This window comes from Bacillus sp. Marseille-Q3570 (assembly GCF_946151055.1).
Classification (GTDB): Bacteria; Bacillota; Bacilli; order Bacillales; family Fictibacillaceae; genus Pseudalkalibacillus.
The window spans coordinates 230,121-287,791 of sequence record NZ_CAMGYZ010000001.1 but is presented as its reverse complement, the minus strand read 5'-3'; the positions used below and the strand labels follow the sequence as shown (position 1 = coordinate 287,791).

61 protein-coding genes and 2 riboswitches (2 of these 63 cut by a window edge) are annotated in these 57,671 nt (G+C 42.0%); of the genes, 55 read left to right on the top strand and 6 right to left on the bottom strand.

The window, feature by feature from the left end; translation table 11 throughout:
* The 7 genes from N8M93_RS01490 to N8M93_RS01460 form a co-directional block, all read left to right on the top strand.
* A protein-coding gene (locus tag N8M93_RS01490) for an ABC transporter ATP-binding protein (protein ID WP_261129271.1) crosses the window boundary here: on the top strand, positions 1-857 show its 3' portion. It extends 43 nt beyond the left edge of the window; 857 of the gene's 900 nt are visible here — the last part of the coding sequence; the start codon falls outside the window, past its left edge; its stop codon occupies positions 855-857.
* The gene (locus N8M93_RS01485; protein ID WP_261129270.1) at positions 832-2,823 is read left to right on the top strand and encodes an ABC transporter permease; all 1,992 of its coding nucleotides are present in this window, start codon (positions 832-834) and stop codon (positions 2,821-2,823) included. The genes N8M93_RS01490 and N8M93_RS01485 overlap by 26 nt, the downstream gene beginning before the upstream one ends.
* Before the next feature lie 17 nt (positions 2,824-2,840).
* On the top strand, positions 2,841-3,386 hold the full coding sequence (locus tag N8M93_RS01480) for an RNA polymerase sigma factor (protein WP_261129269.1): 546 nt from the start codon (positions 2,841-2,843) through the stop codon (positions 3,384-3,386).
* 377 nt (positions 3,387-3,763) lie between these two features.
* Positions 3,764-3,958: a putative holin-like toxin gene (locus N8M93_RS22835; protein WP_396125341.1), complete on the top strand. Its 195-nt coding sequence runs from the start codon at positions 3,764-3,766 to the stop codon at positions 3,956-3,958.
* An 809-nt stretch (positions 3,959-4,767) separates the two neighbouring features.
* Positions 4,768-5,430 carry a TVP38/TMEM64 family protein gene (locus N8M93_RS01470; RefSeq protein ID WP_261129267.1) on the top strand — a complete coding sequence of 221 codons (663 nt, stop codon included), beginning with the start codon at positions 4,768-4,770 and terminating at the stop codon, positions 5,428-5,430.
* A gap of 22 nt (positions 5,431-5,452) precedes the next feature.
* Complete coding sequence (locus N8M93_RS01465; protein WP_261129266.1) at positions 5,453-6,112, top strand: haloacid dehalogenase type II; 660 nt, start codon at positions 5,453-5,455, stop codon at positions 6,110-6,112.
* Positions 6,113-6,121: 9 nt separating this feature from the next.
* Positions 6,122-7,207: an NAD(P)/FAD-dependent oxidoreductase gene (locus tag N8M93_RS01460; protein WP_261129265.1), complete on the top strand. Its 1,086-nt coding sequence runs from the start codon at positions 6,122-6,124 to the stop codon at positions 7,205-7,207.
* A gap of 387 nt (positions 7,208-7,594) precedes the next feature.
* On the opposite strand, the gene N8M93_RS01455 is transcribed toward N8M93_RS01460, so the two are convergent.
* The gene (locus N8M93_RS01455) at positions 7,595-10,732 is read right to left on the bottom strand and encodes an efflux RND transporter permease subunit (RefSeq protein WP_261129264.1); all 3,138 of its coding nucleotides are present in this window, start codon (positions 10,730-10,732) and stop codon (positions 7,595-7,597) included.
* 149 nt (positions 10,733-10,881) lie between these two features.
* Here N8M93_RS01455 and N8M93_RS01450 point away from each other — a divergent pair, with 149 nt between their 5' ends.
* Entirely contained in the window at positions 10,882-11,424 is a 543-nt protein-coding gene (locus N8M93_RS01450; RefSeq protein ID WP_261129262.1) for a PadR family transcriptional regulator, read from the top strand.
* A 130-nt stretch (positions 11,425-11,554) separates the two neighbouring features.
* Here the strand turns inward: N8M93_RS01450 and N8M93_RS01445 are convergent, their stop codons facing one another.
* Positions 11,555-12,463 (bottom strand): hydroxymethylglutaryl-CoA lyase, encoded by a 909-nt coding sequence (locus tag N8M93_RS01445; protein WP_261129260.1) that lies wholly within the window; start codon positions 12,461-12,463, stop codon positions 11,555-11,557.
* A 210-nt stretch (positions 12,464-12,673) separates the two neighbouring features.
* On the opposite strand from N8M93_RS01445, the gene N8M93_RS01440 reads away from it, so the two are divergent.
* From N8M93_RS01440 to N8M93_RS01420, 5 genes are all read left to right on the top strand, one after another.
* The gene (locus tag N8M93_RS01440) at positions 12,674-13,852 is read left to right on the top strand and encodes an acetyl-CoA C-acetyltransferase (RefSeq protein ID WP_261129258.1); all 1,179 of its coding nucleotides are present in this window, start codon (positions 12,674-12,676) and stop codon (positions 13,850-13,852) included.
* Positions 13,853-13,870: 18 nt separating this feature from the next.
* A complete protein-coding gene (locus N8M93_RS01435) occupies positions 13,871-14,560 on the top strand; it encodes a CoA transferase subunit A (protein ID WP_261129257.1) in 690 nt (229 codons plus the stop codon).
* A 20-nt stretch (positions 14,561-14,580) separates the two neighbouring features.
* Positions 14,581-15,252: a 3-oxoacid CoA-transferase subunit B gene (locus N8M93_RS01430; protein WP_261129256.1), complete on the top strand. Its 672-nt coding sequence runs from the start codon at positions 14,581-14,583 to the stop codon at positions 15,250-15,252.
* A 355-nt stretch (positions 15,253-15,607) separates the two neighbouring features.
* Positions 15,608-16,924, top strand: coding sequence for a short-chain fatty acid transporter (locus N8M93_RS01425; RefSeq protein ID WP_261129255.1), 1,317 nt, complete (start codon positions 15,608-15,610; stop codon positions 16,922-16,924).
* A gap of 339 nt (positions 16,925-17,263) precedes the next feature.
* Complete coding sequence (locus N8M93_RS01420) at positions 17,264-18,451, top strand: thiolase family protein (protein ID WP_261129254.1); 1,188 nt, start codon at positions 17,264-17,266, stop codon at positions 18,449-18,451.
* 267 nt (positions 18,452-18,718) lie between these two features.
* Here N8M93_RS01420 and N8M93_RS01415 read toward each other — a convergent pair whose 3' ends face one another.
* Positions 18,719-19,627: an aldo/keto reductase gene (locus tag N8M93_RS01415; protein WP_261129253.1), complete on the bottom strand. Its 909-nt coding sequence runs from the start codon at positions 19,625-19,627 to the stop codon at positions 18,719-18,721.
* Positions 19,628-19,881: 254 nt separating this feature from the next.
* Entirely contained in the window at positions 19,882-20,046 is a 165-nt protein-coding gene (gene mciZ / locus N8M93_RS01410) for a Z-ring formation inhibitor MciZ (RefSeq protein WP_261129252.1), read from the bottom strand.
* 99 nt (positions 20,047-20,145) lie between these two features.
* Here mciZ and N8M93_RS01405 point away from each other — a divergent pair, with 99 nt between their 5' ends.
* The 28 genes from N8M93_RS01405 (at position 20,146) to N8M93_RS01270 (ending at position 45,014) form a co-directional block, all read left to right on the top strand.
* Complete coding sequence (locus tag N8M93_RS01405) at positions 20,146-20,688, top strand: NUDIX domain-containing protein (protein WP_261129251.1); 543 nt, start codon at positions 20,146-20,148, stop codon at positions 20,686-20,688.
* Position 20,689: 1 nt separating this feature from the next.
* The gene (locus tag N8M93_RS01400) at positions 20,690-21,859 is read left to right on the top strand and encodes an endonuclease Q family protein (protein WP_261129250.1); all 1,170 of its coding nucleotides are present in this window, start codon (positions 20,690-20,692) and stop codon (positions 21,857-21,859) included.
* 87 nt (positions 21,860-21,946) lie between these two features.
* On the top strand, positions 21,947-22,597 hold the full coding sequence (gene spoIIM, locus N8M93_RS01395; RefSeq protein ID WP_261129249.1) for a stage II sporulation protein M: 651 nt from the start codon (positions 21,947-21,949) through the stop codon (positions 22,595-22,597).
* A gap of 113 nt (positions 22,598-22,710) precedes the next feature.
* Positions 22,711-23,187 (top strand): Fur family transcriptional regulator, encoded by a 477-nt coding sequence (locus tag N8M93_RS01390; protein WP_261129248.1) that lies wholly within the window; start codon positions 22,711-22,713, stop codon positions 23,185-23,187.
* A gap of 350 nt (positions 23,188-23,537) precedes the next feature.
* Entirely contained in the window at positions 23,538-23,771 is a 234-nt protein-coding gene (locus N8M93_RS01385) for a YqzK family protein (protein WP_261129247.1), read from the top strand.
* 13 nt (positions 23,772-23,784) lie between these two features.
* Positions 23,785-24,675: a site-specific tyrosine recombinase XerD gene (xerD, locus tag N8M93_RS01380; RefSeq protein ID WP_261129246.1), complete on the top strand. Its 891-nt coding sequence runs from the start codon at positions 23,785-23,787 to the stop codon at positions 24,673-24,675.
* Positions 24,676-24,848: 173 nt separating this feature from the next.
* Positions 24,849-26,030 (top strand): phosphopentomutase, encoded by a 1,182-nt coding sequence (gene deoB, locus N8M93_RS01375; protein ID WP_261129245.1) that lies wholly within the window; start codon positions 24,849-24,851, stop codon positions 26,028-26,030.
* Positions 26,031-26,042: 12 nt separating this feature from the next.
* Positions 26,043-26,861, top strand: a complete 819-nt coding sequence (locus tag N8M93_RS01370; RefSeq protein WP_261129244.1) for a purine-nucleoside phosphorylase — start codon at positions 26,043-26,045, stop codon at positions 26,859-26,861.
* Between the two features lie 13 nt (positions 26,862-26,874).
* Entirely contained in the window at positions 26,875-27,696 is an 822-nt protein-coding gene (locus tag N8M93_RS01365) for a purine-nucleoside phosphorylase (protein WP_261129243.1), read from the top strand.
* Between the two features lie 20 nt (positions 27,697-27,716).
* Positions 27,717-29,018, top strand: a complete 1,302-nt coding sequence (locus N8M93_RS01360; protein ID WP_261129241.1) for a pyrimidine-nucleoside phosphorylase — start codon at positions 27,717-27,719, stop codon at positions 29,016-29,018.
* 406 nt (positions 29,019-29,424) lie between these two features.
* Entirely contained in the window at positions 29,425-30,597 is a 1,173-nt protein-coding gene (locus N8M93_RS01355) for a D-alanyl-D-alanine carboxypeptidase family protein (RefSeq protein ID WP_261129240.1), read from the top strand.
* Between the two features lie 114 nt (positions 30,598-30,711).
* The gene (gene spoIIAA / locus N8M93_RS01350) at positions 30,712-31,062 is read left to right on the top strand and encodes an anti-sigma F factor antagonist (protein WP_261129238.1); all 351 of its coding nucleotides are present in this window, start codon (positions 30,712-30,714) and stop codon (positions 31,060-31,062) included.
* Entirely contained in the window at positions 31,062-31,502 is a 441-nt protein-coding gene (spoIIAB, locus tag N8M93_RS01345; RefSeq protein WP_261129236.1) for an anti-sigma F factor, read from the top strand. The genes spoIIAA and spoIIAB overlap by 1 nt, the downstream gene beginning before the upstream one ends.
* 12 nt (positions 31,503-31,514) lie before the next feature.
* Entirely contained in the window at positions 31,515-32,273 is a 759-nt protein-coding gene (gene sigF / locus N8M93_RS01340) for an RNA polymerase sporulation sigma factor SigF (RefSeq protein WP_261129233.1), read from the top strand.
* A 663-nt stretch (positions 32,274-32,936) separates the two neighbouring features.
* On the top strand, positions 32,937-33,560 hold the full coding sequence (locus N8M93_RS01335) for a stage V sporulation protein AA (protein ID WP_314728244.1): 624 nt from the start codon (positions 32,937-32,939) through the stop codon (positions 33,558-33,560).
* On the top strand, positions 33,550-33,972 hold the full coding sequence (locus N8M93_RS01330; protein WP_261129231.1) for a stage V sporulation protein AB: 423 nt from the start codon (positions 33,550-33,552) through the stop codon (positions 33,970-33,972). Before N8M93_RS01335 ends, N8M93_RS01330 begins: the two co-directional genes overlap by 11 nt.
* A gap of 32 nt (positions 33,973-34,004) precedes the next feature.
* Positions 34,005-34,469 (top strand): stage V sporulation protein AC, encoded by a 465-nt coding sequence (gene spoVAC / locus N8M93_RS01325; protein WP_261129230.1) that lies wholly within the window; start codon positions 34,005-34,007, stop codon positions 34,467-34,469.
* A 22-nt stretch (positions 34,470-34,491) separates the two neighbouring features.
* Positions 34,492-35,517, top strand: a complete 1,026-nt coding sequence (gene spoVAD, locus N8M93_RS01320) for a stage V sporulation protein AD (protein ID WP_261129228.1) — start codon at positions 34,492-34,494, stop codon at positions 35,515-35,517.
* Positions 35,510-35,863 (top strand): stage V sporulation protein AE, encoded by a 354-nt coding sequence (spoVAE, locus tag N8M93_RS01315; RefSeq protein ID WP_261129226.1) that lies wholly within the window; start codon positions 35,510-35,512, stop codon positions 35,861-35,863. Before spoVAD ends, spoVAE begins: the two co-directional genes overlap by 8 nt.
* Before the next feature lie 6 nt (positions 35,864-35,869).
* Positions 35,870-36,460, top strand: a complete 591-nt coding sequence (locus tag N8M93_RS01310) for a stage V sporulation protein AE (protein ID WP_314728243.1) — start codon at positions 35,870-35,872, stop codon at positions 36,458-36,460.
* A complete protein-coding gene (locus N8M93_RS01305) occupies positions 36,426-37,901 on the top strand; it encodes a spore germination protein (protein WP_261129218.1) in 1,476 nt (491 codons plus the stop codon). Before N8M93_RS01310 ends, N8M93_RS01305 begins: the two co-directional genes overlap by 35 nt.
* Before the next feature lie 70 nt (positions 37,902-37,971).
* Positions 37,972-38,143: riboswitch (Lysine riboswitch) on the top strand.
* A gap of 111 nt (positions 38,144-38,254) precedes the next feature.
* Complete coding sequence (gene lysA, locus N8M93_RS01300) at positions 38,255-39,580, top strand: diaminopimelate decarboxylase (protein ID WP_261129217.1); 1,326 nt, start codon at positions 38,255-38,257, stop codon at positions 39,578-39,580.
* Positions 39,581-39,664: 84 nt separating this feature from the next.
* Complete coding sequence (locus N8M93_RS01295; protein WP_261129216.1) at positions 39,665-40,099, top strand: peptidylprolyl isomerase; 435 nt, start codon at positions 39,665-39,667, stop codon at positions 40,097-40,099.
* A gap of 222 nt (positions 40,100-40,321) precedes the next feature.
* A riboswitch (FMN riboswitch) is annotated at positions 40,322-40,465 on the top strand.
* A gap of 315 nt (positions 40,466-40,780) precedes the next feature.
* Entirely contained in the window at positions 40,781-41,872 is a 1,092-nt protein-coding gene (gene ribD, locus N8M93_RS01290) for a bifunctional diaminohydroxyphosphoribosylaminopyrimidine deaminase/5-amino-6-(5-phosphoribosylamino)uracil reductase RibD (RefSeq protein ID WP_261129215.1), read from the top strand.
* A complete protein-coding gene (gene ribE, locus N8M93_RS01285; protein ID WP_261129214.1) occupies positions 41,872-42,519 on the top strand; it encodes a riboflavin synthase in 648 nt (215 codons plus the stop codon). Before ribD ends, ribE (N8M93_RS01285) begins: the two co-directional genes overlap by 1 nt.
* Positions 42,520-42,542: 23 nt before the next feature.
* Entirely contained in the window at positions 42,543-43,736 is a 1,194-nt protein-coding gene (locus N8M93_RS01280; RefSeq protein WP_261129212.1) for a bifunctional 3,4-dihydroxy-2-butanone-4-phosphate synthase/GTP cyclohydrolase II, read from the top strand.
* Positions 43,737-43,816: 80 nt separating this feature from the next.
* The gene (gene ribE / locus N8M93_RS01275; RefSeq protein WP_261129210.1) at positions 43,817-44,287 is read left to right on the top strand and encodes a 6,7-dimethyl-8-ribityllumazine synthase; all 471 of its coding nucleotides are present in this window, start codon (positions 43,817-43,819) and stop codon (positions 44,285-44,287) included.
* Positions 44,288-44,645: 358 nt separating this feature from the next.
* A complete protein-coding gene (locus N8M93_RS01270; RefSeq protein WP_261129208.1) occupies positions 44,646-45,014 on the top strand; it encodes a GNAT family N-acetyltransferase in 369 nt (122 codons plus the stop codon).
* Between the two features lie 16 nt (positions 45,015-45,030).
* On the opposite strand, the gene N8M93_RS01265 is transcribed toward N8M93_RS01270, so the two are convergent.
* Positions 45,031-45,558, bottom strand: a complete 528-nt coding sequence (locus tag N8M93_RS01265) for a DUF309 domain-containing protein (protein WP_261129206.1) — start codon at positions 45,556-45,558, stop codon at positions 45,031-45,033.
* Positions 45,559-45,803: 245 nt separating this feature from the next.
* Here N8M93_RS01265 and N8M93_RS01260 point away from each other — a divergent pair, with 245 nt between their 5' ends.
* Genes N8M93_RS01260 through N8M93_RS01250 form a run of 3 tightly spaced genes read left to right on the top strand, consistent with a single transcriptional unit; the run spans position 45,804 to position 47,562 of the window.
* Positions 45,804-46,562, top strand: coding sequence for a segregation/condensation protein A (locus tag N8M93_RS01260; protein ID WP_261129205.1), 759 nt, complete (start codon positions 45,804-45,806; stop codon positions 46,560-46,562).
* A complete protein-coding gene (gene scpB, locus N8M93_RS01255) occupies positions 46,559-47,158 on the top strand; it encodes an SMC-Scp complex subunit ScpB (RefSeq protein WP_261129203.1) in 600 nt (199 codons plus the stop codon). The genes N8M93_RS01260 and scpB overlap by 4 nt, the downstream gene beginning before the upstream one ends.
* A 2-nt stretch (positions 47,159-47,160) precedes the next feature.
* Positions 47,161-47,562, top strand: coding sequence for a hypothetical protein (locus N8M93_RS01250; RefSeq protein WP_261129201.1), 402 nt, complete (start codon positions 47,161-47,163; stop codon positions 47,560-47,562).
* Between the two features lie 193 nt (positions 47,563-47,755).
* On the opposite strand, the gene N8M93_RS01245 is transcribed toward N8M93_RS01250, so the two are convergent.
* A complete protein-coding gene (locus N8M93_RS01245) occupies positions 47,756-47,854 on the bottom strand; it encodes a YjcZ family sporulation protein (protein ID WP_221565275.1) in 99 nt (32 codons plus the stop codon).
* Positions 47,855-48,002: 148 nt separating this feature from the next.
* Here N8M93_RS01245 and N8M93_RS01240 point away from each other — a divergent pair, with 148 nt between their 5' ends.
* The 11 genes from N8M93_RS01240 to N8M93_RS01190 form a co-directional block, all read left to right on the top strand.
* Complete coding sequence (locus tag N8M93_RS01240; RefSeq protein WP_261129198.1) at positions 48,003-49,094, top strand: type III polyketide synthase; 1,092 nt, start codon at positions 48,003-48,005, stop codon at positions 49,092-49,094.
* A gap of 21 nt (positions 49,095-49,115) precedes the next feature.
* Positions 49,116-49,700 (top strand): isoprenylcysteine carboxyl methyltransferase family protein, encoded by a 585-nt coding sequence (locus tag N8M93_RS01235; protein WP_261129197.1) that lies wholly within the window; start codon positions 49,116-49,118, stop codon positions 49,698-49,700.
* Positions 49,701-49,839: 139 nt separating this feature from the next.
* Complete coding sequence (locus N8M93_RS01230; RefSeq protein WP_261129666.1) at positions 49,840-50,961, top strand: D-alanyl-D-alanine carboxypeptidase family protein; 1,122 nt, start codon at positions 49,840-49,842, stop codon at positions 50,959-50,961.
* Positions 50,954-51,547 (top strand): nucleoside recognition domain-containing protein, encoded by a 594-nt coding sequence (locus N8M93_RS01225; RefSeq protein ID WP_261129196.1) that lies wholly within the window; start codon positions 50,954-50,956, stop codon positions 51,545-51,547. The genes N8M93_RS01230 and N8M93_RS01225 overlap by 8 nt, the downstream gene beginning before the upstream one ends.
* A 1-nt stretch (position 51,548) precedes the next feature.
* The gene (locus N8M93_RS01220) at positions 51,549-52,082 is read left to right on the top strand and encodes a spore maturation protein (RefSeq protein ID WP_261129195.1); all 534 of its coding nucleotides are present in this window, start codon (positions 51,549-51,551) and stop codon (positions 52,080-52,082) included.
* Positions 52,083-52,411: 329 nt separating this feature from the next.
* Complete coding sequence (locus N8M93_RS01215; RefSeq protein WP_261129191.1) at positions 52,412-53,131, top strand: pseudouridine synthase; 720 nt, start codon at positions 52,412-52,414, stop codon at positions 53,129-53,131.
* Between the two features lie 82 nt (positions 53,132-53,213).
* Positions 53,214-53,741, top strand: a complete 528-nt coding sequence (gene resA / locus N8M93_RS01210; RefSeq protein ID WP_261129189.1) for a thiol-disulfide oxidoreductase ResA — start codon at positions 53,214-53,216, stop codon at positions 53,739-53,741.
* Positions 53,742-53,753: 12 nt separating this feature from the next.
* Positions 53,754-55,379: a cytochrome c biogenesis protein ResB gene (locus N8M93_RS01205; RefSeq protein WP_261129188.1), complete on the top strand. Its 1,626-nt coding sequence runs from the start codon at positions 53,754-53,756 to the stop codon at positions 55,377-55,379.
* A 15-nt stretch (positions 55,380-55,394) separates the two neighbouring features.
* Complete coding sequence (gene ccsB / locus N8M93_RS01200; RefSeq protein ID WP_261129186.1) at positions 55,395-56,582, top strand: c-type cytochrome biogenesis protein CcsB; 1,188 nt, start codon at positions 55,395-55,397, stop codon at positions 56,580-56,582.
* Positions 56,583-56,665: 83 nt separating this feature from the next.
* On the top strand, positions 56,666-57,385 hold the full coding sequence (locus N8M93_RS01195) for a response regulator transcription factor (protein WP_261129185.1): 720 nt from the start codon (positions 56,666-56,668) through the stop codon (positions 57,383-57,385).
* Positions 57,382-57,671, top strand: the start of a protein-coding gene (locus N8M93_RS01190) for a cell wall metabolism sensor histidine kinase WalK (protein WP_261129184.1). 1,510 nt of this gene lie beyond the right edge of the window; 290 of the gene's 1,800 nt are visible here — the first part of the coding sequence; it begins with the start codon at positions 57,382-57,384; its stop codon lies off the right edge, out of view. The genes N8M93_RS01195 and N8M93_RS01190 overlap by 4 nt, the downstream gene beginning before the upstream one ends.

Genomic DNA, 57,671 nt, shown 5'->3' with positions numbered 1-57,671 from the left:
AGGCATTATCTAACGTTTCCTTTACAGTCAAGAAAGGATCCATTTACGGGTTGTTAGGTTCAAATGGAGCAGGAAAGACGACGCTGCTAAGGATCCTAGCCGGGGTATTAAGAGAGAGTTCTGGAAGCGTCACAATCAATAATGAACCTGTTTTCGAGAATACGAAAATGAAAGACCGGATGATTTTTATTCCTGATACGCTGTATTTCTTTTCGCAATACACAATCCAGCAAATGGCGAATTTTTACAAGAGCATGTATTCGAATTGGAATGAAGAACGGTATCAGCAAATGAAAGAAGTCTTTAAGATCGATGTAAATAAAAAGATCCACAAGTTTTCAAAAGGGATGCAGCGTCAGGTGGCTTTTTGGATATCACTCTCTACAATGCCTGATGTGTTGATTTTGGATGAACCGATTGATGGACTTGATCCAGTCATGAGGAAAAAGGTGAAGAACCTGATTTTACAAGATGTAGCGGAACGTGAAATGACCGTTCTCATCTCTTCTCATAATTTGAGGGAAATTGAAGACATTTGCGATCATATCGGGATATTACATAAGGGAAAGCTTTTACTGGAAAAGGAACTGGATGTATTAAAGTCGGACATCCATAAAATCCAGATTGCCTTTAAGAGGGAAGTTCCAGATGAGCTTTTCTCAGATGTGGACTTGTTGTACAAAGAAAAACGCGGAAGTGTCATGCTCTGTATCGTCAGAGGGCAAGCAGATGAAGTTTCGGAAAACTTTGAACGATTCAACCCGGTTGTTTATGACCTATTACCGCTCACACTCGAAGAAATCTTCATATATGAGATGGGGGATGTTGGCTATGCAATCACAAACGTCCTGGATTAATAAAGAGATGTGGATCCAAAGCTTCCGTAGTGTGGGATGGATAGCACTCATTTATCTGTTTGGTTTATTCCTTGCACTTCCCATGCAGATATTGATGATTTGGAGCAGTGAAGACTCTTCAAGTCAATTCAACTATTATGATGGTTTGTTTTCCTTTAACGGTGAGATCCAACTCTTATTAGTGTTTTCAGTACCTATCCTATTTGCGATTTTCTTATTCAGATATTTACATGTAAAAAATGCGTCAGATTTCATGCATAGTTTGCCTATAAAAAGATCAACCCTTTATAACAATTATGCTTTGCTGGGTGTCATCTATTTATTGCTTCCTGTACTCATTACAGGGATCGTTCTGATGATAATGAATGGCACGATGAATCTGGAAAACTTCTATACAATGAGAGACGTTTGGGTATGGATGTGCCTGCTTTTCGTGATCACGGTATTGCTGTTCATCGCGGGAATATTCATTGGATCGATGACCGGATTATCCGCGGTGCAAGGAGTACTTACCTATATCCTATTGCTGTTACCAGTCGGGATCACCATTTTGATTGTCATGAACATGACCTATTTCTTATATGGGTTTTCAGCAAATTATTATATGAGCAGTCAATTGAACAAATATTCACCCATTACAGCATTAGCGACCTATATGATTGATCAAGAGAAAGAAATTTTCACATGGGCAGAAGTTGTCCTCTATCTGGCAATGACTCTTGTACTGTATATAGGAGGCATGAAACTTTATGAAAGAAGAAATCTGGAAGGCGTATCCCAGGCGTTTGTATTTCAGCCATTGAAACCATTTTTCAAATATAGTGTAACGCTTTGTGTAATGTTGTTGGGTGGTATGTACTTCAGCGAAACGCAGCATTCATTCACCTGGTTGCTCGTTGGTTATATCCTGGGTAGTATTTTCGGATATTTAATAGCAGAAATGCTTTTACAAAAAACGTGGCGGGTTTTCGCTAATTTAAAGGGCTATATTATCTTTGCCGTAATCGTAGCCGTGGCAATTATTGCATTCCGTTTTGATTTGACAGGTTACGAAAATAGAGTGCCGGAATTGAATGAAGTCGATCAAGTCTTCATAGGGAACGGGGCATGGAACTTTGAACACAAGGATGAACTCGATTCATTGGATGGACCGGAATATTATAATCCAACCTTGGACAGCAAAGAAAATATCCAATCCGTAATAAGCTTGCATGAGTACCTTATCGACAATAAAAAGTCATATTTACCTTCATATCATAATACACAAACATTCTTCATTGCTTATGAAATGAAGAATGGAGGAGAGATGATCAGGGAATACCGTGTACCGGTCACGGAAGATCTAATGACATATTTGAAGCCGGTCTATGAAGCCAATGAATATAAAGAAAAGACGAATCGGATATTCCATATTTCCAGTGAAGAAGTGACGAGAATTACGGTGGAATCCAAAAAAGGGGAAGCAATTGTACATGAACCTGAAAAAATCGAAGCTGCAATAGAAGCATTGAAGCTGGATGTAAAAGAGGCTCCTTATGATGGAGGAAGAGACCAAAACGCATTTGAACCTTCTATCAGGATCCACCTTTCAAGTGGTGAGCATAATGAAGTTTATCTGGAATTTGAATCATCGTTCGAGAGGTTCGAAGAGTGGATGAAAGCAGAAAGTCTCTCGAATAGGGTTTTAACAACAATAGAAGATATCGAATATGCAGTCATCGCGCCATCTGTGAACATTGAATTCAATGGACAAGAAATGGGAGTAGCCGAACAGCTTACACAATTATCAGAGGCCTGGAAGATTACGAAGAAGAGTGAAATTCAAGATAGTATCAAGGCTTCCACATGGGGAAATCCAGATAATAAATATTTCATCGTGTTCAAGTACAAAGATACTGATCAAATGGAACTGTTAAGTTTTCCTGATCATAATATCCCTGATTTTGTAAAAGAACATTTTGAATAAAGGTGAGGTGATAATAGATGCAATCAACACATCTTCAAGAACATAAACAAGAAATCGATTTAAATCTTATATATGAAACATTCTGGCATAAAGTATTCAAGGTTGCAGTGATGATCACCCATGATAGATATCTTGCAGAAGATATCGTTCAAGAAACCTTCATCAAGGCATTCAAGAAAATCGACTCCATATTGGATATCGATAAAATCGGTTCGTGGCTTTCGACCATTGCCTCACGAACTGCGATTGACCTCATCCGTAAAGAAAAGAAATCCGGCGCAATCCTGGTGGAGGATGTCATCTATACAGCAAACGAATACAACCAGGAAAAGAATGATGTTGAACAAATCGTCGAGGCTTTATGGATGGAAAAAGAAATTGAACACGAAGTAAGTGGACTAAAACCGGTTTTGCGTGAAGTCTTTCTACTTAAATATGATGATGGATTGAAAGAAGAAGAAATTGCTGATCGATTACAGCTCCCATTAGGAACTGTGAAATCACGCCTCTACCGGGCTAGGCAGCAAATCAAATGTGGATTAAATAAGCAAATTAGTGCCTAATAAAGAGAACGCTCCTTTTTCAGGGGGCGTTTTTCGCTTGATAAAGATGGTATCTCTGTAGGGCGACGTCATGTGATACGATAGGGAAAAACCGAGTGCTTTGTGACATCATTAATCGTGCGATAGTGCCAAAAAGATGCCAGGATACGTTTTTGCAAAACGCAAAACGAGGCAGGTATCAAAAGAATTTGACCCGTGAGTTTTTTATCTTCGGAAACAAAAAGGACACTTTAGAATGCAGGGGATGCTACATTCTAAGTGTCCTTCCATGATAACTTTTAAGGGGGTTGTGCTAATAGGTTTCGGGTTTTCGGATTTACCTGTGGGGGTCTTCTAAAAAACATTATTGATTAGAATATAATTAGCTCAAATTGACGATGAGGAAAATGATGGAATCGTGGTATAATAATAAGAGTGCAATAGAGGATACTCGAGGGTGGAAGGCTGATCCCCGTCTCAAGCAGTCAAGGAAGGGGGTGCAGCCATTGACAGCGTTCGAAGCGATCAGTCTGATGATCACATTTGGATTGTTAATCGTGACGTTGTTGTCTTTTCCTGATAAAAGGAAATAACCACCCTTGAGCTTGGCGGCATTAGGGTGGTCATCCATCGGAATAGCCTTCCCCCTTTGAGGGAAATCTATTGTGCTATCTCTCCGCAGGTGTTGCAGCACCTGCGGTTTTTATTAGTATATGTTGTCCTACCATTAGAATACCACAGTTTTACATAATCGTAACCTAATATACGCTTCTTTCAGAGTATATGGTCACTCACCAGGAATGTGTACGACTTTTTTCTGTTTTTTTACATTTAAAGAGGCTGGGACAAAACGATAACTGCCAACAGAAAAGACGATCAATAAAATAGATTAGAGAAAATGAAAGACGAAAAGCGTAGACAACATCCGTAGACTCCTGCGGGAACAGCACGAGTCGAAGACCCCGCAAGAAAGCGATTTGTGCTTTCTGAGGAGGCTGAGGCCGTGCCCGCGGAAAGCGAAGGATGTTGACGAAGCGGAACCTTCATTTATTACCACTGAAGAAAACCCGGACAATTTGTCCGGGTTTTCTATTGAACAAAGTTCATTTGTCCCAGCCTCTTCAATATAAGAGCACTAGCTGGTGGCTTACGGAAGCAATACACCGCACGAAGGAGTGCAATTGCTTTTTTCGAGGAACTAAGGCTCAGCCTACGTTAAGGCTTGACCTCGCCAAGTTTTCTTTATAATCCGTCTTACTCATGTTCGAAAAAGGTAAAGGCGTTTTTGTGCTTGAAAGGGATGAAAATATATACGTTTCGTTGGACATAATTTAAGGGAAACGTTTTTATTAAGACGAAGTGGATCTGTTAAGGTAAGATCCTTATAAAAAGAGGGCGGGACATGGACAAACAGAAATGGATACGTAAGATTGTGATCATCGTTATCATAGTAGGGTTATTTATCTGGTTGAATCAGGCATTCTTAGAAATTCCCCCAAGGAAAATTCGGGATTGGGTGATGGCGTTTGGCTGGATCGCACCGGGGATATATTTGATCATGTTCACGATACGTCCCCTCGTTTTGTTCCCGGCTTCTTTATTAGCGATTGTAGGAGGTCTTGCATTCGGGTTCTGGTTTGGAGTTCTTCTAACCATCATCGGAGCGTGTGTTGGAGCGATCCTATCGTTCCTGGCGATACGGAAGCTAGGGATTACATTCGGGGGGATACCGGATTCTGCAAAATACGAAACCTTGCGACAACAAATAGACAAGAAAGGTTTCATCATCTTATTGATTCTGCGTCTGTTACCATTTTTACATTTCGAACTGGTTACATATCTCAGTGCAGTATCGACTATTCGTTTTTCACATTATTTTTTTGCGACATTATTGGGACTAGTCCCCGGAGCCCTGATTTATTGCGGCATCGGAAGCAGTACTTATTCTGGGGGGAACGAATTGATCATCATGTCGATTGCTTCCCTGGTGATCCTTACTGCATTACCAATCCTGTTCAGGAAAAAGCTTTCGCGAATGTTAGCTGTCCGGCTTGATCAGGAATAAAAATGAACACGAGGTGAGTTTGGTGTACAGTAATACAAAAGCGATCGTGTTTGATGTATATGGAACATTGTTTGATGTACATTCAGTGATAGAAGAGTGCGAAATCCACTTTCCACAAAAAGGAGAAGAAATCAGCAAGGTGTGGAGGCAAAAACAGCTTGAATATTCTTTCCTTCGAGGATTGATGGGAAATTATCGCCCCTTTTGGTCAATAACAAAAGATGCGTTAAAATATGCCTGTAAGAGTGAAGGTGTGGAACTGAGTGATTCAATTGAAAAGGCATTATTATCAGCCTATCTACAGTTGAAACCGTATCCGGAAGTGGAAGAAGTACTTGAAAGGTTGAGCGGATTTCAATTAGCTGTTTTTTCGAATGGTTCAGAGGATATGCTTCATCCTTTGATTGAACACAATCGTCTGCAGTCCCATTTTTCCAATTTGATTTCAGTGAATGGCATCAAGCGGTTCAAACCACATCCAGATTCTTATCTATACGCATTGGAACAACTTGGTGTGGAGCGGCACGAAGTCTTGTTTTTATCGTCGAACACATGGGACATTGCGGGTGCAAAGACATTCGGCTTTCAAGTAGCCTGGGTCAATCGCACTGGTGGTGTTATGGATGAACTTGGTGTTGTACCGCATCATGTCTTACAGGACCTTACTGAATTGATAGATTAAGGAGCAATTATGTCTAAAAAACTGTTGTTAATCGGAGGTGGCCGTGCCCACCTTTCTTTGTTGAAAAAATTGAAAAATGAAACTTCAATGGATTGTGAAATCACGTTACTCAGCCCTTCTTCAATAACCTTTCATGCGGATATGCTTCCTGGGTTTGTTGAGGAAATCTATCGGCTGGAAGATCTTGAAATCAATTTAGCTGATTTGACTGAAAAAGCCGGAATTCGGTTTGTTCAAGGAACGGCGTTGTCTATTGATGTGAAGCAGAGAATGGTGCTCACGGAAAATGGGGATATCTTATCTTTCGATGTTTTATCTTTAGACACGGATAGGAGACGTAAGGGGGCAGAAATCCTGCCAGGTCGAGAAAATATTTTTGACCTTACTGAAAGAGACCATATTGAACGTCTCAAGGAGTATGATCATAAAAAAGGGCCACTCGTCATCGTTGGAGACGGAGCAGAAGCCATTGAAATGAGTTTTTCAATGAAAGCTTTGAAACAGACATATCATGATCATGCAAAAGTAATTTTGATGCAGCCACCGGCGATGTATAGAGAGCCTCGAGATTTCACTTTAAAGAGCTTGGAAGATGAACTCGGGAATCAGGGAATAGAAGTGTATAGGATTGAAAACATGGTCGAGATTCACGATAACTTGATCAAGACTGGAAATGAGTCGGTTCCATTTGATACTTTACTCTGGATGACGGTGTTTAAGCCACCTGGAGTATATAAGAGTTCAGAGCTGCCAACCGATGAAGTAGGACGTTTGTTGGTGGAAGATACAATGCAAGTCAAAAAATATCCCTTCATCTTTGGAGCTGGAAATGGAGTGACGATCCGAAACCATCCGGATCTTCCTGTTAATGGGTCCATAGTAGACAAGCAAGGAGAGGTGCTGTTTGAAAACCTCAAAGGGTATCTTGAAACGGGAGAGGGGTACCATTTCCATCCACCTAAACGATGGTTATCGGTCATTTCGGTCGGCCATAAACAGGCTTATCTAAAATATGCGGCCTTTTCTACAAAAGGAAAACTTGCATGGAAATTAAAAGATAAATTAGATCGTGGTTACGTCTCTTCATTCCGATAGCAAAGGCTCTTATATTTAAGAATGTTGCGTTTGAGTCATTTTTTAAAAACACCTTGTGCAAGTTGATTGGAGGGTAAGGTGTGAGATTCCTAGAAAATGAAAATCGCATTTTCTTCGTGCGATGTAACACTGCTGAAGCTTTCCTTGTCCTGCGGGCTCACCGCACACGCCCCGCGGAAAGCGAGCACCCTGGAGCGGAAATCAACGCCTTTTAAAGAAAACTTGGCGAGAACAAGCCTTTTGTAGGTCGAGCCTTAGTTGCCCATATACTGAAGAAAGTATTTTATAATTTCTTTAAGTGCAAGAACAAAAAAGTTTGCGAAAGCAGCCTTAAAAAAGGACTGTCCTGACAATCTCAGGTACAGTCCTTTTTCATCTTTAATTCGTTTAATCTGTAACTTCAGCTGTCCGCTGTTCCTTCCTTGCTTGCTTGAAGAAGAATAACTCATAGATGACGGGGACGATGATGAGCGTCAGGAAGGTTGATGTGGTCAATCCTCCGATGACGACGATCGCCAAACCTTTGGAAATCAACGTACCGCTTGATGTGGTAAAGGCTAGTGGAAGCAGAGCAGCAATCGTTGCAAAAGCGGTCATCAAAATCGGGCGTAGACGGGTTTTTCCTGCCTCTAATAACGCTTCTCGTATTGTCATACTCTTTTCAAAGCGATTCTGGCCGATTCGGTCGACCAATACAATCGCATTGGTTGTTACGATTCCTATCAGCATCAGGACACCGATCATCGCACTGATTGACAATGGTTCATTCATCAGCCATAGCCCCCCGATGGAACCGATCGGAACAAATAACAAGGAAGATAAGATGATGAACGGGATACGTGCTTTGCCAAATGTAATCAGCATCGTCAGATAGACAAGTCCGATTGCAACCAGCATCGCCAATCCAAGCTGCTGGAAGGTTTCTTGTGTTTCGTCGCTTCCGCTACCACCTTCGAGTGAGACCCCTTCAGGCAGTTCAACATCAGCTTTTACGCCATTTATGACATCACTGGATACCTTCTGGATGTTTTGTCCTTGGATCTTTGCTGATACACGCGCAAAGACTTTACCATCAAGCTTTTGAATTGATGAAACATCCTCAATCCGTTTCACGTCAGCGATATCGGATAATTCAACAATACCCTTTCCTGTAGGAACCTGTAATTCCTCTAGCTCTTCAAGTGAACTCAGCTTTTCGTCATATTGCAACGTCACAGACTGATCCTTTTCATTGATCGGCATTGTTCCTACATCGACCGGCTTCGTCTGATCACTGATCATCCCAAGGATCATGAAACCAGAAACGCCATACTCGGAGGCGGTTTCAGGATCAATATCGACTGTCCATTGCGGCTGAGTTTCTGAAAAATTATTGCTGATATATTCAAGTTTATCTTGTTCTTTCATATAAGCTTCAACGTCTGCAGCAGCTTCCTGGAGTTTTTCCAGGTCATTGCTATACAGGTCGATATTCACTTCATTGTTCGTAGGAGGCCCGCCAGCTTCCAGTTCTTGTACACTGACAGCAGCATTTTCACTTTCTTCTTTCAACATTTCTTTTAAGTCAGATTCTAATGTGGAAATGACTTCAGAAACATTGGCAGATTCCTTTAGATTGATAAAGTAATTGGCAACGTTCTCGCGTTTAAGTCCACTTTGGAAATCACGGCTGCCGACTGCTGCAGTCACATCCTTTATGCCATCCACGTCACTTAAGTATTCCTCGACTTTCAAGGAGACATCATTGGTACTTTCTAACGTGGTCGATGCTGGCATTTCAACAGATGCAGACAACGTTTTCTGTTCTTCATTTGGTAAAAACACGAAACCTAACTTGGATGTCAGGAAGAAAGAGCCTCCTAACAATGCTAACGATACAAGGATGACTGGTAATTTATGATTCAATGAACCTTTAATCATCTTTACATAAAATCGTTGCAGCCATGTCGTTTTCTCTTCGTGTTTGACCTTCTTGAAGGATATCTTTGCGAGAATAGGCACGAGCGTCACAGCAACTACTAATGAAGCGAGTAATGCAAATACAATCGTCAAAGCGAAAGGTAAGAAGAACTCTCCGGTTATCCCGCCGACAAAACCTAAAGGTAAGAAGACGACAACAGTCGTCAAGGTCGAGGAGACAATTGCTTTCAAGATCTCTTTTGTCGATTGTAAAATCAATTCATCTCTGTCTTCAGTTCCATCACTTTTACGTGTTCTCCGGAATATATTTTCGATGACGACGATGCTGTCATCGACGACGCGCCCTACCGCAACCGCCATACCGCCAAGTGTCATGACGTTCAATGTGATGCCGAGACGCGACATGAAGATGGCACTGATCAGGAGCGACAGTGGGATAGAGATGATCGCGATGATTGTAGCTCTGATATTACGTAGAAACAGCAATACGGCTAAGGATGCGAACAGAGCTCCGTAAAGACCTTCTTTCACAAGTTTTTCAACAGATTGCTTGATCCCGGAAGCTTGATCAAATCCGATTGCGTAATCGACTCTGTCATCATATTTTTCTAGTGTCGAGATGACTCGTTCGGATACTTCGACCGTATTTGCACCTTGTTTTTTCGTAATAGCAGCAGACAGGGCCCTTTGTAAATTGTAACGCGTGATCTCATCACTTTCACTTGCTTCTTCGATTTTGGCGATGTCCCCTAAAGTAACGGTTTGTGGACCATAAACCCCAGGTTGTGGTTGCTCGTTATTTTCAGTAGGAGGACCTTCGGGATTTCCACGCGGAGGACCTTGCTCGCCACCCTGCCCGGGAGCTGTAGTCCCTGCGTTCAATTGAAGGGACTCTAGTTGTTTGATCGTTTCGACCTTCTCTTTGACACGGACAGGAATCGATAATGTATCATTTTCTACAGTTCCGGCAGGGAAAGACATGTAATGCTGATTGATCGATTCTTTGATTTGATTTAGTGTATACCCGTTCTGTCGAGCTTTCTCTTTATCAACAGTAATTGTCAATGATTCATCTTCCAACCCGCCGACAGAGATGTTATTGACCCCGGGAATTTTCTTTACCTCTGGAATCAGATCGTCTTCAACGAATGACTTGAAGTTCTCTGTATCATCTTTTGGGAACAATGAAATATTATAGATTGGAATCGTCCCGAACGAAAACCGGTTGATTTCGGTTTTTGCATTTTCTGGAAGGTCTGCGTCCTCTATGAGATTTTCAATCTCTTGTTCTACGTCTTCAAGGTTTGTTGAGAATGGAAATTCCAAATTGATGACGGAGAGGCTTTCGAATGATTGGCTTTGCATTTTTTTTACATCATTTAGCGCTTTCAATCTTTCCTCTACTTTTTCTGTTACCTTTTCATTGACATCCTGGGTAGATGCACCAGGATAGACAATTTGAACCGACATTTGCGGGAATTCGATATCTGGAAGGAGATCGACTTTCAGATTACTGAAAGAGTATAAACCTCCTAACACAAGCAATAAGCTTATGATTATGACAGCGATAGGGTTCTTCAAACTAAAGCGTGTCAACCAACTCAAATTTATGTGCCCCCTTTCATATGTGTAAATTCACATATATGTTAGTTACAAGTATAATGGAAAACGGTAGAAGAGCAACTATTATACATCTGATAATTTGTATATTTTGTGATAAGATTGATTCAGTTTCAGTTGAAGGATTGATGAAGATGGCATTAAGATATGCTTTATTGGGTTTATTGACGAAGAAACCGGCTACGGGTTATGAGTTGACACAACAGTTCAAGGAAACCATGATCCATTTCTGGTCGGCACATCATACACAGATCTACCGGGAGTTGATCAAGCTTGAGGAAGAGGGATTGGTCAGATCTGTCCATTACCCGCAAGAAGACGCACCGGATAAAAAAGTCTATTCGATTGAAGAGTCCGGACAAGAAGCACTTTTGAAATGGTTGCTGGACTATCAAGTCGAACCGCCGAAATTAAAGGATCAGCAGCTGTTGCGGGTTTCAATGTTCCATTTGATTGACCCAGAAGACGCCATCCAGTTCCTAGAGCAAAGTAAAAAACATCATCAATTCGGACTACAACAAATGAAAATCTGGCAAGAGAACCAGTACAAAACGGATGAAAATAAAAAAGCAGCATTAGGTGAATACTTTACCTCCGAATTCGGGAAGAAATATATGGAAAGTTGGATTGAATGGTGTGATTGGGCAATCGGGATCTTGAAAGAGATGAAGAAGTAGTGCACGATTATTCCTCCAAAATCATCGTTAAAATAAAAAGTGGCCACAACGGTTGTGTTGGGACCACTTTCTTACAATAATTTTTGCATGTTATTATACGATTTTGGAACCTATTATATGAATATTTCTCTTATGCTTTAGAAGGTGTTTGTACGATGAGGTTATAATACTTGCTTTCGATCTTTCTTGAAACGTGCGGTGTGATTCCTTGTACAGCCTTCAACAATTGATCGAGATCTATTCCGGTTTCGATGCCCATCTGATGCAGCATGTAAACGACGTCTTCTGTTGCAACATTTCCGGTTGCTCCAGGAGCAAATGGACACCCCCCTAATCCACCAGCAGAAGTATCGAATCTCGTAATTCCAGCTTGAAGGCACGCATAAATATTTGCTATAGCCATTCCGCGCGTGTCGTGGAAGTGAGCTGTCAACAACAGTCGATCTCCTAATTTTGCGTTCAATTCACTGAATAATTGATAGCTTTCGAGAGGATTCGCCATCCCGATTGTATCCGCAACGCTTAGTTCATCTACGCCATAATCGGCAAATTGTGTACATAACGCGACCACATCCCCCGGTTCGACTTTCCCATCATAAGGACAATAAAAGGAAGTGGAAATGCAAGCTCGGATGAAGTAGCCTTTCTGCTTCAGTTCGGTGAGGATCGGTTTCAATTCAGCCATGCTTTCATCCGTTGTCTTGTTGATGTTCTTTTTATTGAATGTTGAACTTACACCCACGAAGACAGCGGCATCCTTTCCATCCGTCTCATAAAGTCGTTCAATACCTTTACGATTCGGTGTGAGTACGAAGTTACGCCGATCATCCAGACAAGCTTCAATCACTTCTTTCGCATCACTCATCTGGGGAACCCATTTAGGAGAGACGAATGATGTCAATTCCATATCTTTGATTCCAGCGTTTTTTAATTCCTTTATAAATTTGATTTTCGCATCGGTAGGCACCTGGTTTTTTTCGTTTTGTAATCCATCCCTTGGTCCTACTTCGATGATTGTCACTTTTTCAGGTAAGTTCATAATGACCTCCAGTTTTTCTTTACAAATTTACCACTGTATGTAAGCGCTTTAATATACTTTATCTTTCATTGTAACGTGAAGAAATTTTAAAGGGCAAGTATTTTCATTCTTTCAAAGAAATATCGTCTGAGAAGAAGGAGAATTCAGAAATGACTGAGAAATAGACAAGGTGAGACAGATAACAACAAATTTCAAGGAGGCAACAAAGAGATGGAGAGAGAAGCTGTCATAGTAAGTGCGGTTCGGACCCCGATTGGTAGTTTTGGGGGTAGTTTAAAATCAATATCAGCTACAGAACTGGGTGGTATCGCAATTAAGGAAGCTTTGAAACGGGCAGGTATATCAGAAGTCGATGAAGTGATCATGGGGAATGTCCTCCAAGCTGGACTCGGCCAGAACCCTGCAAGGCAAGCTGCAATGAAAGCAGGACTTGCTGATACCACTTCTTCAATGACGATCAACAAGGTCTGTGGTTCCGGTTTGAAAACGGTCCATCTTGCTGCACAGTCGATCCTGTTAGGAGATGCAGATGTGGTTGTCGCAGGTGGAATGGAAAATATGAGCCAGGCACCTTACCTATTAAAAGGAGCACGTGATGGCTATAAAATGGGGGATCAGAAAGTTGTCGACTCGATGATCCAGGATGGACTATGGTGTGCGTTCAATGACTATCATATGGGGATCACTGCTGAGAACTTATGTGAAACGCATGGATTGAAGCGTGAAGAATTAGATGAATTTGCAGCTTGGAGTCAGGAGAAGGCTGCGAGTGCGATAGAGAATGGTCGTTTTGCAGATGAAATCGTCCCTGTTGAAATTCCACAACGTAAAGGGGAGCCAGTCATCTTTAATACTGATGAACACCCAAAGAATTCGACAGCAGAAAAGTTATCGAAGCTGCGTCCTGCATTCAAAAAAGATGGCATGGTTACTGCGGGTAATGCTTCAGGAATCAATGATGGTGCAGCTGCAGTCATCGTCATGAGCCGTCAAAAGGCAAATGAGCTTGGATTGAAGCCACTCGCTGTCATCCGTTCGAATTCTTCAGCTGGTGTCGACCCTAGCATCATGGGAATCGGACCAGTACCAGCAACGAGAAAGGCATTGGAAAAAGCGAATCTCACCATCGATGCAATGAATTTGATCGAAGCGAATGAAGCATTTGCTGCCCAATCTTTAGCGGTCGGAAAAGATCTCAACTTCAACAAAGAGATTCTTAATGTGAATGGTGGTGCAATTGCACTTGGCCATCCGATCGGAGCAAGCGGTACTCGTATTCTTGTAACGTTGATCCATGAATTGAAACGCAGAAATGAACAATATGGCCTTGCCACATTATGTATCGGCGGCGGGCAAGGTGTGGCGACAATCATAGAAAATGAAGCATAAAAAAGGAGATGAAAGAACATGAAACCAATTGAAACATCCTTCTTAGAAGCAGTAAAAGATATTAAAGATGGAGCTACAATCATGGTCGGTGGCTTTGGTCTTGTAGGCATTCCGGAAAACTTGATTCTTGCATTAGTCGATAGCGGTGTCAAAGATCTAACAGTGATTTCAAATAACTGTGGTGTAGACGATTGGGGACTTGGTCTCCTTCTGAAAAACAAACAGATCAAGAAAATGGTCGGTTCTTATGTTGGTGAAAACAAAGAGTTTGAACGCCAAGTTTTGTCTGGGGAAATTGAGGTAGAACTGATTCCTCAAGGGACACTTGCTGAGAGAATCCGTGCGGGAGGTGCAGGAATTCCTGCATTCTATACACCGGCTGGAGTAGGTACGCCGTTAGCTGAAGGAAGAGAGGTCAGGAATATTGACGGGAAGGATTACCTGCTGGAGTATGGGATGACTGCCGATGTCAGTCTTGTTCGAGCACAGAAAGCAGATAAAATGGGGAACCTCATTTATAACAAGACAGCCCGTAATTTCAACCCTATGATTGCAGCAGCTGGGAAAATCACGATAGCAGAGGTCGAGGAGTTACACGAAGTAGGTGAATTAGACCCGGATCATATCCATACACCAAGTATCTATGTACAAAAACTGATCGTCGGTGAACAGCAGAAGAAAATCGAACGATTGACCGTTACGAAATAACAGCAGAGGAGGAAGGTATAATGACAAAAGTAGATAAAGCACTCGTACGCGAACGCATTGCTAGAAGAGCAGAAAAGGAAATTGAAGATGGATTCTATGTAAACCTGGGAATCGGTATGCCGACACTAGTTGCGAACTATATTTCAGATAACAAACAAGTCGTCCTTCAATCAGAAAACGGTTTGCTCGGAATCGGGCGTTATCCGACAGAAGATGAAGTCGACCCTGACTTGATCAATGCTGGAAAAGAAACCGTTACTGCTACGAAAGGAGCATCTTATTTTGACAGCTCGGAATCATTTGGAATGATCCGTGGTGGACATATCGATATTGCGATTTTAGGTGGTATGGAGGTTTCAGGGAACGGGGATCTTGCAAACTGGATGATTCCTGGAAAGATGATCAAGGGTATGGGCGGTGCGATGGACCTTGTACATGGTGCAAAGCGGATCATCGTCATCATGGATCACGTCAATAAAAAAGGGGATCCGAAAATTCTCAACGAATGTTCCCTGCCATTGACAGGCAGCGGAGTGGTGGACCGCATCATAACCGATCGTGCTGTCATCGATGTAACTCCTGATGGCCTGAAGCTAGTTGAGGTAGCAGAAGGGTTCACTCCTGAAGAGATTCAAGAAGCGACTCAACCGACATTGATCATAGGTGACGACGTAAAGGTAAACACATTTTAAAATGGAGTCTGTTTTAAAACTGAGTTGTTAACTGAAGGCTCTTTTCTTAATTGCTTTTGAGTCATTTTTAAGAATCTCGTTGTGCAAGTTGATTGGAGAGCAAGGTGCGAGGCTCCTCGAAAATGAAAAACGCATTTTCTTCGTGCGATGCACGCCCGCGGAAAGTGAGCATCCTGGAGCGGAAATCAACCACTTTTAAAGAAAACTTGGCGAGACCAAGCCTTTTGTAGGTCGAGCCTTGTTGCCCTTATACTGAAGAAAGTATTTTATACTTTCTTTAAGTGCAAGATCAACAAAGTTTGTGAAAACAGCCTAATGAAAAATACATGACAGGGCCATTAGGGGGAGGTAATTGGTGAAAAGGATAACAACACTTTCAAATCGGATCATGCAGCGATATCTTCCGGATCCTTTCTTATTCGTGGTCATCCTCACGCTGGTCGTATTCGTGATGGGTATGCTCGTCACAAGAAGCACACCTGTAGAGATGGTGACTTTCTGGGGTGAAGGATTCTGGAGTCTGTTGACATTCGCAATGCAGATGGTCCTCATCCTTGTAACAGGATACGTTCTGGCGAGCAGTCCATTATTCAAGAAAGGTTTGAGAAAACTTGCCTCACTGGCTTCAACTCCGGGGAAGGCGATAGTCTTCGTCACCCTTGTATCTCTTGCTGCGAGTTGGATAAACTGGGGCTTCGGACTCGTCATTGGAGCTTTGTTTGCAAAAGAACTTGCTAGACAGGTCGAAAAGGTCGATTACCGGCTATTGATCGCAAGCGCTTACAGCGGTTTCCTTGTTTGGCATGGCGGTTTTTCAGGATCGATTCCTTTGACGATCGCGACGCCTGAACACTTTTCAAGTGACATCATCGGTGTAATTCCGACGTCTGAAACGATTTTTGCACCGTTCAACATCTTCATCGTGCTGGCTTTGTTTGTTACTTTGCCGATCGTCAATAGGTTGATGATGAACCAGAAAGACAACCAGTTTTACATTGACCCCTCGATCTTAGAGGACAAGAATGTCGAGGCAGCTGCGGTCGAAACGAATACGCCTGCAGAAAAGCTTGAAAACAGCTGGATCCTATCGATGGTCATTGGCTTATTGGGTGTTGCATTCCTCGTCTATTATTTTGCGACGAGTGGGTTCAGTCTTAATCTGGATATTGTCAATTTCTTATTCTTGTTCCTGGGGATCTTGCTGCATGGTACTCCGCGACGCTTCATCAACAGTGTATCTGATGCGGTTAAGGGTGCTGGAGGGATCATCATCCAGTTCCCATTCTATGCTGGAATCATGGGGATGATGGTAGCAAGTGGGTTAGCTGCTGAAGTGTCTCAATGGTTCGTAAGCATTTCCAATGAATTGACGTATCCATTCTTTGCATTTTTAAGCGCAGGAATCGTCAATTTCTTCGTTCCATCCGGCGGTGGTCAGTGGGCTGTACAAGCACCAATTATGCTGATGGCAGGGGAAGACCTTGGAATCAGTGCTGCAAAAACAGCAATGGCTGTCGCTTGGGGTGATGCGTGGACGAATATGATCCAACCTTTCTGGGCACTACCTGCACTCGCTATCGCTGGATTGTCTGCAAAAGATATCATGGGCTTTTGTGTGATTGCCATGTTAGTCAGCGGTCTATTTATATCGATCGGATTGGTGTTCATATAGAGTGTTTTTTATAGGCTCTTTTCATAAGATTGTTGCTTTTGACTCATTTGAAAAAAAGATCTTGTGCAAGTTGATTGGAGAGAAAGGTGCGAGACACCTGCGGGATCAGCAGACAGGTGGATGTCGCAAGGAGACGAGTGGGCTCACCGCATGCCCAGTGGAAAGCGAGCTCCTGGAGCGGAAATCAACGACTTTTAAAGAAAACTTGGCGAGACCAAGCCTTTTGTAGGTCGAGCCTTAGTTGCCCTTATACTGAAGAAAGTATTTTATACTTTCTTTAAGTGCAAGAGCAACAAAGTTTGTGAAAATAGCCTTTTTATATGAAGGGGGGATATCAAGATGGAGGAAGTATATATTCTAGAGGGAGCGCGGACAGCATTCACCTCCTTCGGAAAATCATTCGCAAGCATTGGCACTACTGAACTAGGCGTTGCTACTGCCAAGGAAGCAATGGAACGCTCGCATGTATCTCCTGATGAAATCGATCAGGTCATATATGGAAATGTGATTCATAGCAGTACAAATGCACCGTATGTAGCGCGCCATATCGCTACTAAATCGGAAATACCAGTAGAGACGCCTGCTATGCTCGTGAACCGTCTTTGTGGTTCTGGATTGCAATCAGTCATCTCAGGAGTACATGCTATCCTTATGAATGAAGGAGAGACTGCGCTTGTTGGCGGAGTCGATAATATGTCGATGAGTCCATATGTTTCTTTTACAAATCGTTTCGGTCATCCTAAGCTTGGCAATGTCCAATTCGAGGATATGCTCTTATTGACTTTGAGGGATGAGGCGATTGGAAACGGAATGGGTATCACGGCAGAGAACCTTTCTGAACAATACGATATTTCAAGAGAAGAACAGGATGAATATTCTGCGATTAGTCACCAGCGTGCTTCGGAAGCCATTCAATCAGGCCGCTTCCAGCGAGAAATTGTATCAGTTGAGGTGAAAGAGCGGAAAGAGGTAAAAAAAGTGGAGACCGATGAGCATGTCAGATCATCGACGTCTGTAGAAGGACTATCTAAGCTGAAACCGACATTCAAAAAGGACGGTTCGGTGACGGCAGGAAATTCGAGCGGTATTAACGATGGTGCTGCTTCATTGGTAATCGCCAGAGACTCTTTCGTTAAGAAGAAAAATGCGAAGCCCCTCGCGAAAATCCGATCATGGGCTGTTTGCGGTGTTGATCCTTCAGTAATGGGGATCGGTCCAGTGCCTGCAATCAATCTTGCTTTGAAACGGGCAGGGCTATCCAAGGATCAGATCGATTTGTTTGAAATCAATGAAGCTTTTGCTGCACAATACCTTGCTGTAGAAAAAGAACTGAATCTCGATCGCGATAAAACGAATGTAAATGGAGGAGCAATCGCACTGGGTCATCCAGTCGGTGCGAGTGGCTCAAGACTATTGCTATCACTTGCCTATGAGTTGAAGCTTCGAAACAAACGATATGGTGTAGCTAGTCTTTGTATAGGGGGAGGGCAAGGCATAGCGATGGTCATTGAAAACGAGAATAAATGATGAAAAAACCTCGAGTTGATGCTCGAGGTTCTTCTTTTTATTTGGCTCATTTCTAAAAGAGTGTTGCTTTTGAGTCATTTGAAAAAAAGATCTTGGGCAATTTGATTGGTGGAAAGGGTGCGAGACTCCCGCGGGATAAGAGGGACAGGTGAGACCATTCAATGTGCGACGAGTGGGCTCACCACACGCCCGCGGAAAGCGAGCATCAACACCAAAATCCGGCTAAATACAATCAGCTTGACGAAATCCACAGCGGAATTTCACCCACTAGTCACGATGTTTATCATAGAAAGTTTGTTTCGTCCATTCCTGGAAAAGTTCAATTTCATCACGAGTCAGCTCGATCTTAGCCGCTTCAGTATTATCCTCAACTTGTTCGACTGAACTTGCCCCAGGAATTGTTGTCGCCACTGCTGGATGGTGCAGAGGATAGCGAAGCGACAAATGCGAAAGCTTCCTGCCATGTGAGATATCTTTTATCTTTGTCATGATATCCTTGATTTCAGAAGGTCCATAGTCCAAAAATCCTTTATCAGAAGCTTTGTCTGTGAAAATCCGATCGCTAAGGTTTCCTTTCGCGAGAGGTCCTCTAGCAATGACAGATACATTATTAGCCTGGATCTTATTCAATAATTCTTCAGCTCGACGGTCAAGTAAACTATACTGCATCATTATGCTGACGATATTTGAGCGTTCAAGGTATTCTTTAATGACATTAGGCCGAATGGATGAGATTCCATACTCACGGATCAAACCTTCTGTTTTCAAATCCTCAAAAGCCTCGATGATTTCATCGATTGGGTCATCAATCGTTCCGCCATGAAGCTGATACAAATCGATATAATCCGTGTCTAATCTTTGCAAGGAACGTTTGACCGCAGTTTTTATGTATTCCTTACTCGGTGCCCATTCCCAACCTTCATCTAGGTGATCCCAACGGTTACCTACCTTTGTAGCCAATACGCATTGCTCACGCTTTCCTTTCAAGGCTTTACCGACTAATTTTTCGTTTTCACCAAAATCATAGAGGTCTGCCGTGTCAATCAACGTTATGCCTTTATCCATAGCTTTGTGAATGATTTTTGTCGCTTCTTTTTCATCCGTGCCTAATGACATACAACCTAATCCGATTTCGGATACTCGTAATTCTGAAGTTCCTAGTTTGTTCAATTGCATGAAAAGCACCTCCTGGTTAGTACATTACCACGAACGGCAGTCCGAAAACATCTATCCAGATATGACAATTTCAGCTTCAGACTATGATATAGGTGTAAAATTCAAACTTATTGGAGCTGATTACAAATTTATCAGTGCAACTCAGAAAAATATCGGTGCAGATTTATCATTTATCGGTGCGAACTTCATAATTATCGATTTTTTCACTTTTGTGGGACCAAAAAACAACACCCTTCAAAGGTGCTGCCTTCAGTCTATTTTTTATATTCAAGGCTTGGCTTTGCCACGTTTTCTTTTTGTCGACCTTCTATCCAATCCTGTACGGTTTCGTATTCCTGCATATATTTTTTCAGCAAATACCGTACTTGCCAGGCTTTTCCGACTAATGTCACGCTGTTCGTCTCAAGATAAACCTTCATGGTAAGACTCCCTTCTTCTCACATCATTAGGAATAGGATAATCGCTTATGATAGACTTTATGTATCAAAAAATAGAATTAGCACAAGGAGTTTTGTGTCGTGAAAAAGTTAGAAGAAAAAACGATTGATTCAGAAGTCATATATAGTGGTAAAATCATCGATCTTCATCTTGAACAAGTCGAACTTCCGGATGGGAAGACAAGCCAGAGAGAAATCGTGAAACATCCAGGTGCAGTAGCGGTGTTGGCTGTTACACCAGAAAATAAAATCGTCCTGGTACGTCAGTATCGCAAACCGTTGAACCGGGAAATCATCGAGATTCCTGCAGGGAAACTTGAAATAGGCGAAGACCCAGAAGTTTGTGCACGACGCGAGCTGGAAGAGGAGACAGGTTATCGAAGTACAAAACTGACATATCTTCAATCCTTCTATACATCTCCTGGTTTTGCGGATGAGCTTATTCATATCTATTACACAGATCAGTTGGAACAAGGGAAGGTCCAGTTGGATCAGGACGAGTTTGTCGAGCGGATGGAAGTGACATTGGAAGAAGCAATTGAACTTGTAAAAAGTCAGGACATTTATGATGCAAAAACGGCTTTTGCTATCCAATACTTGCAATTGAAGGAACACCAATCTTAAAATGAAACGGATTTTTGCAGATTTCCATATCCATTTAGGAAGCACTTCGGAAGGTAGACCAGTAAAAATATCAGCATCCAAAAACTTGACTCTATCCAATGTATTACAAACAGCCTTCCATCATAAAGGTATACAGCTGGTCGGAGTTATCGATTGTCACGTTCCTGCTGTGATCCGTGAACTGGAAGTGGCTGTTGAAAAGAATGAGATCTATGAACATCGCGATGGAGGTCTCATTAAAGAAGGAGGCTGCCTGATCACAGGCTCAGAAATCGAGATCTATGATGAGAACTGTAATGGCCCGATTCATGTATTAGTCTTCTTACCTTATTTAAAAAGCATGAAACATTTCAGCAACTGGTTAGGTGAACGGATGACAAACCATCATCTATCCTCACAACGCTTCTATGGAAGCGCGACGGAACTCCAAGAAAAAACAAAGGAATTGGGCGGCTTGTTTGTGATCGCGCATGCCTTCACTCCTTTTAAAAGTTTATATGGAAGAGGTGTCGGCAAGAGCATGGAAGAAGTCTTCAAGCCTGATTTGATTGATGCGATCGAACTTGGATTAAGCTGTGATACGTATATGGCTGGACAGTTGGGAGAATTGCAGAAGTATCCGTTTCTATCAAATTCTGATGCCCATTCCCTAGAAAAGATTGGTCGTGAATATCAAGAAATCGACATGGAAGACCTTTCGTTTAAAGAACTATCTTTAGCGCTGAAAGGGAAGGAAGGAAGAAAGATAGCTGGTAATTACGGCCTTCATCCTCAGCTCGGCAAATACTATCGTACTTGCTGTGCGAAATGTGGAGCTTTGATCATAGAAGAGAAGACCCGCAAATGCACTTATTGTGAAAAAGGTCGTATAGTCAAGGGTGTTTCCAATCGGATTCAGGAATTATCGGATGTTGCTTCTACCTCTTCTCCTGCTAATAGACCTCCTTACACCCATCATGTTCCTCTTGAATTCATTCCAGGTCTCGGACCAAGAATGCTAGAGAAGTTGAGAGGACTGTTCGGGACAGATATGGAGGTTATCCATTCTGTGTCTGATGAAGAACTCCGTAAAGTCCTACCAAACAAGGTGGTAGATAAAATCATAGAATCAAGAAAAGGTACCATTCATCTGAAAGAAGGCGGAGGAGGCCATTACGGCAAGCTCCACTAAGGAACTCTATAAAATAAAAATACTCGGTCATACTCTATGATTTCCTCTCATAAATTGAAAGTAAGAGAGCATGAGGGAGGAAAAATGATGGAGCACAGGGTGACCTATAATATGAGACGTTCATTTTCACATCATATACAAGAACATTCATCCTTATATACATTTACGGTGGTTCTACTCATGATGGGGATCGTGTTTGGTGCTGTTATTGTCAATAGTTTGAGTTTGATGCAAAAAGAAGATCTATTCCATTATTTGAACCGTTTTTTCGGACAAGTTTCCGAAGGGGAAGTGGCAAGTGCATCTGCTATGTTCACTCAAAGCTTCCTCCATTATATTAAATATATGGGGTTGATTTGGCTGCTTGGACTTTCGATCATCGGAGTGCCCGTCATCCTTGTATTATTATTCTTAAAAGGGATGGTTGTCGGGTTTACAGTCGGATTTCTTGTCAATCAGATGGGCTGGCAGGGATTCCTGTTGTCTTTCGTTTCGGTATTGCCGCAAAACCTGATCCTCATTCCTGCGTTCGTTTTGGTGACGACTGCTGCAGTAGCAATATCTATGACACTCATCAAAGCCCAATTCTCAAACAAGATGATGACACCGTTGATGCCTTTATTGTTGAGATATACTGTTACGGTGATCATCATCATGGTTCTCGTTGCAAGCGCGTCCTTTATTGAAGCCTTTTTATCGCCTACATTAATCAAAGCGACAATCGGTATTTTCAGTTAATAATATTATTAGGTGATAATCATTATAATATCTTATTTAAAACAATTATAATTTGACACCTCTTTTCCCCATGCTTATAATAAGGATATACATAGAGTGTGGGAGGGGTCGTCTTGGAAAAACGTATCAACCGCATTAAAAAACAGCTCCATTCACAAAGCTATAAACTTACCCCACAGCGTGAAGCGACGGTTCGCGTTTTGCTTGAGCGTGAAGAAGATCATTTGAGTGCAGAGGATGTATATCTGCTCGTTAAAGATAAAGCTCCTGAAATCGGGTTAGCGACTGTTTATCGTACGTTGGAACTGCTTACTGAATTGAAAATCGTCGATAAAATCAACTTTGGTGATGGTGTTTCCAGGTATGACCTTCGAAAAGAAGGTGCGGCACACTTCCATCATCATTTAGTGTGTATCGAATGTGGAGCAGTGGACGAAATCCAGGAGGATCTACTTGGAGAAGTGGAACAAATCGTGGAGAAGGATTGGAATTTCAAAGTGAAAGATCACCGGTTGACCTTTCACGGAATCTGTCATCGATGCCACGATAAAGCAGACGTTGAAAATCAAAAAGAGGTTACGACCAAATAAAAATCAGACTAAAGGACTGACCCACAATGAATTGCGAGAGGGTCAGTTTTCTTTCACACTTAAAGAAAGTGTAAGCGCAATTAAGGCTCAACTGTGCCAATGCTTGGCTTTTTCGAGTTTTTTTAGTTAAGGCTGTTTTCCAAATGTTTGTTGCTAATGTAATGTTGCAAAAGAAGATGCTAAAGCGAGTGTATTTCCAAAAAACATCTGGACGAAACAGCCTTAGTTGATGACAAATACACTATAACATTGGGAGATACCACGTTTCTTCAGCCTGTTTCCAGTTTTGACGTATATTCTCTGGGATCGCAGGCATATCCTGTAGGAAGGACAAACTGGGAGGAGAAACGATGGTTTCGTTAATTCGTTTAATATGGAACGCATGTAAAGTATTTCTCGCATTCGCATGTTGCACGTTATTATTTTACTATGGACTATTATGGTTGAACGAACAATATCAGGACTTTCATCGCTACGATGAACCCGAAGGACGAGCAGTAAAGGTCTTCCAATCTTATGATGAACAGGAAGAAGGGATCTATTGGGTCCAACGATTACAATTATTTTATGAAATTGGGGAATAAGGAGCGTTCGCTCATGATTGATGAGGTTCAGGATTATTTGCATTATTTGACTGTAGAACGTGGGTTATCTGAAAACACTTTACAGTCGTACCAACGGGATTTGAAACAATATACGACCTTCTTAATGAAGGAATTAAAACATAAAGAATTGAATGAAGTACGCAGGAACGATATCATGACATATCTCTATCAATTGAAAGATGCTGGACGCGCTTCAACGACGATCGCACGGACAATCGCTTCCATACGATCCTTCCATCAGTTTCTCATACGTGAACGGGTGACGGACCAAGATCCATCTGTACATATTGAAACACCGAAAACGGAACGTAAATTACCCAAAATTTTATCATCCCAGGAAGTAGAGGATCTGATGGAAGCGCCCGAAGGAAATTCAGCTTTCGGAATAAGGGACCGAGCGATGATCGAATTGCTTTATGCGACCGGAATCCGTGTCTCGGAGCTGATCCAATTGAATCTAACCGATGTCCATTTGACCATGGGGTTTGTAAGGTGTGTCGGAAAAGGTGATAAGGAACGGATCATTCCAGTAGGTAGAATGGCAACAGAAGCACTGAACACATATATTGAAAATGGGCGTGGAAAGCTCTTAAAAAAGAAGACAAACGATGCGTTGTTTTTGAACCATCATGGAAACCGTTTGACGAGGCAAGGTTTTTGGAAGATATTAAAAAAACTGTCAAGAGCAGCGAACATCCAAAAAGAATTGACACCCCATACATTAAGACATTCGTTTGCAACGCACTTGCTTGAAAATGGAGCAGACCTCCGGGCAGTTCAGGAGTTGCTCGGTCATGTGGACATTTCGACGACACAAATTTATACGCATGTTACGAAAACACGCCTGAAAGACATATATTCTACCTATCACCCAAGAGCATGAGAAATTTCGTGAAAACGATTTATAAACATGATACAATCAAAAAGTGCCTTTATAATAGGGTACTTTAAACTTTTCATTAGAGGTCAGACTTCTGACCTTTACATGTGGTTGATTGATAGAACTTACCAATGGAAATGGTATAAAATAGCGTAAAGATTAGGGAGGAGAATAGTATGACGGACTCAAAATTCAAACGCGTGTTTTTGATCGTCATGGATTCGGTCGGAATCGGTGAAGCACCGGATGCAGAAAAATTCAATGATTTAGGAGCAGATACATTAGGACATATTGCAGAAAAGATGAATGGTCTCAATATGCCGAACATGGCAAAGCTTGGACTCAGCAACATCAGAGAGATCCAAGGAATTGAAAAAGCTGAAAAGCCATCTGCTCACTTTGGTAAAATGCAAGAAGCATCCAACGGTAAAGACACAATGACTGGACACTGGGAAATAATGGGACTCCACATCGAGCAGCCATTCAAAACCTTCCCGGACGGTTTCCCTAAAGAGCTGATTGCTGAACTTGAAGAAAAGACCGGCAGAATGGCCATCGGGAACAAACCTGCTTCCGGAACAGAAATTCTGGTTGAGCTAGGGCAGGAACATATGGAAACGGGCGCATTGATCGTTTATACATCAGCAGATTCTGTGCTTCAAATCGCAGCACATGAAGATATCGTTCCAATTGATGAGTTGTACGATATATGTAAAATTGCACGTGAACTCACGTTGGATGAAAAGTATATGGTAGGACGCGTCATTGCACGTCCATTCATAGGTAAACCAGGTGCGTTTGAACGAACTTCAAATCGACATGATTACGCACTTAAACCTTTTGGCCGTACAGTCATGAATGAAATGCAGGATGCTGATTATGATGTCATTGCGATCGGCAAGATTTCTGATATTTATGATGGTGAAGGGGTTACTGATGCGATCAGAACAACATGCAATATGGATGGTATGGATCAAATCGTAAAAACCGCAGATCGTGATTTTACGGGAATGAGCTTCTTGAACCTTGTTGATTTTGATGCAAAGTTCGGGCACCGTCGTGATCCGATAGGTTATGGTAAAGCATTGGAAGAATTCGATGCACGTCTTCCGGAACTGTTTGAAAAACTGAATGAAGATGATTTGGTTCTGATTACGGCTGACCACGGGAATGATCCTATACATCATGGTACGGATCATACAAGAGAATACGTCCCGCTGATTGCTTATCATACTGGTATACAAGAAGGAAAAGAGCTTCCTTTGCGGGATACATTTGCAGATATCGGAGCTACAATTGCAGAAAACTTTAAAATTAAAGCGCCTGAATTCGGTAAAAGTTTTTTAAAGGATCTATAATAGGAGGTCATCATGTCTTTAACGAAATCAATTCAACAATCAGCACAATACATTGAGGAGAAATTGGATGACAAGCCGACCATCGGATTGATTCTAGGGTCTGGTCTTGGCGTACTTGCAGATAAAATCGATAACCCGATTTCTATTCCATATTCTGATATCCCATCTTTTCCTGTCTCGACGGTAGAGGGGCACGCTGGGGAGCTCGTCATCGGTACGATCGAAGGGAAAACAGTTGTCGCGATGAAAGGTCGTTTCCACTATTATGAAGGATATCCAATGGAAAAAGTGACTTTTCCAGTAAGGGTCATGAAAGAAATTGGAGTTGAAACGTTGATCGTTACGAATGCTGCAGGAGGAATCAATGAATCTTTCGAAGCAGGAGACTTGATGATCATCACAGATCATATCAACAATATTGGTGATAATCCGCTGATCGGTCCGAACGATGCTTCACTAGGAGTCCGTTTTCCCGATATGTCCGATGCTTATTCTTTGCGTTTACAAAATACAGCGAAACAAGTGGCAAAGAAATTGGACATCTCTCTACAAGAAGGTGTCTATATCGCTAATTCAGGTCCATCTTATGAAACTCCTGCAGAAGTGAGGATGCTTCGTATCATGGGAGGGGACGCGGTCGGCATGTCTACGGTTCCTGAAGTGATTATAGCTCGCCACGGTGGTATGGAAGTACTCGGGATATCTTGTATTTCCAATATGGCTGCAGGAATCCTTGATCAACCTCTTACCCATGAGGAGGTCATCGAAACCACTGAAAAAGTGAAAGCCAACTTCATGGATCTCGTCCAACAGATCGTCAAAAGCATTTAAGGGGGAATCACGGATGTCAGAATTACACACAAATATTCAAGACTCTGTAAAGTTCATCACGAGTAAAACAGATGATCAGCCGACAATCGGTTTGATTTTAGGGTCAGGTCTTGGGGATTTTGTAGATGAAATCGAGAACGCGACATTGATCGATTACAGTGAAATCCCGCATTTCCCTGTCTCAACGGTCGAAGGTCACGCTGGAAGGTTAGTCATAGGAACGTTGAGTGGAAAAAAGGTTGTTGCGATGCAGGGGCGTTTTCATTTTTATGAAGGGTATTCGTTACAAGAAGTCACGTTCCCGGTCCGGGTCATGAAAGGACTAGGGGTTGAACAGATCATTGTTACGAATGCATGCGGGGGGATGAATCCGGATTTCCAAGCTGGTGACTTGATGATCATCGAAGATCATTTGAATCTGACTGGATCGAATCCTTTAATTGGACCGAATGATCGTGAACTCGGACCGCGGTTCCCGGATATGAGTACAGCCTATACGCCAGAATTGATCGACCTAGTAGAGAAAGTCGCTGAACAAGAAGGTATTTCCTTACAAAAAGGAGTCTATGCATCGATCAGTGGACCGACTTATATGACACGTGCAGAATTGAAGATGCTTCGTATCCTTGGTTCTGATACAGTCGGCATGTCTACAGTACCGGAAGTGATTGTTGCCCGCCACATGAATATGAAGACGATCGGGGTCTCTTGCATTACGGACATGGCGATTGCTGAGGAATTGGAACCACTGACACATGAACAGGTTGTAGAAGTAGCGAACCGTACGAAGCCGAAATTCAAGCAGTTGCTACGTTCAGTGATTGAAAAAGTATAATATACAAGGACTGATATAGCATGAGAATGGTAGATTTAATTGAAAAGAAACGGAATGGTAACGAACTGACGAAAGATGAAATCGCCTTCATCATTGAAGGATATACGAATGGAGACATCCCTGATTATCAAATGTCAGCCCTGGCAATGGCTATATATTTCAATGATATGACTGAAGAAGAACGTGCAAATTTTACAATGGCAATGGTTGACTCAGGCGACAAAATTGATCTTGCAGCCATAGAAGGTATTAAAGTTGATAAACATTCCACTGGAGGCGTCGGTGACACGACAACACTTGTACTCGCACCCCTCGTGGCAGCTGTCGGCGTTCCTGTTGCAAAAATGTCAGGGCGCGGCCTCGGTCATACTGGCGGCACAATCGATAAGCTTGAAGCCGTTCCGGGTTTCCATGTCGAAATCGACAACGAGGAATTCATCAAAATTGTAAATAAGAATAAGATTGCAGTCATCGGTCAGAGCGGAAACCTGACCCCTGCAGACAAAAAACTTTATGGACTTCGAGATGTAACGGCTACTGTAAACTCGATTCCGTTGATTGCAAGCTCGATCATGAGTAAGAAGATTGCTGCGGGTGCAGATGCGATCGTACTTGATGTGAAAACGGGTGCTGGGGCTTTCATGACAGAAGTTGAAAAGGCAGAAGAACTGGCAAAAGCGATGGTTAAAATCGGTAATAATGTCGGACGTAATACGATGGCGATCATTTCAGATATGAGCCAGCCGCTCGGTTTTGCGATTGGAAATGCGCTCGAAGTCAAAGAGGCAGTAGACACATTACGTGGAGAAGGACCTGAAGATCTTGAAGAACTCTGCTTGACATTAGGTTCGTTCATGGTGATGCTTGCGAAAAAAGCGGAGACGAAGGAAGAAGCTCGACAGATGTTGATCGACGTCATGAAAAACGGCAAGGCGATTGAAACGTTCAAAACGTTCTTGAAGGCTCAAGGAGGGGACGAATCGGTCATCGACGATCTAAGCAAATTGCCAACAGCAAAGTACGAAATTCCATTTGTTGCTGAAAAAGATGGATATGTTTCAGAAATCATGGCAAATGAGGTCGGAACTGCCGCAATGTTGTTAGGTGCAGGTCGTGCTACCAAAGAATCAGAGATCGATCTTGCAGTTGGAATCGTCCTTCATAAGAAAGTCAGCGATGAAGTGAAGAAAGGCGAAACAATCGCAACATTACACAGTAATCAAGAAAATGTCGATGAAGTATTGAAGAAATTGAACGGTGCATATACGATTTCCACTGAAAAAGTGGAAGCTCCGCCGCTCGTATATAAAGAAATTATGTAAAACGTCTTGGGTAGCTGCCCGTAAGCTGAATTTAAAGCTTATGGGCGGCTTTTTTTATGATGAAAAAATATAGCTGGGTTTGAGATCAACGATGAAACGATTTCATGTCAAAAATTTGAGTTGTAGAGATAAAATTAAAGTTTTAGAGATAATTTCAGTTTTCCAGCGATATACCCCTTACTTGTAGAGATAACTTACGTCCGTCGTAGAGCTCAATCTGAATTTATCGGAAATAGAGGACTAAATTGTTTGGATGACCAAAGAATCTCCTCATAACTCTAAAAATATGAAATTTAGTCTATAACCCTGCTACGAAAACCCAAAAAAACGTTTTTTGCCCTTCCTAAAGTATAAACCAAACCAAATTGGAAAAAATAAGAATACTAAGAATGGAGGGATTATGTCTATGAAACGCTTTTTTACATGTATGATGGCGACAGTGATAGGGCTATCAGTCCTTTCACCAGCGGCATTTGCTAATGATGATCATGTTACAGTCAATTCTCTTGCTGATAAAGCATCCTCTGCAATTTTGATTGAAAGAGATACAGGTACAGTACTATTCGATAAAAATGCTGATGAAAAGCTTCCTCCTGCAAGTATGACGAAAATCATGACAATGGTTCTCGTGATGGATGCTTTACATAAAGGCAAAATCAACCTGAAAGACAAAGTTCGAACAAGTGAATATGCTGCATCCATGGGTGGCTCGCAAATTTTTCTTGAAGAAGGCGAAATCATGACCGTCGAAGAGATGCTTAAAGGAGTTGCGTTAGCATCCGGAAACGATGCCTCTGTCGCTCTTGGGGAGTTCATCGCTGGGACGAACGATGCTTTCGTAAAAATGATGAATGAAAAAGCACAGGATCTGGGATTAAAGAACACCAACTTTAAGAATGCGACAGGACTTCCGGAAAAAGACCATTACAGCACAGCGAGAGACATGGCAATGATGGCGAAAGAACTATTGAAATATGAACAGATAACAAATTACACAGGTAAATATGAGGATTACCTGCGTCAAAACACCGATAAAAAATTCTGGCTTGTCAATACGAACAAACTCGTCAAATTCTACCCTGGGGTGGATGGGTTGAAAACTGGATATACAAACGAGGCTAAATATTGTTTGACTGCTACAGCGAAAAAAGACGATATGCGTGTTATTGCAGTTGTGATGGGAGCCCCGACGACAAAGGAAAGGAACGCCCAAGTGACGCAGATGCTTGATTATGCCTTTGCGAATTATGAGACGGAAAGGATCTACGAAAGACATCAGATGATCGATGAAATCCCGATCCAAAAAGGTGTATCGAAGACGATTCAAATGGCGACTTCAGAACCGATCTCCCTTTTGATGAAAAAAGGTGAGAAGAAGATGAAACTCACGACGGAAATCAAAATCAATAAGCAAGTGAAAATGCCAATTGAAAAAGGAGACCGTCTCGGAACGCTTGTGGTCAGAAACAATGGGAAAACCGTTACTGAATCACCTTTGGTCGCATCCGAAAATGTTGCAGCAGCGAATTGGTGGGGGCTTTTCAAACGTACGGTAGGCAAGTTTTCGCAAACACCGTAAATTTACTCGCAATATCAGATTATAAATCGATTCGACACTAGTTTTGTCAGCGAGAAGGATTCCATAATAAAAATATCGAAATGACTCACTACCTAGAAGAAGGAGGAGAGGTAAGTGAGTCTTAGTGTAAAACTCAAAGTTAAAGACCGTGTACTGTGTATTCGATTAGCTGGCGACTTAGACCACCATACAGCAGAACAGTTACGAACAGAAGTTGATCAAACGATTCAGGAAAATCAGATTCATGATATCGTATTGAATTTAGAAGCCTTGTCTTTTATGGACAGTTCAGGATTAGGGGTAATCCTTGGACGATATAAATTGATTAAAAGTCAAGGAGGAGAAATGGTTGTTTGTTCAATCTCCCCTTCTGTAAAAAGACTGTTTGAGATGTCAGGCATGTTCAAAATCATCCGTCTTGAGGATAGTGAACAAAAAGCTTTGCACACGCTGGGGGTGGCGTAATGAAAAATGTCATGAAAATGGAATTCTCTGCACGTAGTGAAAATGAATCATTTGCAAGGGTCACAGTTGCATCCTTCATAGCCCAACTCGACCCTACGGTAGATGAATTGACTGAAATCAAGACTGTCGTTTCAGAGGCCGTCACGAATGCAATCATTCATGGATACGATAACAACGCTGATGGAATGGTTTATATCGAATGCAAATTAGAAGATGGTTGTGTTGAATTGATGATCCGTGATGAAGGAGTCGGAATCGATGATCTGGATGAAGCTAGACAGCCATTGTTCACGACAAAGCCAGAACTTGAAAGATCAGGAATGGGTTTTACAATCATGGAAAATTTCATGGACCAAATCGAAATTGAAACAGAAAGAGCCTTTGGCACCACCATCCGTTTGAAGAAGTACTTGACAAATCACAAAGCGCTTTGTAATTAAGGAGCATAGCCTATGGATTTGGACGTCAAACAAGATAAAAAAAACACGTACCTCAATGACAAGGAAATGAAAGAATTGATCCAACGAAGTCAGGAAGGCGATCAGACAGCAAGAGATACCATTGTAGAGAAGAACATGCGGTTGGTCTGGTCTGTTGTCCAACGTTTTTTGAACAGAGGGTACGAACCGGATGACCTTTTCCAAATTGGAAGTATCGGTCTGCTTAAATCTGTAGATAAATTCGATCTTAGTTATGACGTAAAATTTTCGACCTATGCCGTCCCGATGATCATTGGTGAGATCCAGCGGTTCATAAGGGATGATGGAACAGTCAAAGTGAGCCGATCCTTAAAAGAACTTGGTAATAAAGTTCGGAAAGTGCGGGATGAACTGTCGAAAGAGTTTGGCCGCAATCCAACCGTAAATGAAATTGCGATGAAGCTTGAGATCAGTCCTGAAGATGTCGTGATGGCGCAGGAAGCTGTCCGTGCTCCATCATCGATTCATGAAACCGTTTATGAGAATGATGGAGATCCGATTACATTGCTGGATCAAATTTCAGATCAGGGTGATACGAAGTGGTTTGATCAGATTGCTCTGAAAGATGCAATCCAGACTCTGAATGAACGGGAGAGATTGATCGTCTATCTGAGATATTATAAAGATCAGACGCAGTCTGAGGTAGCTACAAGGCTTGGAATATCACAAGTGCAAGTTTCCAGGCTGGAAAAGAAAATACTCCGTGAGATGAAAACCCAGATGGACGAATGAATCGTCTATCCGGGTTTTTTTGTAACAATAATACTGTTGCTTTCTGAGTAAGTTGAAGTGAAACGAACCTGGGAAAAAGAAAGCCTAGCCGCTATGTTAACGGACATCAGAGCCGTTATTTGTGAATAAAGCAGCTGATTTCCTATGATATTTGCGAAATAAGGTCTCTGGTGTCCGTTAAGTATGAATAATCCAGTTATTTTGGTCAAATAAGGTCTCCTGTGTCCGTTAACGGGTTCGTACAACTTGGTTTCATCGATGATCGAGTGCGTAAATAAGTAATGTCCAGTTAACAACCTAATCACGTGGATCACCTCTTCCCTGCAAGCAACGGTCTGCCCATTGATTGACATTTTATATGTAATTTGGTTCACGTTATTGAATTTCACTTAAATCAACAATAACACTATAAAAAAATAAAAAATCATGTCGATAATGAAGAGTTGTTGACTATAGTCCGCAACAAAAACTGTAAATTCCTCTTTTATCTACCGCTTTTTTCTCCACATTGACACAATTTTCTTCATTTCATCCTTGTTCCTCAATTATTATGACTGTTTTTCCCTAAAAGGTAATTACTGGATAGATTGGGCATCCAGAATGAGAGTGGTTTGGAAGAAACATACTACATATAAACGAATTGGCATAAAGGGGGGACTTTCTTTGGAAGTTGAAGCGGTTTATTTACGTATGCGGCATAGGCTTCTTGCTTCTCCTGGACAGACGATACGAATCAAAGAACTTGCCCAACTCGTCGGCCCTGATGATGTCATTCAAGAAATTGGTCATATGACGGTTCATAAAATCACGGTGGAAGATAAAACCATCGTTATCATCGATCTTATGAAAGTTTTAAAGGCCATTAAAGAGCGATTTCCGAGTTTGGATATTCAAACTGTCGGTACACCTCAAACGATCATAGAAGTCCAGTATAAGCAATCGAAAATTACTGGGGTTTATTTTGTGGTCGTTTGGCTCTTGTTATTCATTGGTGCAGCACTTGCGATTATGAATTTCCATGAGGATGTCAGCATGCAGCAGGTTCACCAGAAGATCTATTACCTGGTCACAGGACGGAAGAACGATTATCCGCTTCTATTACAGGTTCCTTATTCTTTAGGACTTGGACTAGGGATGGTGCTCTTTTTCAACCATATTTTCAAAAAACGTTTCAATGAAGAACCAAGTCCACTTGAAGTGGAAATGTTCAATTACCAACAGGATCTGGATCAGTACGTCATCATGAATGAGAACAAAGAAAACGAGAAGAAAGCTCATGACCATTAAAATTATCATCGTCATGTTGATAGGTTTAGGCGGTGGCCTCGCAGTAGGAGCAGGTTTCGTTGCAATTTTGACGGTTTTCGGTATCATTCCACGGCTGATGCAGATCACAAAAACATATTCAAAATTAAGAGGCTATGAAATCGGCATCATTGCAGGGGTCTTATTATCAAGTTGGTATGGGTTGAGGGATCTCACCATCTCTTCTAGCCAATGGTTTCTGATTCCGATTGGTATTGCAAGTGGTACATTTATCGGAATGCTGGCTGCTGCATTGACAGAAGTGTTGAATGTACTTCCAATCTTGATGAAACGTGTCGGATTCAAAGAACAAGTTCTCATACTCCTGATGGCAATTCTGTTCGGAAAAGTAATAGGTTCGCTATTCCATTGGATCTTCTTCGTGCATCTGTAATTTTTAAAAGATATAAAAGGAGCTGTAAAGAAATGGGTAAAAACAAACTTTCACCAGAGCAACAAGCTTATAAAGACAAAATCAAACCCTTACAACCACAACCTCCGTATGTATGGAATTGTATAAAAGCCTTTCTGATTGGAGGCCTAATATGTGCCATAGGACAGGGAATAACGAACTTTTATATCACCTTCTTCAATTTTACGGAGAAGACTGCAGGGAATCCGACAGTAGCAACCCTGATACTTGCTGTAGCATTGCTGACAGGAATCGGCATCTATGATAAGATCGGACAATTTGCTGGGGCAGGGTCCATTGTTCCAGTTACGGGATTCGCAAACGCAGTAACAAGTGCTGCCCTGGAACATAAAAGTGAGGGAATCGTTCTTGGTGTGGCAACGAACCTTTTCAAGCTGGCAGGAGCTGTAATTGTATTCGGTGCTGTCGCGGCCTATGTGATCGGTATGATCCGTTATTTATTCCAGATGGTATTTTAAGCCTAGGAGGATAAGACACAAAATGAAACTTACAGGTAAACAAACTTGGACATATTCAAAATCCTTATATATCAATGCAACTGGTACTGCCGTTGGTCCGGATGAGGCGGCAGGACCATTAAGTGAAACCTATGATATCACGTTCGATGAGCTCCATTGCGGACAAGCAAATTGGGAACTTGCAGAACGTCATTTAATGGAACAAGCAATTGATATATGCTTGCAAAAATCCGGAAAAACACCACAAGATATGGATTTGTTTCTGTCAGGAGATCTTATAAATCAGACTGTCATCGCCAACTACACAGCACGTAAAAATCAGATTCCTTTCTTAGGTATGTTCGGAGCTTGTTCTACATCGATGGAAACTCTGGCTTTAGCCTCTGCATTGATCGATGGGGATTTTGCCAATACAGTTCTGACAGCGGTCAGCAGTCACAATGCTACTGCGGAGAGACAATTCAGATATCCGACCGAATATGGCGGTCAAAAACCAGATACAGCGACCTATACGGTAACGGGGGCAGGTGCATCGATCGTCAGTACACAACCATCACCGGTCAAAGTGACAATGGCTACTATCGGCCGTGTTATGGATCTAGGTATTACCGACCCATTCGATATGGGGTCAGCGATGGCTCCTGCTGCTGCGGATACGATTGCTGCACATCTGGCGGATACAGGCCGTAAGTCAAGCGATTATGATTTGATCGTCACAGGTGACCTTTCAGCAGTCGGTTCACCGATTCTACTTCAATTGCTACAAGAGAAAAATCATGATTTATCCTCCAACCATCAGGATTGCGGATTATTGGTGTATCGCCCTGATCAGCCTGTATTTGCTGGAGGAAGCGGCTGTGCATGCTCAGCTGTTGTGACATATGGACATCTTCTCAAAGAACTGAAGGAAGGGAAGCTGAAGCGAATCTTTGTTGTAGCCACAGGGGCCTTGATGAATCCGACAATGGTCCAGCAGAAAGAAACGATTCCTACCATCGCCCATGGCGTCGTTCTGGAAGCTGCTGATGGAGGTGGTATGAATGGTTGAGTATTTTATTGCTTTTGTGGTAGGTGGGCTCATTTGTGTAATAGGACAGCTGTTGATGGATATTTTTAAACTTACACCTGCTCATGTCACCTCAAGCTTTGTCGTAGCAGGTGCTGCACTTGATGGATTCGGTCTTTACGACAAATTGATCCAGTTTGCAGGTGCAGGGGCAACAGTTCCTATTACAAGCTTCGGACATTCCCTCCTTCATGGAGCGATGGCAGAAGCGGATGAGCATGGGTTTATCGGGATTGCAATGGGGATTTTCCAGCTGACATCTGCTGGAATCTCATCAGCTATACTTTTCGGTTTCATTGTGGCTGTTCTTTTTAAACCTAAAGGATGATTGGACATGAAAAAACGAGTCATCATGATTACCGATGGAGATTTATACGCTTTAAAAGCGGTGGAGCAAGTCGCCAAAGACATTGGAGGGCGCTGTATTTCCCAGTCCTGGGGAAATCCGACCAGGATAACAGGAGAGGAGCTTGTCACAATGATCCTCTCAACTCCATATGATCCAGTGCTCGTCATGTTTGATGATTGTGGATATCGCGGCGAAGGTCCCGGAGAAAGGGCGATGCGCGAAGTAGCAAATCATCCTGGCATCGAAGTGCTCGGAGCAATAGCGGTTGCCTCCAAGACCCATCTGGCTGAGTGGACACACGTGGATGTAAGCATTGATCGTTTCGGTGAGTTATCAGCTTATGGTGTGGATAAAAGCGGTTTACCAGATATGGAATTTGGCCGATTGGATGGTGACACAGTTTACGTACTCGATGAACTGGATCTTCCGTTCATCGTTGGTATAGGAGATATCGGTAAAATGTATGGTGTCGATACCGCTGAAAGAGGAGCCCCGATCACAAGGCAAGCGGTCCAACTCATCTTAGAAAGGAGTGCACAGAATGCATCCCAAAAAAGAAGAAACACCGATTCATAAGAAAATTGCAGAGAACGAAGAGTTTCTGAAAGATAGGATGGGGATTGGAAAGAGCTTCGACGTCGGTGTCCGCAAAATGAACATCTTGAATAAAGAAGTCCAGATCTATTACTGCACAGGTTTGTGTGACAGTGAATTCATCATCATGCTTTTAAAAGAATTACTGGATGCTGATCATGAATACCGTACAAGCTCTAAAGCGAAAGATGTCATCAAAAATCATCTAGCGCATCAACAGGTATCTACTGTTAAAAACCTGGATGAAGTTATTGACCGGGTCCTTTCAGGATTAGTAGCTGTAATCATCGATGGTCATAATGAAGGCTTCATCGTCGATGTAAGAAGTTATCCAGGACGTTCACCTGAAGAGCCAGATGTCGAGAAAGTCGTCCGTGGTGCCCGTGACGGGTATACAGAAAATATTGTAGAAAATACAGCATTGACCAGACGGCGGTTAAGGGATGAACGTTTGAGAAATGAAATCATGCAAGTCGGAGATCGTTCCAAAACTGATGTTTGTATTTCTTATTTAGATGATGTAGCCGATCCTGGATTGATCGAGACAATCCGAACAGAATTAAAAGGCATTCGAATCGATGGTATCCCTATGGCTGATAAGACAGTGGAAGAGTTTTTGGTGAAGCAAGGCTGGAACCCTTATCCTCTGGTTCGATATACAGAGCGGCCGGATGTAGCAGCTACGCATCTGTTGGAAGGGCATGTTCTTATATTCGTAGATACGTCCCCTAGTGTGATCATTACACCTACGACATTTTTCCATCACGTTCAACACGCAGAAGAATATCGCCAAACACCGATGATTGGTGCTTTTCTAAGATGGATTCGTTTTGGAGGTATGCTCACCTCTATTTTCTTAATACCGTTATGGTTGTTGTTCGTCTTGAACGAAAATTTACTTCCGGATAATCTGAATTACATTGGACCGAATAAAGATTCGAACGTCCCGATTTATCTTCAAATCCTCTTTGCAGAATTGGGGATCGACGTGCTGAGGATGGCAGCAATCCATACTCCATCAGCTCTTTCGACGGCAATGGGATTGATTGCAGCTGTATTGATCGGGCAAATTGCAATCGATGTGGGCTTATTCGTTTCGGAAGTTATCCTGTATGTCGCACTAGCTGCAATCGGCTCGTTCTCAACACCGAGTTATGAATTAAGTGTCGCCAATAAGATTGTAAGGTTGATTTTGATCACACTCGTCTTCCTTTTTGATGTCCCCGGCTTCATGATCGGCTGTACCTTGGTATTGCTTTATATGAGCAGTATCAAAAATTTGAACACCCCATATTTATGGCCTTTCATTCCTTTCAATCCGCAAGCTCTGTTACAGGTTTTGATCAGAGTGTCTGTGCCATTATCGAAGGTCCGGCCAAGTATTGTGCGACCACAGCAGAATAAAAAGCAATCAGATGCTTGAAATCAGGTGTTGATTCAAACGGTCAGTTATGCTAAAGTAGTTTTTAATTTAATAATTGCCTCATTCAACGTAATGGGGTAGAGGCGCAGAGAGAATGAGTAGTTGTTCAAAGCCGGGGGGCGATGACGGACAATGAAAGGTCGATTTGCCGAAGCAAAACTTAATCCCAATTAAGATTGCTGGGCCGTTGCTGAACAAGTAACGGACTGTCACTACTGAAGTAGTGGAGAGCTATTCCGACTGATGAGGGTACGGGTTGAAAACCAGTTTTTATGTACCACTGCATAGGCTGGTTTTTAGTATTTTTATCAGTTAATACGCTCTCTCCAAATAGAGAGAGGAGAATATGATCAATGGCATTTTTAGGAACTGGAAAAATGAATGGACACGGACATTTGGAAATCGGCGGTGTAGATACGATTGATTTAGCAAAAGAATTCGGCACACCGCTTTATGTATATGATGTGGCGAAGATCAGGGATCAAGCACGGGCTTTTCAATCAGTTTTTAAAAAGAGGAACGTTGAAGCAAAGGTTGCTTATGCAAGTAAAGCTTTCTCGAGTGTCGCAATTGTCCAGGTGATGGATGAGGAAGGTCTATATCTTGATGTCGTATCAGCCGGTGAACTCTACACCGCACTTCAAGCAGGCTTTCCGACTGAAAAGATTCATTTTCACGGGAACAACAAGACTCTTGAAGAACTTCAGATGGCTGTTAAAGAGGGAGTAGGCTGCATCGTTGTCGATAACTTTTACGAATTGGATTTGTTGAAGCAAGTAGGAAAAGAGATGAACAAGGTGATCCCTGTCCTATTGAGGATAACACCTGGTATTGAAGCCCATACGCATGATTATATCCTGACTGGGCAGGAAGACTCCAAGTTCGGTTTTGATATTGTAAGCAAACAAGCAGATCAAGCATTACTCGAGTGTCTTGCTTCAGATCATTTCGATGTCCTCGGTGTACATTGCCACATCGGTTCGCAGATTTTCGAGGCGGATGGTTTCGTAATGGCTGTTCAAAAAGTGTTCGATCAACTTTCAGAATGGAAAAGATCAAATGATTTTGATGCGGAAGTCGTCAATCTAGGCGGAGGGTTCGGGATTGCTCATACTTCAGATGAAACGTCGATTTCGATTGAAAATGTCCTTGACATTTTAATCGATGAAGTTGAAAAGCAAGTTGAGGAGCATGATCTCCAGATGCCGGAAATTTGGATCGAGCCGGGCCGTTCGTTGGTTGGTGAGGCAGGGACGACATTATATACCATCGGATCGGAAAAAAGAATTCCAGGTATCCGCAATTATGTCGCGGTCGATGGTGGAATGACAGATAACCTTCGACCGGCACTTTATCAAGCAAAATATGAAGCTGTCGTTGCAAACCGCCTGGAGCAGAAGAATATGCAGACTGTCTCGATTGCAGGTAAATGCTGTGAGTCTGGAGATATGCTGATTCATGACATCGAGCTTCCGAAAACGTCACAGGGAGATATTTTAGCGATGTTCTGTACGGGAGCATATGGTTATGCAATGGCGAACAACTACAATAGATTACCTAGACCTGCAGTCGTTTTCGTGGAAAATGAAGAAGCGCAGCTAGTCGTCCAAAGAGAGTCATATCAAGATTTGGTACAACACGATAGACCACTTAAAAAAACACTCGTATCAAGCTCATAACCCCTGTACGCAACAGGGGTTTCCCTTTACTTCTCTATAGAAAAGACATACAATGGAACTACTTGTTGTAGAGGAGGATTTAAAATGAAAAAAGGAAGTATTGAATTTGAAAATGGCGAAAAAATCTTGATTGATTTTTTTCCTGAGGAAGCACCTAATACAGTTGCGAACTTTGAAAAACTTGCAAATGAAGGATTCTATAATGGACTTACTTTCCACCGTGTCATTCCTGGCTTCGTCTCTCAAGGAGGCTGCCCACAAGGAACAGGAACTGGCGGTCCGGGGTACACGATCGATTGTGAGACGGAAGGAAATCCACATCAACATAAGCCAGGTGCATTATCGATGGCGCATGCAGGGAAAAACACAGGTGGAAGCCAATTCTTCATCGTTCATGAAAACCAGCCGCATTTAGACGGTGTACATACAGTTTTCGGTCAGGTGACAGAAGGGCTGGATTCAGTGTTACGTACACAAAATGGCGATGTAATGAAAGAAGTCAAAGTGTGGGAAGAATAAAAACAGAGTGAAAAGATCGACTCCTTGTGGGTTGATCTTTTTACATTTAAAGGAAGTATAAAATACTTTCTTCACTATAAGTGCAACTAAAGCTCAGCCTGCGCCTAAGGCTTGGCTTTGCCAAGTTTTCTTTATAGGCTCGATTTCTTCGTTTTTGTTCATATATCACCTTTTTCTTGCTTAACCGAAAAATTAAGAGTAACATGTAAGTACAATCAAAAATATTTCCTTCGGGGTAGGGTGAAATTCCCAACCGGCGGTGATAAAGTCATTTTGCTTTTCAGTCCGTGACCCGTTGCTCACAGTAACGGTGGATTCGGTGCAAGTCCGAAGCCGACAGTATAGTCTGGATGGGAGAAGGAATTCATAATGGAAAGTAGAGGAGAATCTCAAAGCGACCCGAATTCGTCAGGGTGCCTGGGTTTAATTTGGCATTCGATATTACTGGTTATCCTGGACAATGTGCGGATTCTATGAACAGAGCAATCCATCTGCTTCTATTTCTACTCGTTTTTTCTGAACAATCGTTCAGTGTGAAAAAAGCGAGGTTTATTTCTAATGCACACAAACCCCGAACATGCTTAATTGCATCTTTCGGGGTTTTTCTTTTTTATAATTGTTTGCGAAAACAGTTTTTATAATAAAAGTCATCCCATCGGCAATGAGGAAAGAGGAGGTTCTATGGAACACGCCAGTTATATGAATTTGGCTATTGAAATGGCTAAACACACAGCCGGGCAGACTGCTCCCAATCCCAGAGTGGGTGCTGTGGTCGTCAACAAGGGAGAGATGGTCGGATTAGGTGCACATTTGAAAGCAGGGGAAGGGCATGCAGAAGTCCACGCGTTACAAATGGCTGGTGATAAAGCGAAAGGTGCAACAATGTATGTGACACTGGAGCCTTGCAGCCATCATGGGAAGACCCCGCCTTGCGCTGATCTTGTCATAGAACGAGGAATAAAAACCATTTATATAGCGACGACAGACCCGAATCCTTTAGTTGCTGGAAGAGGCATACAACGCTTGAGGGATGCTGGTCTTGAGGTCCATGTAGGCTTGAATGAAAAGCATGCAATTGAATTGAATCCATTCTTCAACCATTACATGACGACTAATCTGCCTTTCGTTACATTGAAATCGGCATCTAGTATCGATGGGAAGATTGCGACCAAAACGGGTCATAGTAAATGGATCACTGGAGCGGAGGCGAGGCTGGATGTGCATCGATATCGGCATGAACACGATGCGATCCTTGTTGGAGTCAATACAATCATAAAGGATGACCCATCTCTGACAACCAGACTTCCTTCAGGGGGCAAGAACCCGATCCGTATAATTCTCGATACTCATCTTCGTATCCCTGCCCAATCCAAGGTTTTGAACGATAGAAAAGCACAAACTTGGGTTGTGACAGGCAGTCAAGTTTCTGAAACAGAAATTCAATCGATGCAAAATGATAACATCCGAATTTTAAAGATGAATGAAGAGAAAATAACAATACTTGCAGTACTGGAACGTCTTTCAGAAGAAAAAATCACTTCCCTTTTTGTAGAAGGCGGTGGAACGGTCCATGCAAGCTTCATTAATGAAAAGGCGTTTCAACAAGTGGTAACCTATCTTGCCCCAATGCTGATCGGCGGAGCAGCAAGTCCATCGATCATAGGCGGTGAAGGAATTGAACGGATTTCTGATGCTATGGAACTCGAAATGGTATCCTATGAAAAAATCGGGAAAGACCTCAAAATCGTTTCGATCCCGAAGGAGAGATCTTAATGTTTACAGGAATTATTGAAGAAATTGGAAAAATACAATCAGTCAAAGAATCTGCGGATGGTTATGTCATTCATATCGAAGCTGAAAAGGTCCTTCAGGATGTTCATCTGGGTGACAGTATTTCAGTAAACGGAATATGCTTGACTGTCACTTCTTATGAACCAACATCTTTTACAGTCGATGTGATGCCAGAAACGTTACGGCATACGAACCTAAGATCATCAGGTTCAGGTGATGGGGTGAACCTTGAGCGTGCTATGGCTGCAAGTGGGAGATTCGGGGGTCATTTTGTATCTGGACATATCGATGGTGTTGGAGAAATCGTCAATAAAACACGGAAACAAAATGCGATTTATTATGAAATTAAAGCGCCTGAAGAACTTCAACCCTATTTCATGAACAAAGGCTCCGTGGCAGTCGATGGTACTAGCCTCACGATCTTCGGTGTCACAGAGACCACGTTTATCCTTTCGCTTATTCCACATACGGTGGAAGAATCGGTATTGGGAAAGAAAAATATAGGTGATCTCGTAAATATCGAATGTGACATGCTCGTAAAATACATGGATAACTTGTTGCAAAAAAGAACAAACGAAACGAAATCAGGTAGGCTGACTGAAGAATTTTTGACAGAACATGGATTCTGATCAATACAGGATGGTGATGGCAAATGTTCGATCCAATAGAAGAAGCGATATACGAATTGATGCAAGGGAAAATTGTCATCGTTTGTGATGACGAAGACCGAGAGAATGAGGGGGACTTCATTGCACTGGCAGATCGGGTGACACCAGAAATCGTGAATTTCATGGTTACACATGGGCGAGGACTGGTTTGTACACCGATTACAGAACAAATGGCTCAAAAATTGGAACTTAATCCGATGGTGAATCAAAATACGGATCCCCACGGGACAGCGTTCACAGTTAGTATAGATCATAAATCGGCTACGACGGGGATTTCAGCACAAGAGCGTGCAGCAACGATGAAAGCACTGTTAGATCCGAATGCAGTACCTGCTGATTTCAAGCGTCCGGGGCATGTCTTTCCTTTAATTGCGAAACAGGGAGGAGTCTTAAGAAGAGCAGGGCATACAGAAGCTGCGATCGATCTTGCTCGCCTTTCCGGTGCTGAACCTGCTGGTGTAATATGCGAAATCATGAATGAAGACGGTACGATGGCACGAGTGCCCCAGCTTCGTGAGATTGCGGATGACTATGATTTGAAGATGATTACGATCAAAGATCTGATCCAGTATCGAAACCGTAAAGATAAGCTTGTGAAGAAAGAAATCGAGATCAAAATGCCTACAGAATTTGGCGAATTCCGAGCCATCGGTTATTCGAACATTCTCGATCAAAAAGAACACGTAGCACTTGTAAAAGGTGAAATCATTCCAGATGAACCGACACTGGTCCGGGTCCATTCAGAGTGTCTGACGGGTGATGTATTCGGATCTTATCGCTGTGACTGTGGTCCGCAGCTCCACGCAGCACTTGCTCAGATTGAGGAGGAGGGGAGCGGTGTTCTGCTCTACATGCGACAAGAAGGCAGAGGGATCGGACTGCTGAATAAAATGAAAGCTTATAAGCTTCAAGAAGAAGGATTGGACACAGTCGAAGCAAATGAAAAACTAGGTTTTGCTCCTGATCTTCGGGATTACGGAATTGGCGCTCAGATTCTAAGGGATCTCGGAATAACGAAAATGAATCTTTTAACCAACAATCCTCGTAAAATCAAAGGATTGAGCGGATATGGATTAGAAGTCGTCGATCGAGTTCCGATCCAGATGCCACATCGAGATGAAAACGAGAGGTATTTAAGAACAAAGCATAGTAAATTGGGTCATATGCTTCACTTTTAAGTGGTAGGGTTGGTCAACCTAATTAAAGCTAGTGGAATAGGTCACCATATCATTCAATAACTAACCAGGAGGCTCTAATAATGGGAACAACATTCGAAGGAAATTTAGTTGGAACAGGATTGAAAGTAGGAATTGTGGTAGGACGATTCAATGAATTCATTACAGGTAAACTGCTGTCAGGTGCAGAAGACGCTTTGAAGCGACATGGTATCAATGAACAAGACATCGATGTAGCTTGGGTACCAGGTGCATTCGAAATTCCATTGATCGCAAAAAAGATGGTCGAGTCCGACAAATATGACGCAGTTATTACCTTAGGAACTGTAATTCGAGGTTCTACACCACATTTTGATTATGTCTGTAATGAAGTAGCAAAAGGAGTTTCAAGCCTTTCATTGAATTCAGGGACACCTGTCATCTTCGGTGTTCTGACGACTGACTCGATTGAGCAAGCAGTAGAACGTGCAGGTACGAAAGCAGGCAATAAAGGCTGGGAAGCAGCTGTATCAGCTATTGAAATGGGTAATCTGTGTCGTTCTTTCAATAAATAAAAACTTTTAACTGTACATTGAATAAATCATACCAGGTATGGAAAAAGATTAATAAACTCGTTAATTTAATCATAATGAAGAGCAAAATTAGCAAAGTCATCAAATTTCGTCTATAATATAAATGACTTTGGACATCATGAACTTTTCTGATAGGCTTTGCTGAAACCTGATATGATTCCAAACACTTTTGGAAACAGAGTCGGAATAGGCAAGGTCTGTTAAGAAGAGAGGCTGAGAAAGATGACGAACCAGAAGAATAAAAAGCAAGAACGTATTCTGATCATTGTATGTATCATCGTTGCTTTCCTCTTGATGTTGTCACTTGTTGGAAAGTTAATTCGCTAATGAGGGAGAATTTATGCTAATTCGTTATAAACGAAACTATGAAAAAATCGCAATGGGTCTTCTGTCATTCATGCCGAATCAGAAAGACGTCAAAAAGCTGCAACAAACAGTCAAGCAATATGAAATTGAATCTGATCATCAACTGTTTCTGTGGAAAGAAGGAGAAGACATCATCGGAATCATCGGATTGAAAATGGACAATGGTACAGCTGAACTTCAGCATGTCAGTGTCAATCCTTCACATCGCCATCAAGGTATCGGAAAAAAGATGGTAGATGCACTGAAAAAAATACTTAAAGATAACTATCAATTGACTGCGAATGAAGAAACAAGCTCCTTCTTTGAGAAGTGTGAAGAAGAAGTCAAACTTGAGAACGACTAGAAAGAAACGGTAAGGATCACCCTTCCCGTTTCTTTTTTCTGAGATTTTTCTGTGCTAATCGTTCATCAATGACTTCCTGGCGATCACGAAGTGTATGTTTATGGAGAAGAAATTCATTCTTCAAATCACTTGGCAGACCATATGTGCAACCGATATTCTTACATTCTACCTCACATAAAGTGATCAAGCTCTTGTCTTTAATAGGCAAGTTGAGGCTTTCATAAGGTTGTTTATTTTCAATAGCTTCAACCCTTCTGGAGATTTGTTCCTGTAATTGGCTAGCGTCTAAACCAAGTGCTTCGATTTCGTTCTTTTCTGTCTCGATGATGTGTAAAGCACTTCTCATCATTCGTAAAGCACCTGAATAATTTTGTCTTCGTTGGTGGTAGAGAGATACGGCTATTTGAATAAGTCCGACCCAATGTTTTTTCGCCTCGGGATTCGGAATCGATTTCCAATGTTCTTCTAAAATTTCATGACATTCAAAATAATCCCGGAGTCCATGAAAATGTACTAAAAAATCTACATATGGCTTTGGATACATGGAAAGATACCTCCAATTAAAGTAGTTCAAGTTTATCATACATGACAATCTGACAAAAAAGCACTTCAGAAAGCCGATTATTGATTGTAAAGGTTACGTAGACATTGCTTGTAAAACCAAATTGTGGCTGACCCTGCTGTATGCTATAATATCGTCATATTTCATACTTATAAAGCTATATGTTTTATACAGAGTTTTATAAAGTATGAATCCCTACATACTAGAATGTGAAAATGGTGGATGACATGACCCAATATAACGTACGATTGGATACATTTGAAGGACCACTTGATTTATTGCTTCATTTGATCAACCGTTACGAGATCGATATTTATGATATTCCAGTCGCTAAGATTACGGAACAATACTTAGAGTATATACATACGATGCAGGAGCTCCAACTGGATATCGCTAGTGAATACCTTGTTATGGCTGCTACGCTAATTGCAATCAAAAGTAAAACATTACTCCCAAAACATGAAGAAGATGAGTTTGATCACCAGCTCGAAATGGAGATGGACGAGGATCCCAGGGATGAGTTGGTACGCCGACTTATTGAGTATCGTAAATTTAAAGAAGCTTCATCCTATCTACGAGAACACGAGAGTAAGAGGAGCCTGACCTTTTCAAAACCGCCAAGCAATCTTGATCATTTTGAGGCAAAACAAGAACCGGTCAATCCTGTTTCCAATATGACGATCTATGATCTAGTCGGTGCGTTCCAATCTCTATTTGATAAAAAGAAGACGAAGAAAACTCCGACAACGAAAATTGATCGTCAGGAAATACCAATTGACAAACGTATGTCAGAAATCGTTACTGAACTCCGTTTTCGAAAAGGCAGGCAAACGTTCCAAAGTCTCTTTCCATATCCGAGTAAAGACCATATGGTAGTCACTTTCCTGGCGGTTCTTGAATTGATGAAAACACGACAGATCCGTTGCGAACAAGATGAGAACTTTAATGAAATTTCAATTCACTTGATGGAGGAGGATATTAGTTGACGACAAGAAATGAGCAAAAAGCTGTGATTGAAGGTCTGCTTTTTGTCGTCGGTGATGAGGGGTTAGATGGGAAACAGACTGCTGATATTCTTCAAATCGAGCTTTCTGAAGCAGAGGGACTCATAGAGGAAATGATTGGAGATTACCAGGCTGACGACCGAGGAATTGAAATTGTCGAAATTGCAGGAGCATATCAATTTACGACAAAAGCGAAACATATTTCTTATTATGAAAGGTTTGTTGAATCGCCTACCACCAGTTCGTTATCCCAGGCGGCTCTTGAAACCCTTGCCATCGTCGCATACAAACAACCGATCACACGTGCTGAAATCGAGGACATTCGTGGTGTGAAAACGGAAAAGCCGCTTCAGACACTTGCAGCTAAACATCTGGTTAAGGAAGTCGGTAGGGCAGAAGGAACAGGTCGTGCGATTTTATACGGTACGACAAAAGAGTTTCTTGAATACTTTGGATTGAAGTCGAAAGAGGACTTGCCGAAATTACCTGAACAATTTGAGGAGGGTTCCATCGAAGACGAAGCAGATTTGTTCTTTGAGAATTTTGAATCTGTGATATCTAATGATAAGGAGGAATAAACATGATTATTACTTCCATAACTGGAACAGAACTTGAAAAGTCAAAATCGAATTCCCCAGAGGAGTTTTTCAACCGCTCTGAAGTGACTTTCCGGGATGGCAAATCTGAAAAGACATTAGCTGTTTTGTATGTAAGATACTTCGACGAGAAAATCTCGGAATTATCGAGTTTTGAAACAGAAGAACTCTTTGAGATGGATGGTCGGATCATCCATTTACGGGAGATCGTTGCCTTATTGGCTCTTAAGACAAATCCAGCTTATGTAAAACGACACCGTGTCTACATAAATGATGAACAGCAATTTGCAGCATTATTCAATGACGTCGATGCTGGATCTATACAAGAAATGGTCAAAAAGATTCTGAACGAAGGTCGTTACGAATTTACTGAACAAAATGTGTAATAATGCGATTTTACTTTGGAATTAGAGAAAGGCTGACCGGGCATCGGTATGATTGCGCTGGTCAGCCTTTCATTACTTTCACTTAGGCATTGTTAAGTTTTTTTATACTGAAGAAAGTATAAAATACTTTTTTCAGTATTAGAGCAACTAAAGCTTAGCCTGCGTCAAAGTGTTGGCTTTGCCGATGTATAGTTTAGCCGTGGTATCCTGAATAGACGGTAATACCGATAATCACTAATAGCACGAACAAAACAACGAGTAAGATGAACCCCTTACCAAATCCATCTGACATTCCGATGTCCCCCTATCCCTAATAAGCCATTCACCCATACTATATGCATTCGTCTAGTAGGCGGACTAGACGATTGTACCGGTTTCACATATTTTGTTACGATAAGTACAAACTGATTAAAAATGCACTTTAAGGAAGTGTCAGGCAAATGCCATATATCTTATCGGTCGGTACCTGTGATCCGGAACATACCTTAGGACAAGGCGATACAGTCGAATTTGCGAGAGAGCTGTTCAGTGATCACTTTTCCCATATTGATCGCTTATTACGTGTGTTCGAAAATGGACAGATTGAAACAAGGAACTTTGTCAATGAGGTTCAGTGGTATAAAGAAAACCATACGTTACAATGTAAAAATGACATCTATATTGAAAAATCAGTTGAGTATGGTGTCAGTGCGATCGAGAATTGCCTCGCCAATAATACATACATGGATAAGCAGATCCCCTACAACGAAATAGACGCAATATTTTTTGTTTCGACAACTGGATTTTCAACACCGAGCATTGAAGCGAGGATCATGAACAAACTTCCATTTTCCCCTCACACGAAACGGATCCCGATTTGGGGTTTAGGATGTGCAGGGGGGGCTTCAGGACTTGCTAGGGCACATGATTATTGCCTTGCCTATCCACAAGCGAAAGTCCTGCTTGTTTGTGTAGAATTGTGCAGTTTGACGTTCCAGAAACAAGATTATTCGAAAAGCAATCTGATCGGGACATCTCTTTTTGCAGATGGTGTCGGAGCAGTAATGATGGTAGGAGATGAAGTGAAAGAGCATGAGTTGACGATTGAAAAAACCATTCCCAAAACGATAGCCAGCCAATCCACTTTGATGCCGGATTCAGAAGAGGTAATGGGTTGGGATGTTAAAGACGAAGGCCTCTATGTCATCTTTTCTAAAGACATCCCCCATATCGTAGATAGTTGGTTTTATCCTACCATCCATCAATTTCTCATCGATCAGGATCTTGAGATGGGGGATATCAAGCATTTCATCGCTCACCCTGGTGGGATGAAAGTATTGAACGCCTATATGAGTTCATTGGACATTCCTGCTTCCATGTTTCATGATTCATTGGAAATATTGAAGCGGTATGGGAACATGTCATCTGTGACTGTGATCTATGTATTGAATCGGTTCTTGCAAAAAAATATTTCATCTGGCGAAAAAGGTCTTGTCATGGCTCTAGGACCTGGTTTCAGTTCTGAAGTCGTCTTGATAGAATGGGTAGAATGAGTTTTATAAGGGGGATGGATCATGATCTTCTTTTTATTATTTTCTTTCATCATCGCACAGCGTCTGATTGAACTGAAGGTGGCAAGACGAAACGAAAAAAAGATGAAGGCGAGAGGGGCAAAAGAATTTGCTCCGGAGCATTATAAATGGATTGTCATTCTTCATACGGCTTTCTTGTTATCATTGTTCTTAGAAGCATATGTTAAAGGATTGGAGCTTTCACCTTTTTTTCCTGTATTGTTCTTATTTTTTATCGTGTTGCAAGGGTTGAGGGTGTGGACGATCATGTCACTCGGCATGTTCTGGAACACGAAGATCATCATCCTACCAAATGCAAATGTCGTAAAAAGAGGTCCATTCCGTTTCTTGCGTCATCCAAATTATGTTGTTGTTTCTTTCGAGTTGCTGGTCATTCCGCTAATGTTCAATGCATTTTGGACTGCAGTCCTATTCACGATATTGAATGGTTTCCTGTTACTGTTGGTTCGGATTCCAGCAGAAGAAGCGGCCTTATCCCAGCAATCAGACTACGATCATCAATTCAGCGATACGCCGCGTTTTATACCTCAAGAAGAACGAAAGTATTCGAAGTCCCGACCCAAGTAGACGATAACCTCATTATGTAGATTTAATTTTTTTCATATCCCGTTTTTTGGAGCATAAACTTGTACAAAACTGCCTAAGGGACGGGATGTTTATGATTGTTGCATTAATTAGAGCTGGAATCCTCATTGGATTAGCCTTTATGATATTTTTTTCGACTATACCGCTGCATCAGCTCGTGTATGCAGAAGGACCTGGTGTAGATGCTCAAGGTGCTATACTGATGGAGCAGGAATCTGGTCGCATTTTATATGGAAAAAATGAACACCAGAAAATGAGGATCGCAAGCATCACGAAAATCATGACCGCCATCTTAGCGGTCGAGTCGGGAAAAATGGATGAAATGGCTACGGTAAGTGAGCGGCCGCTCCAGGCAGAGGGCTCTTCGATTTATTTAAAAAAAGGTGAGAAGATCCTGTTGGAAGATCTCGTGTATGGGTTGATGCTCCGTTCAGGTAATGATGCTGCTGTAGCAATAGCAGAACATGTTGGTGGCAGCTTGGAAGGGTTCGTCTATATGATGAACGAAAAAGCTGCGGAAATCGGTATGAAAAATACGCATTTCTCCAATCCTCATGGACTCGATGATCATGAGAATCACCACTCTACCGCTTATGACATGGCATTATTGACCCGGTATGCGATGGAAAATAAAACATATCGGAAAATCTCTTCCACAAAGACGCACAGAGCTCCCCAAGAGGGAGAGGAATGGGATCGTATTTTCAAGAATAAAAACAAACTGTTACGGATGTATGAATATTCTACCGGGGGAAAAACAGGCTATACAAAACGTGCGAAAAGGACACTTGTATCAACAGCAAAAAAGGAAAATCTTGAACTGATCGCAGTCACTTTGAATGATGGTAATGATTGGAATGACCACATGAACCTTTTTGATTGGGCTTTCAATACATATGATCTTGTCTCCATTGTAGAAAAAGGTCCAATCAATGGTCTGGAAAACGATGCTTACAAGAATAAAGTGGAAGCGGCAAGAACTTTTTATTATCCATTGACCGAAGATGAGCGGGACCTTCTCAAAAATGAAATCACCCTTATCGAACCACCTGAAAATGGAAAATGGGGAAAGAATCCTCCGAGTCCAGTTGGAAAGCTTACGATTTATCTTGATGGTTCTGACATTGGAGAACTCCCGTTATTCCTCAAAGGTACGTATAGGGAACTGGAAGAAGAAACCTTTTGGGGAACGATCAAGAAAGTCGTGACGAAGTTCTTTATCATCACGGTGCCGTATGGTTAACCTGATCTGGGTATTCATGTTTGTCATCGGAATCCTTTATGCAGCAATTAATGGAACAATGGAGGAAGTCAATGAGGTATTGTTCAAAAGTGCCCAGGAAGCGGTCACGATCAGTTTAGGATTGATCAGCATCCTTGTCTTTTGGTTAGGGCTGATGAACATCGCAAAAAAAGCGGGATTGCTCGAAAAGCTTTCGGGACTTTTCAAACCCGTCGCCCAAAGGCTCTTCCCTGATATCCCGCCGGATCATCCTGCGATGGGATACATCTTATCAAATATGGTTGCCAACCTTTTTGGACTCGGAAACGCGGCTACGCCTATGGGTATAAAAGCGATGGAACAGATGAAGAAATTGAATGCCGACCGTAATGATGCCAGTCGTTCAATGATCACGTTCCTCGCGATCAACACCTCTAGCCTTACTATCATTCCAACTACAGTTATAGCGATCCGGATGAATTATGATTCCCTGTCACCGACCGATATCGTAGGGACAACGCTTATTGCGACTGCTTGTTCGACATTCGCAGCCATCATGATCGACCGTTATTTTTACCATCGACGGCAAAAAAGAAGGAGGCCTTGAAATGGAGTTTGTATCAACAATATCCATTTGGATCCTTCCCTGTCTGATCGGATTTGTCCTTATATACGCAACTTTCAAAAGAGTTGCCACATACGAAGAATTTGTTGAAGGCGGGAAGGAAGGGTTTTCGATTGCAGTTTCAATCATACCCTATCTGGTGGGGATGCTCGTAGCCATCACCGTATTTCGAGCCTCAGGTGCTTTAGCGTTCATGATTGATTCTATCAAGCCGTTTCTCACAGCAATCGGTGTTCCATCGGAAATCGTGCCACTGGCGTTGATAAGGCCGATTTCTGGGACAGGCGCTCTCGCCATGACGACAGATTTGATTTCCACGTACGGACCTGATTCGTTCATTGGGCGATTGGCTTCTACAATGCAAGGCAGTACCGACACCACTCTTTATATACTTACTGTCTATTTTGGGGCTGTTGGGATCAAAAGGATGGGAGATGCGTTGAAGGTCGGGCTGCTTGCTGACCTTGTCGGAATCATCTGTGCAATCATCGTCGTGACACTCGTCTTTGGCAGTTGATTTACACTCCACCAATAGTTGGTGGAGTTTTTTGATTGCATAGTTAATGATAGTTGGAGATGCAGCAAATTCTTTGAGCGAAATCCGTGACACTCCTTCGTGAACAGCGATTCTAGGCAGAACCATGGCATCCATGTTTTCGGCTAGGTTTGTAAATGCACATTATTTTAGTCAAATAAGGTCTCCAGTGTCCGTTAGGGAGTTAGTACAACTTCAACAATTAAGATGTGGCCCCATCCCCCCCGTACAATTTGTAAATAAACTGAACTGTTCTATCAAAACTTGAGAATTCAAATGTCGAAGAGTATGATTGAGAATGAGGTGAAGGTATGGAACGATTACAAAAGATCATTGCGCAAGCTGGTGTTACTTCTCGACGGAAAGCCGAGAAATTGATCCAGGATGGACAAGTGAAAGTGAACGGTAGTGTTGTAACAGAATTAGGGACGAAAGTGTCACCTTCTGACGAAATTGAAGTGAATGGGGTACCAATCAATAAAGAAGAACCTGTCTACTTTTTGTTTTATAAACCGACTGGTGTTATTTCAAGCGTGAAGGATGAAAAAGGCCGAAAAGTAGTAACGGACTATTTTCCTGAAATTGAGCAAAGGATCTTTCCTGTAGGTCGTCTTGATTATGACACTTCCGGTTTGCTTATACTGACTAACGACGGAGATTTCGCAAATACACTCATGCACCCGAAATATCATGTGGAAAAAAGATATGTCGCCAAGGTGAAGGGGATTCCGTCCAAGCTCGAGATCCGTCAGCTTTCAAAGGGGATCAGGCTTGATGACGGCAAGACAGCCCCGGCGAAAGTCAAAATGAAAAGCCTCGATAAAAAGAAACAGACAGCAATCATTGAACTGACAATCCATGAAGGTCGCAATCGTCAAGTAAGAAGGATGTTCGAAGCACTTGGCTATCCTGTTCAGAAACTGAAACGTGAAGGCTACGGAAATCTGGATCTCAGAGGACTGAATCCTGGGGACTCTAGAACGATGACACCGCATGAGGTCAAGCAATTACGGAATCTAGCTGTCACATAAACGTCAAATAAAACCCATGAATACTGGACAAATAAACGTTATAGTAGGAAGGGTAGAAGATTAGATTGGAGCGATCGCCATTATGAAAAAACGACAACGGTTAATCATGCGTTCAGTCATATTGGTTGTTATTGCCCTAGCCCTGGGATACACCCTCTATAACACCGTTTTCAATGACAAAAAAGAACCTGTCAAAGCTGGAGATGCAGCACCGAATTTTGTCCTGAAAGATTTAGAAGGTAATGAAGTAGAGTTGGAAGATTATAAAGGGAAGGGCGTTTTCTTGAATTTCTGGGGTACATATTGTCCACCATGCGAGAAAGAAATGCCAGCCATCCAACGGCAGTATGATAAATATAAAGATCAGGGTGTAGTTGTCCTGGCAGTTGATATCGCAGAGCCGAAGTTTACGGTGGAAAAGTTCGCGAACAGATTGAATCTGACTTTTCCGATTCTTTTGGACCAGCAACGTGAAGTCGTAGATGAATACGGGGTTGGAAATCTACCGGCCACCTATTTGATCAGTCCGGAAGGTAAAGTGATCGATAAAATCACAGGTGAGCTGAACGATACACATGTCCGCAACTACATGGAAAAAATCAAGCCATAATGGGGTGTTCAAATGGAAAAGATTAAGTGCGATTGCGGCCATCTGAATCCCTACGGAACGATCATTTGTGAAGCTTGTGGTAAGCCGATTCAAGAAGAATCACCAGATAAGCTATTGAACATGAGATACGAAGGGACAGCCCGACGTTCGCAAACATACAATACGAATGCTGTCGATAAAATATGGAATTTCTTCTCGAGTGTGAAAGTCGGGGTATGGCTGATCGTCATAACCCTGATTGCTTCTGCTATCGGGACGATTTTCCCGCAACAGATGTATATACCGACTGCTGAGGCAAATGATCCTGCAGCATATTATGAAAAGGAATATGGTTTTCTTGGAGAACTCTATTATGTATTAGGGTTCCATAATCTATATAGTTCCTGGTGGTTCGTCCTTTTGCTAGGTTTGATCGGTGTATCTATTACGGTCGCAAGTATTGACAGAGGGATTCCGCTTTATCGTTCACTTCGAAACCAGCGGGTCACAAAGCACGATAACTTCCTGAAAAAACAAAGGATGTTCGCTGTAACAAAGCTTCCAGAAGACGAAGAACAATTCATGGAAGAAGTTCTTTTCAGATTGAAAGAAAAACGCTATCGTGTCCGGAGAGAGGGTAATAGTATCCTAGCCGAAAAAGGGCGTTTTTCCAGGTGGGGTCCGTATGTGAATCATATCGGATTGATCATCTTCTTATTAGGAGCCATGCTCAGAGTCGTACCAGGTATGTATTTGGATGAAGATATGTGGATTCGCGAAGGTGAGACGAAAGCGATCAAAGGTACGGATCAAGAATATTATTTGAAACACGATAAATTCACATATGAAGTCTATGATAACAAAGAAGAAAGGTTCTCTGACGCTTTGAATCGAGTACAGCAGCCAGTACCGAAAAACTATCAAAGTGACGTTGTCCTTTATAAAGCCGGTGAAAAACTACCGGGTGCAAAGCCGGAACTTTCTAAGGTCAAAGACTATGCAATCCAAGTCAATAAACCGCTTGATTTTGATGGATATTCACTCTATCAAGTAGATTATCGACAAGAAATGAGTGTGATGCATTTTCAATTTCAGGAAGCCGAAACAGATGAGAAGATCGGTTCATTTTCAGTCGATTTACAAGAACCAAAAGACGAGTATGATCTCGGTAATGGGAATCGTGTAGAATTACAAGGTTATTATCCTGATTTTTATTTTGATTCAGATACGAAAAAACCATCAACGAAAACGAATGTACCGAACAATCCAGCGTTTATTTTCAAAATGTTCACGCCTGAAACACCAGACGGTGAAGTTGCCTTCATCGCAATACGTCAGAACCTTGATCCTTCTGGTGAGAATCAATACAAGATTGCTTTTGACGGTATCGACACTGAGTTCATCACTGGTTTGACCGTAAAGAAGGATTATACGCTTCCTATCATTTTGATCGGTGGAATCATTTTTATGCTCGGGGTCGTACAAGGTTTATATTGGAACCACCGCCGTGTATGGCTGAAAATGAAGGATGAAGAGGTTTGGATGGCAGCTCATACGAATAAAAACTGGCACGGCATAAAACGAGAACTTGATGATATCACAGAGAAACTTGATATGAGTAAGTTGAACGATCAACAAGAAGAGAAGGAAAAAGCATAGAAAGGAGGAACCCAAATGGCACAATTAAGCAGTACCTTATTATATATTGCATTCTTCATTTATTTTGTCGCTACAATCCTGTTTGTCGTCTCATTGACCATCAAAGAAAAGGAAGCGCCAAAATCAAATCAATGGGGGAAATGGGGATATATCTTATCGATCATCGGGTTCATCAGCCAATTAGGATATTTCGTTACAAGATGGATCGCTGCAGGCCACGCCCCAGTCAGCAATCTCTTTGAATTCACGACATTTTTCGGGATGATGATGGTCTTCGGCTTCATTATCATATACGCAATCTATCGTTTGAATGTTCTTGGTGTGTTTGCAATGCCGATTGCATTGCTAGTAATAGCTTATGCGAGTATGTTCCCAAGAGAGATAGAACCGTTGATTCCAGCTTTACAAAGTAACTGGTTGAAGATCCATGTGACGACAGCAGCTCTAGGTGAAGGAATTTTAGCGATCAGTTTTGTTGCCGGATTGATCTACTTAGTGGCGACCATCGATCAAAGCAAAGGATCGAAAAAGACAGGCTGGTTGGAATTTGTACTTTATACCTTACTCAGTACACTTGGATTCATCCTTGTTTCCATCGGTTTTGGAGCCGCAAATTACCAAGTAAGCTTCGAATGGGTAAATGAGAGCGAACAGCAGGCTGAACTTGTCTATCATATGCCAGCAATCGCTGGCCCGCATGATGGTGAGAAAATGACAGAGGACGCATTCGGACCGCTTTTCGAAGCACCTGCATGGATGGAAGGCGTCGATGCACCGAAGAAATTGAATACGTTCATCTGGGCATTGTTCTCCGGATTCATTCTATACGTATTACTTAGATTAGCTTTGAGGAAACGGTTGGGCGCAGCCTTGAAACCTTTACTGAAAAACATCAATACAGATCTGGTTGATGAAATCAGTTATCGTGCAATCGCAATCGGATTCCCTGTGTTTACATTAGGCGCTTTGATTTTTGCTATGATCTGGGCACAGGCAGCTTGGACAAGGTTCTGGGGCTGGGATCCGAAGGAAGTATGGGCTTTGATTACTTTTCTTTTTTACGCTGCCTATCTCCATTTAAGACTTACAAGGGACTGGCATGGTGAAAAATCAGCATGGTTATGTGTGCTCGGTTTTGTAATCATCATGTTCAACTTGATAGCAGTAAATATCGTAATCGTAGGCTTGCATTCCTATGCTTAACAGAAAACCTTCACGTTTCGTGGAGGTTTTCTTAGCAGTTGGAAAGAATATGTGGTATGTAAGAAGTAGGAGGTATGTGAATTATGGAAAAAGAACAAAGAGTGCTTGTCGTTGATGATGAAGAACGGATCCGTAAACTGCTCCGTATGTATCTAGAACGTGAAAACTTCTCGGTTGTCGAAGCGGAAGATGGAGAAACAGCTTTGCAAGAAGCTAGTGAAGCAGAATTCGATATCATCTTACTTGATCTGATGCTTCCAGAGATGGATGGAATTGAAGTTTGTGAAAAGCTGCGTAAGGAAAAAGCGACACCAATCATCATGCTGACTGCTAAAGGAGAGGAATCAAACCGTGTCCAGGGATTCGAAGCAGGTGCAGATGATTATGTAGTCAAACCATTTAGTCCAAGGGAAGTTGTGTTACGTGTGAAAGCGCTGTTAAGACGCTCGACTGCCACGAAATATTTACATACAGACACAGTGAGCAAGGATGTCATCGTATTCCCGCATCTGACGATTGATAACGATGCGCATCGTGTAGCGGCTGATGGAAAGGAAATCAGCCTGACCCCGAAAGAGTATGAACTGCTCTTGTATCTCGCAAAGACACCAGACAAGGTTTATTCAAGAGAACAGTTATTGAAAGATGTCTGGAATTATGAATTCTTCGGTGATTTGCGTACAGTCGATACACATGTTAAGCGACTACGTGAAAAGTTGAACCGAGTGTCCCCTGATGCAGCTTCAATGATTTCTACTGTTTGGGGTGTTGGTTATAAATTCGAGGTAGAAGAAGAAGAATGATCTGGAGGAGTGTAGTAGGAAAGCTTTGGGGGACGATCCTTCTACTCGTTTCTGTCGTCCTTTTCATTTTGACTGTTCTATTGATGCAGTTTTTTGAGAATTTCATTGTAGATAATGCAAAAATGCAGTTATCGCAGCTCGAAGACTCCCTCGTGGAAATCATTCAAAGTGATCAGCCATTCGATGAATCCAAAGATACCATTTCAAAACTGGTTGATGCTCATTCGAGTAATATTGTAATACTAAGTGATCGTACACAATTTTCCCATTCTTCCGATCAGACGGA

What these genes read in the sequence shown, in the direction of transcription:
- deoB (WP_261129245.1), top strand. Translation starts at nt 24,849, where the DNA reads ATGACGGACTCAAAATTCAAACGCGTGTTTTTGATCGTCATGGATTCG.
- N8M93_RS01370 (WP_261129244.1), top strand. Translation starts at nt 26,043, where the DNA reads ATGTCTTTAACGAAATCAATTCAACAATCAGCACAATACATTGAGGAG.
- N8M93_RS01295 (WP_261129216.1), top strand. Translation starts at nt 39,665, where the DNA reads ATGAAAAAAGGAAGTATTGAATTTGAAAATGGCGAAAAAATCTTGATT.
- N8M93_RS01220 (WP_261129195.1), top strand. Translation starts at nt 51,549, where the DNA reads ATGGAGTTTGTATCAACAATATCCATTTGGATCCTTCCCTGTCTGATC.
- N8M93_RS01440 (WP_261129258.1), top strand. Translation starts at nt 12,674, where the DNA reads ATGGAGAGAGAAGCTGTCATAGTAAGTGCGGTTCGGACCCCGATTGGT.
- spoVAE (WP_261129226.1), top strand. Translation starts at nt 35,510, where the DNA reads ATGGTTGAGTATTTTATTGCTTTTGTGGTAGGTGGGCTCATTTGTGTA.
- spoVAD (WP_261129228.1), top strand. Translation starts at nt 34,492, where the DNA reads ATGAAACTTACAGGTAAACAAACTTGGACATATTCAAAATCCTTATAT.
- N8M93_RS01385 (WP_261129247.1), top strand. Translation starts at nt 23,538, where the DNA reads ATGGTTTCGTTAATTCGTTTAATATGGAACGCATGTAAAGTATTTCTC.
- N8M93_RS01435 (WP_261129257.1), top strand. Translation starts at nt 13,871, where the DNA reads ATGAAACCAATTGAAACATCCTTCTTAGAAGCAGTAAAAGATATTAAA.
- N8M93_RS01250 (WP_261129201.1), top strand. Translation starts at nt 47,161, where the DNA reads ATGATTATTACTTCCATAACTGGAACAGAACTTGAAAAGTCAAAATCG.
- N8M93_RS01225 (WP_261129196.1), top strand. Translation starts at nt 50,954, where the DNA reads ATGGTTAACCTGATCTGGGTATTCATGTTTGTCATCGGAATCCTTTAT.
- N8M93_RS01205 (WP_261129188.1), top strand. Translation starts at nt 53,754, where the DNA reads ATGGAAAAGATTAAGTGCGATTGCGGCCATCTGAATCCCTACGGAACG.
- N8M93_RS01460 (WP_261129265.1), top strand. Translation starts at nt 6,122, where the DNA reads ATGTCTAAAAAACTGTTGTTAATCGGAGGTGGCCGTGCCCACCTTTCT.
- N8M93_RS01260 (WP_261129205.1), top strand. Translation starts at nt 45,804, where the DNA reads ATGACCCAATATAACGTACGATTGGATACATTTGAAGGACCACTTGAT.
- N8M93_RS01430 (WP_261129256.1), top strand. Translation starts at nt 14,581, where the DNA reads ATGACAAAAGTAGATAAAGCACTCGTACGCGAACGCATTGCTAGAAGA.
- resA (WP_261129189.1), top strand. Translation starts at nt 53,214, where the DNA reads ATGAAAAAACGACAACGGTTAATCATGCGTTCAGTCATATTGGTTGTT.
- sigF (WP_261129233.1), top strand. Translation starts at nt 31,515, where the DNA reads ATGGATTTGGACGTCAAACAAGATAAAAAAAACACGTACCTCAATGAC.
- ribE (WP_261129214.1), top strand. Translation starts at nt 41,872, where the DNA reads ATGTTTACAGGAATTATTGAAGAAATTGGAAAAATACAATCAGTCAAA.
- N8M93_RS01215 (WP_261129191.1), top strand. Translation starts at nt 52,412, where the DNA reads ATGGAACGATTACAAAAGATCATTGCGCAAGCTGGTGTTACTTCTCGA.
- N8M93_RS01230 (WP_261129666.1), top strand. Translation starts at nt 49,840, where the DNA reads ATGATATTTTTTTCGACTATACCGCTGCATCAGCTCGTGTATGCAGAA.
- N8M93_RS01480 (WP_261129269.1), top strand. Translation starts at nt 2,841, where the DNA reads ATGCAATCAACACATCTTCAAGAACATAAACAAGAAATCGATTTAAAT.
- lysA (WP_261129217.1), top strand. Translation starts at nt 38,255, where the DNA reads ATGGCATTTTTAGGAACTGGAAAAATGAATGGACACGGACATTTGGAA.
- N8M93_RS22835 (WP_396125341.1), top strand. Translation starts at nt 3,764, where the DNA reads ATGAGGAAAATGATGGAATCGTGGTATAATAATAAGAGTGCAATAGAG.
- N8M93_RS01235 (WP_261129197.1), top strand. Translation starts at nt 49,116, where the DNA reads ATGATCTTCTTTTTATTATTTTCTTTCATCATCGCACAGCGTCTGATT.
- N8M93_RS01270 (WP_261129208.1), top strand. Translation starts at nt 44,646, where the DNA reads ATGCTAATTCGTTATAAACGAAACTATGAAAAAATCGCAATGGGTCTT.
- spoVAC (WP_261129230.1), top strand. Translation starts at nt 34,005, where the DNA reads ATGGGTAAAAACAAACTTTCACCAGAGCAACAAGCTTATAAAGACAAA.
- N8M93_RS01365 (WP_261129243.1), top strand. Translation starts at nt 26,875, where the DNA reads ATGTCAGAATTACACACAAATATTCAAGACTCTGTAAAGTTCATCACG.
- N8M93_RS01280 (WP_261129212.1), top strand. Translation starts at nt 42,543, where the DNA reads ATGTTCGATCCAATAGAAGAAGCGATATACGAATTGATGCAAGGGAAA.
- N8M93_RS01265 (WP_261129206.1), bottom strand. Translation starts at nt 45,558, where the DNA reads ATGTATCCAAAGCCATATGTAGATTTTTTAGTACATTTTCATGGACTC.
- N8M93_RS01485 (WP_261129270.1), top strand. Translation starts at nt 832, where the DNA reads ATGCAATCACAAACGTCCTGGATTAATAAAGAGATGTGGATCCAAAGC.
- xerD (WP_261129246.1), top strand. Translation starts at nt 23,785, where the DNA reads ATGATTGATGAGGTTCAGGATTATTTGCATTATTTGACTGTAGAACGT.
- N8M93_RS01195 (WP_261129185.1), top strand. Translation starts at nt 56,666, where the DNA reads ATGGAAAAAGAACAAAGAGTGCTTGTCGTTGATGATGAAGAACGGATC.
- N8M93_RS01330 (WP_261129231.1), top strand. Translation starts at nt 33,550, where the DNA reads ATGACCATTAAAATTATCATCGTCATGTTGATAGGTTTAGGCGGTGGC.
- N8M93_RS01400 (WP_261129250.1), top strand. Translation starts at nt 20,690, where the DNA reads ATGAAACGGATTTTTGCAGATTTCCATATCCATTTAGGAAGCACTTCG.
- N8M93_RS01450 (WP_261129262.1), top strand. Translation starts at nt 10,882, where the DNA reads ATGGCATTAAGATATGCTTTATTGGGTTTATTGACGAAGAAACCGGCT.
- N8M93_RS01245 (WP_221565275.1), bottom strand. Translation starts at nt 47,854, where the DNA reads ATGTCAGATGGATTTGGTAAGGGGTTCATCTTACTCGTTGTTTTGTTC.
- N8M93_RS01445 (WP_261129260.1), bottom strand. Translation starts at nt 12,463, where the DNA reads ATGAACTTACCTGAAAAAGTGACAATCATCGAAGTAGGACCAAGGGAT.
- N8M93_RS01470 (WP_261129267.1), top strand. Translation starts at nt 4,768, where the DNA reads ATGGACAAACAGAAATGGATACGTAAGATTGTGATCATCGTTATCATA.
- N8M93_RS01240 (WP_261129198.1), top strand. Translation starts at nt 48,003, where the DNA reads ATGCCATATATCTTATCGGTCGGTACCTGTGATCCGGAACATACCTTA.
- spoIIM (WP_261129249.1), top strand. Translation starts at nt 21,947, where the DNA reads ATGGAGCACAGGGTGACCTATAATATGAGACGTTCATTTTCACATCAT.
- N8M93_RS01310 (WP_314728243.1), top strand. Translation starts at nt 35,870, where the DNA reads ATGAAAAAACGAGTCATCATGATTACCGATGGAGATTTATACGCTTTA.
- ribE (WP_261129210.1), top strand. Translation starts at nt 43,817, where the DNA reads ATGGGAACAACATTCGAAGGAAATTTAGTTGGAACAGGATTGAAAGTA.
- N8M93_RS01420 (WP_261129254.1), top strand. Translation starts at nt 17,264, where the DNA reads ATGGAGGAAGTATATATTCTAGAGGGAGCGCGGACAGCATTCACCTCC.
- N8M93_RS01415 (WP_261129253.1), bottom strand. Translation starts at nt 19,627, where the DNA reads ATGCAATTGAACAAACTAGGAACTTCAGAATTACGAGTATCCGAAATC.
- ribD (WP_261129215.1), top strand. Translation starts at nt 40,781, where the DNA reads ATGGAACACGCCAGTTATATGAATTTGGCTATTGAAATGGCTAAACAC.
- mciZ (WP_261129252.1), bottom strand. Translation starts at nt 20,046, where the DNA reads ATGAAGGTTTATCTTGAGACGAACAGCGTGACATTAGTCGGAAAAGCC.
- spoIIAB (WP_261129236.1), top strand. Translation starts at nt 31,062, where the DNA reads ATGAAAAATGTCATGAAAATGGAATTCTCTGCACGTAGTGAAAATGAA.
- ccsB (WP_261129186.1), top strand. Translation starts at nt 55,395, where the DNA reads ATGGCACAATTAAGCAGTACCTTATTATATATTGCATTCTTCATTTAT.
- N8M93_RS01355 (WP_261129240.1), top strand. Translation starts at nt 29,425, where the DNA reads ATGAAACGCTTTTTTACATGTATGATGGCGACAGTGATAGGGCTATCA.
- N8M93_RS01360 (WP_261129241.1), top strand. Translation starts at nt 27,717, where the DNA reads ATGAGAATGGTAGATTTAATTGAAAAGAAACGGAATGGTAACGAACTG.
- N8M93_RS01305 (WP_261129218.1), top strand. Translation starts at nt 36,426, where the DNA reads ATGCATCCCAAAAAAGAAGAAACACCGATTCATAAGAAAATTGCAGAG.